Genomic DNA, 55,245 nt, shown 5'->3' with positions numbered 1-55,245 from the left:
CGCTTCAGCCGCGCCTCGCCCTCGCGACGTATTTCGTCATGGGCGGAGCGCTTGGTCATCATCGTCATCCGCGCCGCTTCGACGGTCATCTTCACAGCCTCGACGTCGCCGCGCGCGGCGTCCAGATCGGGCAGGGAGGATTGCGCATTCACCGCCTCGCGCAGCGCCATCCGCGCGCTGCTAGCTTCTTCCTCGTGGCGTGCGACGGCGAGCTGTGCGCTTTCAAGCTTGGAGCTGGCGATGGAACGATCGGCCTCGGCGCGGCTGAGCGCGCGGCCGGCCTCGGCCAGACGGCGATCGGCCTCGCGGCGCGCCTCGCGGGCGCTGGTATCGGCGCGTGTGGCCTCGGCCAGCGCGGCGGTCAGCGCCTCATGAGCGGATTTCGCGCCCGAAGCGCGCGCCTCGGCCTCTTCGAGATCGCGCTTCAATTCCACCAGACGGTTGAGCTGTTGCAGGCGCAGTGCGGCGGCGGTCGGGGCATCCTCGGCGCCGGCGCGATAGCCGTCCCAGCGCCACAGGTCGCCCTCGGTCGACACCAGCCGCTGACCGGGGGCCAGCTGATCCTGCAGCCGCGCGCCCTCGTCATAATCCTCTACCAGACCAATCTGCGAAATCCGGCGGACCAGCACGTCGGGCACGTCGACATGGGCCGAGAGCGGCTCGACCCCGGCGGGCAGGGGTTGCGGCGTGGGATAGTCGGGGAGGGCTTGCCAGCCGGTCGCGTCATCCTCGCCGACTTCCGGCGCGCGCAGGTCATCGGCGAGGGCGGCACCAAGGGCCGCCTCGTAGCCACGATCCACCCGGACGCGGTCGAGAATTTGCTGACCGTTGGAGGCTTCGCGCTCGACCAGACGAGCCAGTGCCGAGACTTCGGCGCGCAAGGCCCCCGCTTCGCCCTCGGCCTCCGAGCGCGCTGCCCGGGCTGCGCTTTCGCGGCCCTGCGCCTCGGCGCGCGCGTCATCGGCAGCGGCCAACGACTCTTCGGCAGCTTCGGCGGCAGCTTGCGCTTGTGTCTGTGCGCCTTCGGCTGCCTCGAATTCCGCATTCGCCTTCGCAAGCGCGGCGGCAGCAGCCTCGGCAGCTTGCTTCGCCTGCGCGGCGGCGGCCTCGGATTTCTCGGCCGTCGCGCGGTTGTCGGTCACCAAACGCTGCGACGACTGGTGGCGGGCCGCGAGCCGCGCGACATCCTCGGTCAGTTCCGACAGTTGCGCCTCGCGCTCCTGCAGAATCTGCGCAGCCTCATGGGCGGCATCGACCGCTGCGGCCAGCTTGTCTTCATGCCCCTCGGAGGCTTTCGCGATCTGCGCCTGCTCCCATTCGAGCCGCCCGATCGTCTCCCCCGCATCGCGATTTAGGCCCGCTTCGCGCTCCATGTCACGCACGAGCTGCTCGATCCGGGCCTTCAGCGTCTCGATCCGCGCAATCGCCTGATCTTCCTGATCCGAGAGCGCGTCGCGCTGTACGGTGAGGCGTTGCAGGATCGCGCCTGCGATGGCTTCTTCCTCGCGCAGCGGCGGCAATGCGTCTTCCTTGCCCTGCCGGGCTTTCGCCGCCTCGCGGGAGGCTCTCTCGGCTTGCGCGGCCCCGGTGACCTTCTCGCGATGCGCCTCTTCGGCGGTCGTGCGGGCCAGATCGGCTTCGCGCCAACGACGATACAGCAGCATCCCCTCGGCGCGGCGCAGCTCTTCGCCGATGGTGCGGTAGCGCGCGGCCTGACGGGCCTGCCGGGCGAGGGTAGCCAGCTGCGAGGCGAGTTGCTCGATCACGTCATCGACGCGCGTCAGATTCTGCTCGGCGCCGTTCAGCTTCAGCTCCGCCTCGTGGCGGCGCTGATAGAGCCCGGAAATCCCGGCCGCTTCCTCGAGGATGCGGCGACGGTTCTTCGGCTTGGCGTTGATCAGCTCGGAAATCTGGCCCTGCCGCACGAGTGCGGGCGAATGCGCTCCGGTCGAGGCGTCCGCGAACAGCATCTGAACGTCTCGGGCCCGCACGTCCTTGGAGTTCACCTTGTAGGCCGAGCCCGCATCGCGGGTGATCCGGCGCACGATCTCCAGCCCGTCGCTGTCGTTGAACCCCGAGGGCGCGAGCCGCTCGGTATTGTCGATCTGCAGCGCGACTTCCGCGAAATTGCGCGCGCCCCGCGACGAGGCCCCCGCGAAGATCACGTCTTCCATCCCGCCGCCGCGCATCGCCGAGGGGCGGTTCTCGCCCATCACCCAGCGCAGCGCTTCCAGGAGGTTCGACTTGCCGCAGCCATTGGGCCCGACGACGCCGGTCAGCCCGTCATGGATCACGAGATCCGTGGGGTCCACGAAGCTCTTGAAACCGTTGAGACGTAGCCGAGAGAAGCGCAATTGCCGAACTTTCCGAATCTGAATGAGTACTGAGAAGTGTCCGTAGAGCAGGCCTGCGAGTCAATGGGAAGACACTTCATCTGGAGATGATGGCGGCATTATCCACAAGATATTGGCGTATTCTCGCCGGTGTTTCGCGCAATTTGCGCTCCGGATTCTCGAAGCCGGGAGGAGCGTGTCTCGCCTGAAGCTCTTGAATAGTCCGTCTTTTCCTTTTGTGCGGGCAGGCTTAGCATCGAAAGCGACCCAAGGAGCCGACCGATGATCCCAGCCCTGTCCCTGATCCTCGCCTGCCAACTCGCCGGCGAGATCCTGTCCCGCGCCTTGCAGCTACCGCTTCCCGGCCCGGTTCTGGGGATGATCTTCCTGCTGATCGTGATGAGCGTCTCGGGCAAGGTGCAGCAGATCGTGCGCCCCACTGCCCAGTTCGTCTTGCAACACCTGTCGCTTCTCTTCGTGCCGGCGGGCGTGGGGATCGTCGCGCATCTCGGCGCGCTGCGCGAGCATGGGCTTGGACTGGCGGTGGCGCTGGTGGTCTCGACCATGCTTGCGATCGTGGTCGGTGCGGCGGTTTTCGTCGCGGTGGCGAAGCTGACACGGAGCGATGTGGATGACTGATCCGTTCAAGCTCTGGTCCTATCTGTCCTCCGAACCGCTCTTGTGGCTGTGGGCGACGCTGATCGCCTATTGGATCGGGGATGCGATCTTCAAAAGCGTGAACCGCAACCCCTTCGCCAATCCGGTGATGATCGCGGTGGTGATCCTCGGCGCGGTGCTCCTGATGACCGGCACGCCCTATCAGCGCTATTTCGACGGGGCGCAATTCGTGCATTTCATGCTGGGCCCGGCGACGGTCTGCCTGGCGGTGCCGCTGCATGCGAACCTGCCCAAGGTGAAGCGCGCCCTGCTGCCGATCGCAGCGGGGCTGGTGGCGGGGTCGGTCACGGCCATCGTCTCGGTTCTGGCGATTGCGAAGGCGATGGGGGCGGGGCCTGAGTTGCTCGCCTCGCTCGCGCCGAAATCGGTGACGGCCCCGGTGGCTATCGGGATTTCGCAAAGCTTGGGCGGGGAGCCGTCGCTGACGGCGGCGTTGGTGATCCTGACCGGGATGATCGGGGCGATCACAGTGACGCCGATGCTCAACCTGCTGGGCTTTCGCGACTGGCGGGCGCGGGGCTTCGCGGTGGGCGTCGCGGCCCACGGGATCGGCACGGCGCGTGCCTTTCAGGTACATGAGACTGCGGGCGCCTTTGCGTCCATCGGCATGGGGCTGAACGCGGTGCTGACCGCCTTCCTCGCGCCGGTGGTGCTGAGTTACTTCGGTTAATCGACTTCCGTCAGTATTGCCTCGGCGGGCGGGCCTTGTAGACCGGGAGCTTCCAGCCGAAGCGCAGCGATCCAGCGCGCAGCGCAAAGGTCACGCCGCCGCAGATCAGCAGCGCCAGCAGCGTATCCGCTCCGAGCGCCGTCGCGACCAGCGCGCTCGCTGCCCCTGCGAAGGCGCAGGACAGGTAAAGCTCGCCCTGTTTGAGGACCAGCGGCACCTCGTTGCAAACCACGTCGCGCATCAGGCCCCCGAAGGTGCCGGTGGCGATGCCCATGATCAGCACGATGACCGGGCCGTGCTCCAGCCGCATCGTGATCGCCACGCCCGCCGGTACCGCCACCGCCAATGCGCAGGCATCCAGCCACAGCAGTGCACGATAGCGGCTTTCCAGAAGATGCGCGGTGAAGAACACGACCACCGCCGCCCCCGCCGCGATAAGCACATAGGTGGGATCGCCGACCCAGAAGACCGGGTCACGGCCGAGAAGCAGGTCGCGCAGGGTGCCGCCGCCGATAGCAGTCAGCGCGGCAACGAAGATGAAGCCCACGAGGTCGAGCTGCTGGCGCGAGGCGACCAGCGCCCCGGTCAGTGCGAAGACCAGCACCGAAGCGTAATCCAGCGCCGCACCCACGGGAAAATCTCCCAGCCATGCGGGTAGGGCGGTCATTTTTGCTTGGCCGGTTTGAAGGGCTCCATCCCGGCGCGGGCCAATTCATCGGCGCGCTCGTTCTCCGGGTGGCCCGCATGGCCCTTGATCCATTCCCAGGTCACGCGATGGCGGCGCTGCGCCTCGTCGAGCCGCTGCCAGAGATCGACGTTCTTCACCGGTTTCTTCGCCGCAGTCTTCCAGCCGTTGCGCTTCCAGCCGTGGATCCAGCCGGTCACGCCGTTCTTCACGTATGCGGAGTCTGTGGTGATCGTGATCGCGGTGTCGCGGGTCAGGGCCTCCAGCGCGTTGATCGCGGCCAGAAGCTCCATCCGGTTATTGGTGGTCTCGGCCTCGCCCCCCTTGAGCTCGCGCTCCTTGACGACCGCTTCGCCGTCCATCGCGCGCATCAAGACGCCCCAGCCGCCGGGGCCGGGATTGCCGCTGCACGCGCCATCCGTCCATGCGTAAAGCTTAGCCATCGAGACCCACATAGCCGTCGAGCTTAGCGATCCGGTCGAGCCAGCGGCGCAGCGCCGGGAAGGGCTCGAGATCATAGCCGCCGCGCGTGTCGGCGGTGTGGGTATAGGCGTAGAGGCAGATATCGGCGAGGCTCATCGCGTCGCCTGCAAGCCAATCCGCCTGCTCCAGCCGCTGCTCCATGATGCCCAAAAGGACGTGGCCGCGCACTTCCAGCGCGTCGAGCGTCTCCTGCGTTCGCTCATGGGCGCGATGCGGATAGCAGAGGATCGCGGCGCGCACGGCGATGACGCCCTCGTGCTGGTTCTGCTCCCAGAACATCCAGGACAGCATCTGCGCCCGGGCGAAACGATCCTCCGGCACGAAGCGCGAGCCTTCGCCGAGATAGGTCAGGATCGCGTTGGATTCGCCCAGCACCCGCCCGTCATCGAGTTGGAGCGTGGGTGCTTTGCCGAAGGGAAGGGCCCCGCTTTCATGAGCCTCGGCCAAAGCGTCGCTGTCATATTCCACATCGACCCGGTCATAGCTCTCGCCCAGCAGCGCCATCAGCAGACGCACCTTGTAGCTGTTGCCCGAGGAGGGCATCGAATAAAGCTTCATCTCGTTACGTCCTTACGATCGCGATCAGGCAGGCGACGACGACTGCCGTCAGGCCGATGCGCAGTTTCAGCCACCAGAGCGGCGTATGACCGAACTTCTGGAACAGCCAGTCGAGCGGCAGCAGGGCGAGGAAGCCGAGAAGCAGTACGAAATTCACCGGCATCCCGAGCGCCACGAAAGCGATGAAGAAGAGGACCGGGGCCACGGCGAGGAAATAGCCGGTCTCCCATTCCGCACGCGCCGCGAAGCCCCAGAGGCTGCCTGCCATGAAGCAGAAGATCATCAGGCCATAGGCGAGCACGGCTACACGCGGATCGGCGACGAAGGCGAATTGCCCGGTCTGCACCACCAGCACGCCCCAAAGGAACGGGATCAGCCCGGCAAGGCCGAGGATCAGCGCGCCGCCGGGGATTTTCGGACCCATACCGCGCATCACGAGGCTTCCCGCAATACGCGCGGCACCTTGAACTCGATGTCCTCGCGGGCGGTTTCGATCTGGTCGACCGTCAGGTCAAAGCGTTGGCGGAAAGCGTCGATCACCTCGTCGATCAGCACTTCCGGTGCTGACGCGCCTGCGGTCACGCCGACCGTCTTCACGCCTTCCAGCGCGCGCCAGTCGATATCCTCGGCGCGTTGCACGAGTTGCGAATAGGCGCAGCCCGAAGCCTTGCCGACCTCGACGAGACGCCGCGAGTTGGACGAGTTCGGCGCGCCGATCACCAGCAGCGCGTCGATCTGATCGGCCATCGCCTTCACCGCCGCCTGACGGTTCGTGGTGGCATAGCAGATGTCTTCCTTGGCGGGGCCGACGATCTTCGGGAAGCGGTCCTGCAGGGCCTCGACGATTGCTGCCGTGTCATCGACCGAAAGCGTGGTCTGGGTGATGAAAGCCAGTTGGTCGGGATCGCGCGGTGTGATCTTGGCCACGTCTTCGACCGTTTCGACCAGTAGCACCTCGCCTTCAGGCAGTTGCCCCATCGTGCCGAGAACTTCCGGGTGGCCGGCATGGCCGATCATGACCATCTGCAGCCCCTCTTTCGAGTGCCGCTCGGCTTCCTTATGGACCTTGCTCACCAGCGGGCAGGTCGCGTCAACATAGATCATCTCGCGCCGCGAAGCCTCGGCGGGCACCGATTTCGGCACGCCGTGGGCCGAGAAGATCACCGGTCGGTCGTCGGGGCATTCGTCGAGCTCTTCGACAAAGACGGCGCCTTGGTCGCGCAGGCTGTCGACGACGTATTTGTTATGCACGATCTCGTGGCGCACATAGACCGGGGCGCCCCATTTCTCGAGGGCCATCTCGACGATCTTGATCGCCCGGTCGACGCCCGCGCAAAAGCCGCGCGGGGCTGCGAGATAGAGTGTCAGGGAGGGTTTCATCGCGCGCTCCTTTGTTCGGGTTCAGACGTAAAGCTCCACCAGCCTCGCGTCCAGAGGCGATCAGCTTGCAAGCCCGATGGCCTGTGCCGTCAGCCATGCCAGCACCGCGTAGCGTCCCGCTTTCGCGAGGAAGACCAGCGGCAGGAACAGCCACATCGACATCCGCAGGATGCCCGCGACGAGGCAGATCAGGTCGCCTCCGGGCGCCCAGCTCAGCAGCAATAGCCCGATCCCCCAGCGCTCGAACCAACGGTGGCCGCGCGCGAGCTGCGTCTCGTTCGCGGGAAACCATTTGCGATCTTTCCAGCGGGTCACGCCGAGACCGATCGCATAAGTGACGAGCGAGCCGATCGTATTGCCCACGGCGGCGACGAGGATCATCAGCCAGATATTCTGGGTGCCGAGGGTCTGCAGCGCCACGAAAACCACTTCTGACTGGAAGGGGATCGGCGTGGCGGCCAGAAGGGCCGAGACGAAGAGGCCGAGCAGGGAGACGTTTTCGAGCATCAGGGCTTTCGTGAAAAGCAGCCGGGAGAACGATCCCGGAAAAGACGAAGGGCGCGCAGGTGATCCGCACGCCCCTTCAATCACGAATTACGGCCCGCGTCAGGCCCCGGATCAGCTCTCGCTGCCGTCTTCGCCTTCGCGCGGCTCGCGCGGCGGGCGCCCGATAACTTCGCGCAGCGCGTCGAGTTCGATGAAATTATCGGCCTGACGACGCAGTTCGTCGGCGATCATCGGCGGCTGCGAGCGGATCGTCGAGACGACCGAGACACGGCAGCCCTGACGCTGAAGGCTTTCGACCAGCGGCCGGAAATCGCCATCGCCAGAGAACAGCACGATATGATCGAGGCGCGGTGCGAGCTCCATCGCGTCGACGGCAAGCTCGATATCCATATTGCCCTTCACCTTTCGGCGGCCCATGGAATCCGTATATTCCTTCGCGGGCTTGGTAACCATCGCGAAGCCGTTGTAATTCAGCCAATCCACCAGCGGACGGATCGGCGAATATTCTTCGCTCTCCAGGAGGGCTGTGTAATAAAACGCGCGCACGAGTTTGCCGCGGCGCTCGAATTCTTGTCTCAACAGCTTGTAATCAATATCAAAGCCAAGCGCCTTGGCGGCCGCATAAAGATTAGATCCGTCTATGAACAGGGCGAGTCGTTCGTCCTTGTAGAACATACAGTCCTCTTGCACAGGTGGGGTGGACCAGATCGCTCATGTGCCGATACGGAAAGGATTAACCGTATCTCAGTCTTGCACAGGCGGGGAGGGCCGACCAGATTTAACTAGGACATATCGCATTTCGCGAGGGAAACGGAATCTGTCTTTATGGACACTAACTATTTGGTCGCTTTAGGGGCGAATTTACCGAGCCAATATGGGTCTCCTCGCGAAACGCTCTGCGCCGCTTTGGAGCGCTTGGAGCAACTGGGTTTTTCCATGGTGGCAATTAGCCGCTTCTGGTCGACGCCCGCCGTTCCCGCTGGGGCCGGTCCCGACTTCGTGAACGCTTGTTGCAAAATGCGATGCAATTTGCAACCTCGCGATGTCCTCGCGCAACTCCATGTCTTGGAAGAAGAATTTGGCCGCGTGCGGGAAGGCCGCTGGAGCGCGCGGGTCATTGATGTTGACCTGATTGCATCAGAGGAGCGGGTTCTGCCGGATCGCGACGCCTTTTTGCGCTGGCAGAATCTTCCGCAGGACGCGCAGCAGCGCGAGGCCCCGAGCGAGCTGATCCTGCCGCATCCGCGCTTGCAGGACAGGGCTTTCGTGCTGATTCCCCTTGCCGAAATCGCGCCGCTCTGGCCCCATCCGGTGACGGGGCAAAGCGTGATGGAGATGCTTGCAGCGCTTCCGGAAGCGGAAAAATCGTCGATTTCTCCGCTATGAGGGGGGCAAAACCCTGCGGGCGGGGTGGATGGGCGCTTGTGTTTCCGCACTGCAAAGCCTAAGTAGGGCCCTCAATCCGAGTTCTTCTGGAGAGATTCATGGCCCGCGTGACGGTTGAAGATTGCGTTGACAAGGTTCCGAACCGCTTCGAGCTGGTAATGCTCGCTTCGCATCGTGCCCGCGAAATCGCTGCTGGCGCTCCCATCACGGTCGAGCGCGACAACGATAAAAACCCCGTCGTCGCTCTGCGCGAAATCGCCGAGGAGACCCAATCAGCCGAGGATCTGCGTGAGCGTCTCATCGAGAGCAACCAGACCCAGATCGAGGTCGACGAGCCCGAAGAGGACTCGATGGCGATGCTCATGGGTGGCGAATCCCCCGATCGTGCCGTCGAGGACGACATGAGCGAAGAGCGCATGTTGCGCGCGCTGATGGACGCGCAAGGGCGCGAGTAATCCACTGATTGGCCGGAACGAGCGCGAATGATCGACGTCGAAGACCTGATCGCGCTCGTCCGCAATTATAATCCCAAGACCGATGCGGATCTGATCCGGAAGGCCTATGCCTACGGTAAGGATATGCATGAAGGGCAGTTCCGGCATTCGGGCGAGCCCTATTTTTCGCATCCCGTCGCGGTGGCGGCGATCCTGACCGAACAGCGTCTGGATGATGCGACCATCGTCACCGCCCTTCTGCACGACACGATCGAAGACACGCGCTCGACCTATGGCGAGGTCGCCGGGATGTTCGGCGAGCAGATCGCCGAGCTGGTCGACGGCGTCACCAAGCTGACCAACCTGCAACTCTCGAACGCGGCCTCGAAGCAGGCGGAAAACTTCCGCAAGCTGTTCATGGCGATGTCGAAAGACCTGCGGGTGATCCTCGTGAAGCTCGCCGACCGCCTGCACAACATGCGCACGATCCGTTCGATGCGGCCGGAAAAGCAGGCTCAGAAAGCGCGCGAGACGATGGAGATCTACGCGCCGCTCGCAGGCCGGATGGGTATGCAGTGGATGCGCGAGGAACTCGAAGACCTCGCCTTCAAGGTACTCAACCCCGAGGCGCGCACCTCGATCATTCGGCGCTTCGTCAGCCTGCAAAAGGAAACCGGCGATGTGATCCCGAAGATCACCGCCGACATCCGCGCGCTGCTCGAAGACGAGGATATCGACGCCGACGTGTTCGGTCGCGCGAAGCGGCCCTATTCGATCTGGCGCAAGATGGAGGAGAAGCAGCTCACCTTCTCGCGCCTGTCGGATATCTACGGCTTCCGCGTTATCACCCGCACCGAGATGGACTGCTACCGGGTCCTCGGGCTGATCCACCACCGCTGGCGTGCGGTGCCGACCCGCTTCAAGGATTATATCAGCCAGCCGAAGACCAACGGCTATCGCTCGATTCACACCACGGTGTCGGGGCGCGACGGCAAGCGCGTCGAGGTGCAGATCCGCACCCGCCAGATGCACGAAGTCGCCGAGGCAGGCGTCGCGGCGCATTGGTCCTATCGCGATGGCGAGCGCGCGCAGAACCCCTTCGCGGTCGATCCGGCGAAATGGTTGGCCTCGCTGAGCGAGCGGTTCTCGGACCCCGATGGCGATGGCGATCACGACGAGTTTCTCGAGAACGTCAAACTCGAGATGTATTCCGATCAGGTCTTCTGCTTCACGCCGAAAGGCGATGTGGTGAAGCTGCCGAAAGGCGCCACTCCGATCGATTTCGCCTATGCGATCCACACGCGTATCGGCAATAGCTGCGTCGGCGCCAAGGTCGACGGCATCCGCGTTCCGCTCTGGACGCGCTTGAAAAACGGCCAGTCGGTCGAGGTGATCACCGCCTCGGGCCAGCGTCCGCAGTTGACCTGGCTCGATATAGTGGCGACCGGGCGCGCCAAGGCGGCGATCCGCAAATCGCTGCGCGAGGAAGATCGCGACCGCTTCATCAAGCTGGGTCAGGAATTGGCACGGGTGGCGTTTGAGCATGTCGGCCGCCGCGTGACCGACAAGGCGCTGCGCACCGCCGGCAAGGCGCTGGGGATCGGCGATCAGGACGAGGTTCTCGCGCGGCTCGGCTCTGCGGAACTTGCGGCCTCGGACGTGTTGGACGCGCTTTACCCGGAACTCGCGCAACGCCGCGAAGGCGCCGAGATCGAGCCGACCCGCGCCGTTCTGGGGCTCGCCGCCGATCAGAGCTTCCGCCGTGCCGATTGCTGCCAGCCGCTCCCGGGAGAGCGGATCGTCGGCATCACCTATCGCGGTAAGGGCGTGGTGATCCACGCCATCGATTGCCCCGCTCTCGAAGAGTTCGAGGATCAGCCCGAACGCTGGGTCGATCTGCATTGGAAAACCGGGCAACACCCGCCTGCCTATACCGCGACGCTCAAGGTCACGATCTCGAACGACGCGGGCGTGCTGGGACATATCTGCACCTTGATCGGCCAGCAGAAGGCAAATATTTCGGACCTCAACTTCGTGGAGCGCAAGCCGGATTTCTATTCGGTGCTCGTAGAGGTCGAACTGTGCGATGCGGAACATATGCATCGCCTGCTTACCGCCCTTGAGGCGGAGAGCGACGTGGCGCAGGTGGAGCGGATCAGGAACCTGTCGCGCAAACCCTGACGCACACGGCGCAGGGGGGAGAAAGGACGGCGGCGTGGTCTTCAGGCGGCGCGAAAAAAGGGGGCTTCTGGCCAACCTGCGCGAGGCGATCTGGCCGCGTTCGGGCTGGTCCCGGGCTTTCCAATACGTCAAGCACCGCGTCAACCGACTGCCCGACCGCCCGCATCGCATCGCCCGCGGCGTCTGGGCCGGGGTCTTGGTCTCGTTCACGCCGCTCTTCGGATTTCACTTCGTCAGCGCGGCGGCCGTGGCCTGGATCATGCGTGGCAATATCCTCGCGGCGATCCTCGCCACCTTCTTCGGCAACCCGGTCACCTTCCCGATCATCGCTGTCTTCTCGACGAAGCTTGGGCACAAGATCCTGGGCGACCGGCTCGATCATGGCGGAGAGCCCGAAAGCCTGCTGCAGACCTTTCAGGCGGCGAGCCACGATCTGCTGCATAACTTCTGGGCGATGTTCACCCCCGAACATGCCGAATGGAGCGGTTTGGAGCGGTTCTTCACCGACGTCTGGCTACCCTACTTGATCGGCGGAATCGTTCCCGGCGTGATCTCAGCGACAATCTGCTACTACGTGTCCTTGCCGATCATCACCGCCTATCAGAACCGGCGGCGTAGTCGGCTCAAGGCGCGGCTCGAGAAGATGCGGGCGAAGATCAAGCGCGAGGAAAGGGCGGCGGCGAAGGCCGAGAAGTCCGAGGATTGAACCGATCCGGCTCGCCGCGTCAGCTTTGCGTGCCGCCTGCGTCCGCCGCGCTCAGCGCGTAGCCGCGCCGTTGCGCCCGGCGGCGAAACCGCTCGGCGGCATGGACCGCTTCGCGCAGGTTGGAGAACCAGCGCAGGCAGGAGGCGCCGGTCTGACCTTGCAGCCCCCATTCGCGCAGCACGGTATATTCCCCGAACAGGTTGTCGGAGACTTCCACGCGATAGAACCGTCGCGATGTCGGCGTGTGTAGAAGGAGATTGAGCATGGCAGTGCCCCTGTATCCCGATTTCGTGAAGTGAATCAGAGCGGAGCGGTTTTGGCCAGCAAAAAGAGGTTAATGCCTTGCTGCCCGCAGCGCGGGCTATGTCCTCAGCTCCAGCGGACTTCGCCCAGGAAGATGTACCCAGCGCCGTATATCGTTTTGATAAGGCGTGGGTTTTTCGGATCTTCGCGAAGCTTCGTACGCAGCCGAGAGATCCGCACATCCATCGCCCGGTCGAAGCTCTCGCCCGCCGCGCCGCCCAAGCTTTCCTGCATCTGCGCGCGGGTGATCAGCCGGTTCGGGCTTTCGAGAAACAGCCGCAGCACCTCCCCCTCGGCATGGGAGAATGAGGTTTCGGCCCCATCTTCCGCGACGAGGAGGTAGCGGTCGAAATGCGCGGTCCAGCCTGCGAAACGGGCGGTTTGCGCCTGCGCGGGACTTTCGCTGCGCCCCTTGCGCAGGCGGGCGCGGATGCGCGCCACGACCTCGGCGGGATCGAAGGGCTTGATGATGTAATCATCCGCACCAAGCTCCAGCCCAGTCACCCGGTCCTGCACCTGCGCGCGGCCCGAGATGATGATGATCGCAGCGCCGGATTCCAGCGCCAGCCGATGCACCAGCGCCAGCCCGTCGCGATCAGGTAGCCCCAGATCGACGAGGCAGACATCCGGCGAAGAGCGCTTCAGCCCAACTTCGAACTCGGTCGCGCGGGCATAGCAGGTCGTGCGAAACCCGGCCTCTTCGAGCGCATCGGAGAGCATCCGGCGAATTTCGGGCTCGTCGTCGAGGATCGCGACAAGGGGGTGGTCGGCACTCATCGAGGCACTCCCGCAAGCAACGCCGCAAGCTGCGCGGCGGTAAAGGGTTTCTGAAGGACCGGGCAGGGGGCCTGCGCGCGCAGCGCATCGCCCGTTGGCAGCGAGGTCATCAGGATCATTGGAACCTGATCGCCGATACTGCGGGCAAGATCCACCCCGCTGCGCGGTCCGGGCAGCTGGATATCCGACAGGACCAGTTCAATGTCGGGCAGGTTCAGAAGCGCCTCGGCCTCGGCGATCGTACCCGCCTCTACGACCGTATGGTCGAGGGCGCGGAGCATGTCTCGGGTGCTGGCGCGGATGTCCTCGTCATCCTCGACCAGCAGAACCATCATAGGGTCGGCTTGCCGGGCGGCGGCTTTCAGCGGTAGCCGCATCGTTACGCGCGCTCCGTCCTCGGTGTTCTCCAGCCGCAGCGTGCCGCCCGCGAGCTTGGTCTGGTCATAGACCATCGACAGGCCGAGCCCGGAGCCCTCCTTGCCCTTCGTCGTGAAGAACGGGTCGAGCGCGTGTTCGAGCGCCTCGTCCGAGAAGCCTCCGCCCTGATCGGTGACGGTGATCTCGACCCAGGTGTCGCGCACTGCGCGGGCCTCGATACTGATCGTGCCGCCCTTCGCCCGCATTGCGTGATTGGCGTTCAGGATCAGGTTCAGAAGGCTGTCCTGCAGCGGCCCGGGATCGAGCAGGATCGGGTCGCTCAGACCGTTATTGGTGAAGTCGAGCGTCACCGGATCGTGCAGCGTCGGCCCCGCCATCGCGGCGAGATCGTCGAAGAGATCGTCCAGCACCACCGCCTGCGGGCGCAGCTCGCGCGGGCCCGAGATCGCGGCGATCCGGTCGAGAAGCGTGCCGCCGCGCCGCGCCGCGCCAAGGGTCGCGCGGATCGCCTCCTGCGCCTCCGCAGGCAGCCCCTCCATCCGTTCGAGCCGCCCCTGCAACCCGAGGATGATCGTCAGCAGATTGGCGAAATCATGCGCCAGCCCCGAGGACAGCTGCGCGGCCAATTCGCGCTTCGCCGTTTGCGCCAGCGCCGCGCGGACCTGCGCTTCGTGCGTGACATCGGTGGAGAGGATATAGATCCCGGTTACCTTGTCCTCGCCCGCGAGATCGGGGGTCAGCGCCACGCGGATGCGGCGGCCCGACGGGTCATGGGTGATCTCGACCACGCTCGCCTCGCCGGCAAGCGCGCGGCGAAAGCAGGGGGTGATCTTGCGATAGGTCTCTGGTCCGAGCGCCTCGCTCGCATGGTGGCCGACCGCATTGGCGAGCGAGCCGGGCATCACAGTTGACAGACGCCGGTTGGAATAGGTGTAGATCAGGTCGCGATCGACCCGCGCGATATGGGCAGGCATCATCTCGGTCACCTGCCGGGTGCGGGCCTCGGTGATGGCCAATTGGCGCGAGGTTTCCTCCAGCGCCATGTTGGTCGCGGCGAGTTCGCGGTTCGCCGCCGCGAGCGCCTCGGCATGGTCGAGGAGCTGACCCGACAACTCTTCGGATCGCGCGCGCAACAGTGCCTCCTGCCGCTTCACCGGCGTGATATCGGTATAGACCGTGACCCAGCCGCCTTCGGGCAGAGGCGCGCCCTCGACCGAGATCGTGCGCCCATTCGCGCGTTGCCGCTCCATGTAATGGGCCTCGAAGGCGCGCGCTGTCTCGACCCGTTCGCGGACGGCGGCCTCGATATCATCCACCTCGCCGTATTCGCCCCGCGTTACGAGGAAGCGAATCGTATCCTCGAAGGTGGTGCCGGGTCGGGTCAGCGCATCGGGTAGGTCGAACATCAGCTGGTATTGCCGGTTCGACACGGCCAGCCGCAGATCGCTGTCGAAGATCGACAGCGCCTGTCCGATGAGGTTCAGCCCCGCCTGTGTCAGCCGCTCGCGGCTTGTTTCGCTCACCTTGCCCCTCCCGCTCCTTGGCTTTTGCTACCACCGGCGGACGGCGCGGCAAAGCGCGTTTCGCTGCGCAGCGAAGTCGTAAGAATTCGTTACAATCACGAAAAGATCACGAAAACTTTGACAGAGACTGTCGAGCCATGCCGAACTGTGCGCGGAGGAGCGCCCAGAGCGGTCGAGGGACGCCGGACATACCGGCGCGAGGGAGGAAAATTTGGCTGACGCAGTCGCGAAGGGGCAGGACTCTGCCCAATCGATTCCTGCGCTTTTGGCGCGGAACGTGGCCCGATACGGTGGCTACCCCGCCTATCGCGAAAAGGAATTCGGGATCTGGCAGAGCTGGAGCTGGGCCGAAGCGGCCGAGGAAATCCGCGCCATGGCGCTGGGTTTCCTGAGCCTCGGCGTGGAGCGGGGCGATCATGTCGCCATCATCGGGCGCAACCGCCCCATGCATTACTGGTCTATGGTCGCGGCGCAGATGTGCGGCGCGATTCCGGTGCCGCTGTATCAGGACGCGGCGGCCGAAGAGATGGCCTATGTGATGGAGCATTGCGGCGCGCGCTTCGTCGTCTGCGGCGATCAGGAGCAGGTCGACAAGATCGTCGAGATCGAGGACCGCATCCATGCGATCACCCATGTCACCTACACCGACAAGCGCGGCATGCGGAAATACGACCACTCGCGGATGAACGCGCTGGAGGACGTGCAGGCCGAAGGCCGCGCGGGCCATTCGCGCTACGAGGCCGAGCTCGACAAGCGCATCGCCGAGCTGACCTATGACAGCACCTGCGTGATGCTCTACACCTCGGGCACGACGGGCAAGCCGAAGGGCGTGGTCCTGTCGAACCGCAACATCATCGAGACCGCGAAGGCGTCCTCGGAATTCGATCACCTGAACCATAATGACGAGGTTCTGGCCTACCTGCCGATGGCATGGGTGGGCGATTTCATCTTCTCGATCGGGCAGGCCTATTGGTCGGGCTTCACCGTGAACTGCCCGGAAAGCCCCGAGACGATGATGATCGACCTGCGTGAGATCGGGCCGACCTATTTCTTCGCGCCGCCGCGGGTCTTCGAGAACCAGCTGACCTCGGTGATGATCCGCATGGAAGATGCGGGCAAGCTGAAGAAGAAGCTGTTCGACCATTACATGAAGGTCGCGCGCGATGTCGGCCCCGACATTCTCGACGGCAAGCCCGTCAGCTTCGGCAAGCGGATGTCCTATGCGCTGGGCAATTTCTTCGTCTATGGCCCGCTGAAGAACACGCTGGGCTTCTCGCGCATCCGCGTGGGCTACACGGCGGGCGAGGCGATCGGGCCGGAGATATTCTCCTTCTACCGCTCGCTCGGGATCAACCTGAAGCAGCTCTACGGCCAGACCGAGGCGTCGGTCTTCATCACCCAGCAGCCCGATGGCGAAGTCCGCGCCGATACGGTGGGCGTGCCGTCGCCGGGCGTCGAGGTGAAGATCGCCGACAATGGCGAGGTTTTCTATCGCAGCCCCGGCACCTTCGTGGAGTATTACAAGAACCCGGAAAGTACGGCCTCGACCAAGGACCCGGAAGGCTGGGTCGCCACCGGCGATGCGGGCTTCTTCGAGGAAGACACCGGCCATCTGCGGATCATCGACCGCGCGAAGGATGTGGGCAAGATGGCCGACGGTCGCCTGTTCGCGCCGAAATATGTCGAGAACAAGCTGAAGTTCTACCCCTCGATCCTCGAGGCGGTGGTGTTCGGCGCAGGGCGCGATCGCTGCACGGCCTTCATCAATATCGACCTCACGGCGGTCGGCAACTGGGCCGAACGCAACAACATCTCCTACGCCTCCTACCAGGAGCTTGCGGGCCACCCGCGCGTCTACGAGATGATCCGCGAACACGTCGAAGAGGTGAATGAAAGCATCGCCGAAGACCCGATGCTCTCGGGCTGTCAGGTCCATCGCTTCCTGATCCTGCACAAGGAACTCGACGCCGATGACGGCGAGATGACCCGGACCCGCAAGGTGCGCCGCAACGTGATCGGCGAGAAATTCGCCGACCTGATCGCGGCGCTCTATGACGGGCGCGACGAGATCTACACCGAAACGGAAGTGACCTACGAGGACGGGCGCAAGGGCTCGATCAAGGCGACGCTGAAGATCGCCGACGCGAAGGTCGTGGCCCCGAAACAGATGGCGGAGGCGGCGGAATGAAAGACATGCAAGACGGATACGTCACCGCCGACGGCCGCCAGATCGGCGGGGTCATCATGGAGATGAAGAACATCACGCTGCGCTTCGGCGGGGTGGTGGCGATCAAGGATATCTCCTTCGACATCCGCGAGGGCGAAATCCGCGCGATCATCGGTCCGAACGGCGCGGGGAAATCCTCGATGCTGAACGTCATCTCGGGCTTCTATATCCCGACCGAGGGCGAGGTGTTCTACAAGGGCGTCAAGCGCGGGCCGATGAAACCCTATCAGGTCGCGCGTCTCGGTATCGCACGCACCTTCCAGAACATCGCGCTGTTCGACGGCATGTCGGTGCTCGACAACATCATGACCGGTCGGCTGACCCATATGAAGAAGGGTCTCGTGGCGCAGGCAGGTTGGTGGTGGACCGGTGCCGCCGCCGAGGAACACGATAACCGCGAGAAGGTCGAGAAGATCATCGACTTCCTCGAGATCCAGAATATCCGGAAAACGCCGGTGGGGCGTCTGCCTTACGGCCTGAAGAAGCGAGTGGAACTGGCGCGCGCGCTTGCCGCGGAGCCGAAGATCCTGCTGCTCGACGAGCCGATGGCCGGGATGAACGTCGAAGAGAAAGAGGACATGAGCCGCTTCATCCTCGACGTGAACGACGAATTCGGCACCACCATCGTCCTGATCGAACACGATATGGGCGTCGTGATGGATCTCTCCGACCGCGTGGTCGTGATGGATTACGGCAAGAAGATCGGTGACGGCTCGCCCGACGAGGTGCGCAACAATCAAGACGTGATCGACGCCTATCTGGGGGTGGCCCATGACTGAGACCATCCGCTTCGCAATTCAGACATCGGAGGCGCGTCATGCCTGATATCGTTCTCTACGCCGCCGAGGTGACGCTGAACGGCCTGATGGCCGGGGTGCTCTACGCGCTCGTGGCTCTGGGCTTCGTGCTGATCTTCAAAGCTTCCGGCATCTTCAACTATGCGCAGGGCGTGCTCGCACTCTTCGCGGCGCTGACGCTGGTCGGCATCCAGAAGGGTCAGGTGCCCTTCGCCCATCTCATCAACGCGATGACGGGCAATCACTACACGAACTTCCCGTGGGAGATTCCGGCGATCGTCGCGATACTGCTTGCGGCGGGCGTGATGGTGATCCTCGCGATCATCATCGAAAAGCTGGTGCTCAAGCATCTGGTCAACCAGGCGCCGATCATCCTCTTCATGGCGACAATCGGGATGGCCTATTTCCTCGAAGGCTTCGGGGACGTGATGTGGGGCTCGGACATCAAGACGCTCGATGTGGGGCTGCCGCAGGGCATCAACGAGACCATCGACACCGTCACTTACAACATGTTCGGCTACGGCTTCTTCATCGACAATCTCGATATCGTCGCGGCCATCGTCGCGGTGCTGCTGGTGGCCGCGCTGACCGTTTTCTCGCAGTACTCCAAGCAGGGCCGGGCGTTGCGTGCCGTGGCAGACGATCACCAGGCCGCGCTTTCGGTCGGGATATCGCTGCGCTTCATCTGGATCCTCGTCTGGTCCATCGCAGGCTTCGTCGCGCTGGTCGCGGGCATCATGTGGGGCTCGAAATCGGGCGTGCAGTTTTCGCTTTCGCTGATTGCGCTCAAGGCGCTGCCGGTGCTGATGCTGGGCGGCTTCACCTCGATCCCCGGCGCCATCGTCGGCGGTCTGATCATCGGTGTGGGCGAGAAACTGTTCGAACTGCTGATCGGGGCGCCCTTCCTTGGCGGCGCGACCGAGAACTGGTTCGCCTATGTCCTCGCGCTCGTCTTCCTCGTGTTCCGGCCGCAGGGTCTGTTCGGCGAGAAGATCATCGAGAGGGTCTGACCGATGATCACGATGCTGTCACGGCAAGGTGAGAAAAATCTTGATCGCGTCGCAGGGGTGCGACAAGCTGCCGCATATCGTGGCGTCAACGGGAGGGGAGCCCAGTGTCGTCGCGCTGATGTGACGATCATTGGGAGGACCGTTACCGATGAAGACCTGCGCAACCGTGTTCACGATTGGCTGGGGAGCTGCGCTCGCGTTCGGATGGATCGCGCTGGCCGCGCCGCCGGAAGAACCGACCACCTTGCAAACACTGAATATCGTGCTGGCCGCCCTGGGGGCGGGTGCCGGGCTCTGGGCCTGGGTGAGGATCCGGCGCGGCGACTGCTGACGGGGGACGACGCGCTCTCCCTGGCGAAAGGGAGAGGCTGATGTTTTACCGCGAAGCAGGTGATTTCAAGACATCCTACCGGGAGGACAGCCAGACCTTCCCGATCAAGTTCGACCGGCTACGCTATTACGCGGTGCTGGTGGTCGCTTTCGGGATCGTGCCGCTGTTCATCAACGACTACTGGGCGAACGCGGTCGCGGTGCCCTTCCTGATCTACGCCATCGCGGCGATCGGGCTGAACATCCTCGTGGGCTATGCCGGGCAGGTCAGCCTTGGCACCGGCGGCTTCATGGCGGTGGGCGCCTATTCCGTCTACAAACTGATGACGGCCTTCCCGGACATCAACATCTTCTTCCACGTGATCATCGCGGGATTCATCACGGCGGCAGTCGGCGTGATCTTCGGCCTGCCGAGCCTACGCATCAAGGGTTTCTACCTCGCGGTGGCGACGCTGGCGGCGCAGTTCTTCCTCGTCTGGCTCTTCAACAAGGTGCCGTGGTTCTACAATTACTCGGCCTCGGGTCAGATCAACGCGCCCGAGCGCACCGTGTTCGGCGTGTTCGTGACTGGCGCGCAGACCTCGGCGATGGCGAAATACATGTTCTGCCTCGTGATGCTGACGCTGGTGGCGCTGGTCGCGCGCAACCTGACGCGTGGCACCGTGGGGCGAAAATGGATGGCGATCCGTGACATGGATATCGCCGCCGAGATCATCGGGGTGAACCCGCTGACGACGAAACTGTCGGCCTTCGCGGTCAGTTCCTTCTTCATCGGCATCGCGGGTGCTCTGTTCTTCGCGGTCTACCTTGGCGCGGCGGAAGTGGGCGAAGCCTTCGGCATCCAGAAGTCCTTCCTGATCCTTTTCATGGTGATCATCGGCGGTCTGGGCTCGATCTTCGGCTCGTTTGCGGGTGCTGCCTTCCTCGTGCTGCTGCCGGTCTTCCTCAAGAACGTGCTCGTCGGCACCTTCGGTTGGCCCACGGATCTCGCCGCGCATATCGAGCTGATGATCGTGGGCGGGCTGATCGTGGCCTTCCTGATCGCGGAACCGCATGGCCTCGCACAGCTCTGGCGCGTCGCGAAAGAGAAACTCCGGCTTTGGCCCTTCCCGCACTGAGGGCCGGGCCGCCCAACACAAAGAACCGGGAAACGCCCGGCGCAAAACTCGAACATTCTGGGAGGAGAACCGAATGAAGAAGACCCTAACCGCATTGGTCGCGGCGGCGATGACGCTGACCACGGCCCCGGCTTTCGCCGAACTGGTGGTGCCGAACCTCAGCTATCGCACCGGGCCCTATGCCGCGAACGGCATCCCCTACGCCGATGGCTTCAACGACTATTTCACCCTGCTCAACGAGCGTGACGGCGGCATTGGCGGTGAGATGGTCAAGACGCCCGAATGCGAAACCGCCTATAACACCGAGAAGGGCGTGGAATGCTATGAGTCCACCAAGGGCGAAGGCGCGCTGGCCTATAACCCGCTCTCGACCGGCATCACCTATCAGCTGATCCCGAAGGTCACCGCTGACGGCATCACGCTCTACACCCCGGGCTACGGCCGCACTTCGGCCGCGAACGGCAAGGTGTTCAAGTGGGTCTTCAACTTCCCGGCCAACTACTGGGATGGCGCCTCGGTTGCGATCAAACACATCATTGACCAGGAAGGTGGCGACATCAAAGGCAAGAAAATCGCGCTGGTCTACCACAACTCTGCCTACGGCAAGGAGCCGATCCGCACGCTCGAAGAGCTGTCCAAGAAGCACGGTTTCGAGCTGTCGACCCTGCCCGTGGACCATCCCGGTCAGGAGCAGAAGTCGCAGTGGCTTCAGATCCGTCGTGACAAGCCCGACTATGTCCTGATGTGGGGCTGGGGCGTCATGAACCAGGTCGCCATCCAGGAAGCCGTCAACATCCGCTTCCCGATGGATCACTTCATCGGCGTCTGGTGGTCGGGTTCGGAGAACGACGTGGCTCCGGCAGGCGACAAGGCCTCGGGCTACAAGGCGCTCTCGTTCCACGGCACCGGCATGGACTACCCGGTCTATGACGACCTGAAGAAATATGTCGTCGATGCCGGCAAGGCCTCGGGTGCGGGCGACGAGGTCGGCACGATGCTCTACTCGCGCGGCATGTACGCGGCGATGATCATTTCGGAAGCGATCCGCAAGGCGCAGGAAATGACCGGCAAGTCGAACGTCAACGCCGCCGAAGTGCGCGACGGTTTCGAGAACCTCGACCTGACCGAAGCCCGTCTGGAAGAGCTCGGCCTGCCGAACTTCGCCCAGCCGATCAAGGCGAGCTGCGAGAACCACGGGGGCCCCGGCTCCGCCAAGGTCTTCCAGTGGGATGCCGCTGCGAAGAAGTGGAACGAAGCCTCCGACTGGATCGAATCCGACAAGGACGTGCTCAACCCGCTGATCGAAGAAGATTCCGCAGCCTTCGCTTCGGAAAACGGCATCACCAACCAGTGTAACTGATCGAAAACGGCCTCCGGCGCGCGCCGCCGGGGGCCACCCCAACGTCCCGGAGAGAACCATGCTCGACGCTTCGAAATCCGACACGACCCTGCTCGAGGTCAACAATATCGAGGTGATCTACAATCACGTCATCCTCGTGCTCAAAGGGGTCAGCCTGAGCGTGCCCAAGGGCGGGATCACCGCGCTTCTTGGCGGCAACGGCGCGGGCAAGACGACGACGCTCAAGGCGATCTCCAACCTGCTCAAATCCGAGCGCGGCGAGGTGACCAAAGGCTCGATCACCTATCGCGGCGAACGGGTGCAGGACGGCTCCCCCGCCGATCTGGTCCGCAAGGGCGTGATCCAGGTGATGGAGGGGCGGCATTGTTTCGAACACCTGACCGTCGAGGAAAACCTGCTGACCGGTGCCTATACCCGCAAGGACGGGCGCGCCGCGATCCAGGACGATCTGGAAATGGTCTACACCTATTTCCCGCGCCTCAAGGAGCGCCGCAAATCGCAGGCGGGCTATACCTCGGGCGGGGAGCAGCAGATGGTCGCGATGGGCCGCGCGCTGATGAGCCGCCCCGAGACGATCCTGCTGGACGAACCTTCGATGGGTCTCGCGCCGCAACTGGTGGAGCAGATCTTCGAGATCGTGAAATCGGTCAACGAGAACGAAGGCGTCACATTCCTTCTGGCCGAGCAGAACACCAACGTCGCGCTCCGCTATGCGCATTACGGCTACATTCTGGAGAGCGGCCGCATCGTGATGGACGGTCCCGCGAAGGAATTGCGCGAGAACCCGGACGTGAAGGAATTCTACCTCGGCATGTCCGACGAAGGCCGCAAGAGCTTCCGCGACGTGCGCAGCTATCGCCGCCGGAAACGCTGGCTGGCGTGACGCTAACCTACTGATTCAATTAAATTGCTGCGCAGCATTTTCGGCGCGGCACAGGGGCGGTCTGTCCGCTGAACTGAAAGGGTCGAGAGATGCGCGAACATTTCGACGAATTGGAAACCCGCAGCGCCGACGCGCGTGAGGCCTCTTTGGCGGAGTGCCTGCCGGCTCTGATCGGCGCGGCGATGACGGCTCCGGGGATCGCGGCGCATCTGCAAGGCGTCGACCCGAGAGCTGTCACATCGCGCGAGGCGCTCGCGAAGCTACCGGTGCTACGCAAGTCCGACCTCGGCTCTGCGCAGAAAGGCGCGCCACCCTTCGGCGGGCTGGTCATGAAACCCGCGCATGCCTTCGCCCATATCTTCCAGTCGCCCGGTCCGATCTACGAGCCCGGCGATGTCAGTTACAATTGGTGGCGGCTGGGGCGCTTCGTCCATGCCGCAGGCGTCGGTCCGGGCGATATAGTGCAGAACTGCTTTGGTTACCACCTCACCCCGGCGGGGATGATGTTCGAAAATGCCGCGCGCACGGTCGGCGCCGCCGTCCTGCCCGCAGGCACCGGCCAGACGGAGCTGCAGGTCCGCGCCGCCGCCGATATCGGCTCGACGGTTTACGCGGGCACGCCCGATTACCTGCGCATCATCCTCGAGAAAGCCGAAGAGATGGGCGAGGCTCTGGAAATCACCAAGGCCACCGTGTCGGGCGGCGCACTCTTCCCGAGCCTGCGCCAGAGCTATGCCGACCGCGGGATCTCCTGCCTGCAATGTTACGCCACCGCCGATCTGGGCAACATCGCCTATGAGAGCGCCGCGATGGAGGGGATGATCGTGGACGAAGGCGTGATCGTCGAGATCGTCCGCCCCGGCACCGGCGATCCGGTGGCCCCCGGCGAGGTCGGCGAGGTCGTCGTGACCACGCTCAATCCCGACTACCCGCTGATCCGCTTTGCCACCGGCGATCTCTCGGCGGTGATGGAGGGGACCAGCCCCTGCGGGCGCACCAACATGCGCATCAAGGGCTGGATGGGCCGCGCCGATCAGACCACCAAGATCAAGGGCATGTTCGTACGCCCCGAACAGGTGGCGAGCTTCGTCTCCGCCCATGCAGAGGTGCAGAAGGCCCGCGTCATCGCCACGCGCGACGGCGAGATGGACGTGATGACCGTGCAGATCGAAACCGAGGCCGACGACCCGACGCGTTTCGACGGCGGCGTGCGCGCGGCGCTCAAGATGAAAGGCGTGATCGAACTGGTGGCGCCGGGGTCGCTTCCGAATGATGGTAAGGTCATCGACGACCAGCGCAGCTACGACTGAGGAACCCAGCCGCGATCTCAGGGGTTTCCTCGCGTAAGAGAGATGGAGGACCCCATGCGTAAACTTCTTCTGACAGGTGCCGCGATCGCGGCGCTAGGCCTTCCCGCCCATGCCGCCGATCTGGCGTTGCTTCTGGGCAATTCCAATTACCAGCGGATCGACGATCTTCGCTCGGGCACCGCGCTGACTGATAGCGAAGCGAAGCTGCAGACGGCAGGTTTCTCGGTGCTGATCGAGGATGACGCCGACGCCGCCGAGATCCGCTCCCGCTTCCGCGATTTCGTGACCCGCGCGCCCGAGGCCGACCGGCTGGTCGTGGCGCTCTCGGGCCGCTTCGCCCATTCCGACGGCGAGACGTGGTATCTGCCGGTCGATGTCCGCGACACCTCGCTGCCCGAAGCGGTGAGCGAGGCGTTGCCGCTGTCCGCCGTGATGACGGTTCTGGCCGCGCACCCGGGCCGCGCGGTGCTGCTGCTTGGCGCGGCGGATGACGCGGGCAACGGCAACGGCCTGACCCAACCCGGGATCGGCACGCTCGACATTCCGCAAGGTGTGACGGTGCTGCGCGGCAGCCCGAAAAACGTCGCGAGCCTGATGTCGGGCAATCTGACCGAGCCTGGCGCCTCGCTGATGCGGTCGGCGCAATCTGCAGACCTGACCGCCAGTGGCTACATGACGCAAGATCTTACCCTGGTCACGGAGCCGACGGGGAAGAAACCCGCCCCGGTGAAGACCCCCGAAGCAGACCCGTCTGCCCCGTATTGGGACATGGCGCGCTCCGAGGATTCGATCACCGCCTATCAGCTCTATCTCGACCGCTACCCGAATGGCGCGAATGCCGCTCAGGCGAAACAGCGCATCCAGCAACTGCGTGACGAACCGCAGCAGAAAGCGAAGGCCGCGGAGGAGGCGCTGAACCTTAGCCGCGACCAGCGCCGCGAGGTGCAGCAGTACCTGACGATCCTGAAATTCGACCCGAAAGGCGTCGACGGCATCTTCGGGCCGGGCTCGCGCGGGGCGATCGCGCGCTGGCAGAAGGCCAACGGCTTCGACGATACGAGCTACCTGACCCGCGCACAGCTCACCGCGCTCACGGCGCAGGGCGAGAAGCGCGCCGCCGAGCTGAAGGCAGAGGCCGAGGCGCGTCAGGCCAAGATCGACCAGCAGGACCGTGCCTATTGGGAGCAGACCGGCAAGGCGGGCGATGAGGCGGGGCTGCGCGCCTATCTTAAAAAATATCCCGACGGTCTGTTCGCGGAACTCGCGCAGGAGCGTCTCGACAAGATCGAAGCGGATCGCCGCTCCGAGGCTCAGGCTGCGGATCGCGCAGACTGGGACGCCGCGCGCAAAGCCGACACCATCGCCAGCTACCGGGATTATCTCGCAAGCCGCTCCGACCCGGCCTTCAAAGCCGAGGCCGAGGCACGCATTGCCGAGCTGCAGCAACAGAATCAGCAAAGCGACGCGATGGATGCGGCCGCCGCGAAAGAGGCCGCCCTCAACCTGCCCGGCGTCGCGAAATCGCTGGTGGAGCAACGCCTTGCCCAGATGGGCCTGAAGCCCGGCAAGGTCGACGGTGTGTTCGACAAGGATACGCGCCGCGCGATTCGCCGCTATCAGACTGCGGGCGGGCTGGAAGCTACAGGCTATCTCGATCAGGCCACCGTGGCGCAGCTTCTGGCCGGGGCGATCGGCGTGCAATAAGCGCCGATCTCTCTCAGCCTCGAAACGCTGAAAAAAGGAAAAGGCCGCGCCGGGAAATCCCTGGCGCGGCCTTTATTCGTTTCGGCTCGGCTGCCTCAGCCCTGGCGGGCTTTGAAGCGCTTCTGCGTCTTGTTGATCACGTAGACGCGGCCTTTGCGGCGCACGACCTGGCAATCGCGATGACGCTGCTTGAGCGAGCGGAGCGAGTTGCGGACCTTCATCGGCCTTCTCCTGTATCGCGGCGCGCGGTGCGCCTTGAAAAACGAATGCCCCGGGCTTGCAAGCCGGGGGCGGTGAATAGATGGTGGGCGGTACTGGGATCGAACCAGTGGCCACTACGATGTCAACGTAGTGCTCTACCGCTGAGCTAACCGCCCACACCCGTTCGACCCCGTTGGTGCCTTTGATTCGCGCTTGCGGCTAGGCCGCGAAGGGAACCGAAAGGCGCGGTGTCGCGTCGGTCTGGGGGTCTATATAAAGAGTCGAAACGGCTTTCAAGAGGCTTTTGGCGCGAAAGCGTTCCGGTGTAGGATATTAAGCGATCATAAGAGGTTTCATGTCCGACATCCCAGCCCTTTTGCCGCCGTTCCGGCTGGATCGCCCCAAGGCGTTGCGGACCGCTGCGGTCTTCGCCTCGCCCCATTCCGGTGCACACTACCCGCATAGCCTGCAGGAACGCGCCGTTCTGGACATGCTGCGCCTGCGGTCTTCCGAAGACGCCTTCGTCGATGAGCTGCTGGCGGATGTGCCGCAATTCGGCGCCCCGCTTCTCTGTGCGCAATATCCGAGGGCCTGGGTCGATCTCAACCGGGCGGAGGACGAACTTGATTCGGCGCTGATCGCCGGGCTGGACAGGGCGCATCCCGGACCGCGCGTCGCGGCTGGTCTCGGGGTGATTCCCCGCGTGGTATCCGGTGCGCGGGCGATCTATCGCGGCAAGATTCCGTTGATCGAGGCCGAGGCGCGGATCAACCATGTCTGGCGGCCCTATCACGCGCAGCTTGAAGCGCTGATGGCCGAGGCGCATGGCGCTTTCGGGCAAGCGATTCTGCTCGACATGCATTCGATGCCCTCCGAGGCGCTGGCCACGACCGGCCCGCGCCGCGCGGAGATCGTGCTCGGCGATCGCTACGGCACCAGCGCCGACCGGGAGATCGTGCGCGAGATCGAACTGATCTTCGAAGGCGAGGGGCTGAACGTCGCGCGCAACAGCCCCTTTGCCGGTGCCTATATCACCCAGCGATACGGGCATCCGCGCGAGGGCTATCACGCGATCCAGATCGAGATCGACCGCGCCCTCTACATGGATCAGCACCGCATCGCGCCGAACGAGAATTTCAATACGTTCGCGGCGCTGATGAGCCGGGCGGCGCGTCAGATTGCTGATCTCGGGGCACATCCGCTGCGCCACGCAGCGGAGTAAGTCACTCCCCGTCCCAGCCGCGCCCGTTGCGGATCGCATCCGCCCCGAATCGCGCCCGGATCGCATCTTTGGCCCGCTCCGCGCTTGCGCGCTTCCCCGCATAAGGGTCGAGCAGGTCGCCTGCCGGATCGCGCCCATCCGCCGCCATGAGGTCCGAGAACCCGATCCCGATCAGTCGGTAGGCCTGCCCCTTCGGCAGCTTGTCGAACAGCGTCTCCCCCGCCCGATAGAGCGTGTCGGCCAGCTGGCTCGGCTCTTCCAGCCGGGTCTGCCGGGTCACCGTCGCGAAATCCGCCTTTTTCAGCTTCAGCGTCACGGTCCGCCCCGCCAGATCGCGCGCCTTCATCCGGGCCGAGACCTTCTCGGCCAGATGCCACAGCTTGCCCATCAGTGCCTCGCGATCGGCGATGTCAGTGTTGAAGGTGGTCTCGTTCGACACGGATTTCATCGGCGAGTCGGGAGAGACCCGGCGGGCATCATGGCCGTTCGCCAGTTCGAACAGGCGCCGCCCAGACGCGCCGAAGCGATCCCCCATCCGCGACAGCCCCGCGCGGCGAATATCGGCAAGCGTGCGGATGCCTGCACGCCCCAGGGCCGAGCGCGTTGCCGCCCCCACGCCCCAGAGGATCGACACCGGCTTGTCGCGGAGGAACTCTTCCGTATCGCCGCGCCCGATCACCGAAAACCCGCGCGGCTTGTCGAGATCCGAGGCGATCTTGGCGAGGAACTTGTTATGCGAAAGACCGACCGAGGCGGTGACCCCGATCTCCGTCTCGATCTCGCGCGCAAGCCGCGCCATCAGGAGGGCAGGGGGCGCATGGTGCAGCCGCTCCGTGCCGCCCAGATCGAGGAACGCCTCGTCGAGCGAGAGCGGCTCGATCAGCGGCGTCAGCTCCACCATTTTCGCCCTGATCTCGCGCGAGACGCTGGCGTAGTGCTCCATCCGCGGCTTGATGATCACCGCATCGGGGCAAAGCTTGCGCGCCTGAAACATCGGCATCGCCGAGCGCACCCCTGAGATTCGCGCGATGTAGCAGCAGGTCGTCACCACCCCGCGCGTGCCGCCGCCCACGATCACCGCTTGCGAAGACAGCTCCGGATTGTCGCGCTTCTCGACCGAAGCATAGAAACTGTCGCAATCGATATGTGCGATGGGCAGGTCGAACAGCTCCGGATGCGCCACGATGCGCGCCTTGCCGCAGGCGGGGCAACGCTTCGGCGCCTCGTCAAAACTCTTCAGGCAATGGCGACAAAGGGCAGGCATGGGCTCTCGATCCGGGGGTGTATCCCTTAGATACTCTCTCTTCGCCTTGGCGGAAATATCCCGGGCTGAATTGGCGCAGCCAAGGGGGCAGCGCCCCTTGATGTTAACGAAAAAGGGGCGGATCGCTCCGCCCCTCTCAATCCGTCTTCAGGTGGCTCTTAGTGCAGCGGCACGCCATCGGCGGGTTTCGTGCCACCCAAGGGGGCCACGTGACCGCCGACGATCAGCCCGTTCGGGCCAGCCGTGACTTCGACCGTCGCGCCGTCCATAACTTCGCCGCCAAGGATCGCCTCGGCCAGCGGATCCTGCAGCGAGCGCTGGATCACCCGCTTCAGGGGGCGCGCGCCATAGACCGGGTCGTAGCCTGCATCGGCGAGCCACTTGTGAGCCGACTCGTCCAGATCCAGCGTGATCTTGCGCTGTGCCAGACGTTTCTCCAGCCGCTTGAGCTGGATTTCCACGATCCCGTCCATGTCCTTGCGGTTCAGGCGATCGAAGATCACCATCTCGTCGAGACGGTTCAGGAATTCGGGGCGGAAATGCGCCCGCACCGCATCCATCACCTGACGCTTGGCCTCGCCTGCATCCGAACCATCCGGCAGCTGGCTGAGCGCTTGCGAGCCGAGGTTCGACGTCAGCACGATCAGCGTCTGCTTGAAGTCGACCGTGCGGCCTTGACCATCGGTCAGCACACCATCGTCGAGCACCTGCAGCAGCACGTTGAACACGTCCGGATGCGCCTTCTCGACCTCGTCGAACAGCACGACCTGATAGGGACGCCGCCGGACCGCCTCGGTCAGAACGCCACCCTCGTCATAGCCGACATACCCGGGCGGGGCACCGATCAGCCGGGCCACGGAGTGCTTCTCCATGAACTCGGACATGTCGATCCGCACCATCGCCTGATCGTCGTCGAACAGGTAGTTGGCGACCGCCTTGGTCAGCTCGGTCTTACCCACACCGGTCGGGCCGAGGAAGAGGAACGAGCCCAGCGGGCGGTTCTCGTCGTTGAGCCCCGCACGTGCACGGCGCACGGCGTTCGACACGGCGGTGATCGCTGCATTCTGACCGACGACGCGCTTGTGTAGCTCGTCTTCCATCTTCAGCAGCTTCTCGCGCTCGCCCTCCAGCATTTTGGAGGTCGGGATGCCGGTCCAGCGTTCGACCACTTCGGCGATCTGCTCGGGGCGCACCGATTCCTCGACCATCAGCTCTTCGCCTTCGGCCTCATCGGCCGCGGCGAGCTGCTTCTCGAGGCTCGGAATGATGCCGTAGCTCAGCTCGCCAGCGCGGGCGAGATTGCCTTCGCGCTTGGCCTGATCCAGTTCGGCCCGGGCCTTGTCGAGTTGCTCCTTGAGGTTGCGGCCCGATTCCAGCTTGTCACGCTCGGCCTGCCACTTGGCAGTCATTTCCGAGGCGCGATCCTGCAGATCCGCCAATTCCTTCTCGAGCTTCTCGAGACGATCCTTCGAAGCGGTATCGTCCTCTTTCTTCAGCGCTTCCGCTTCGATCTGCATCTGCAGGATCTGACGGTCGAGCGCATCGAGCTCCTCGGGCTTGCTGTCCACTTCCATGCGCAGGCGCGAGGCGGCCTCGTCCACGAGGTCGATCGCCTTGTCGGGCAGGAAGCGGTCGGTGATGTAGCGATGCGAGAGTGTCGCAGCCGAGACCAGCGCCGAGTCGGAGATCTTCACCCCGTGGTGGAGTTCGTATTTCTCCTTGATACCGCGCAGGATCGAGATCGTGTCCTCGACCGTCGGCTCTTCCACCATCACGGGCTGGAAGCGCCGAGCCAGTGCCGCGTCCTTCTCGACATATTTGCGATACTCATCAAGCGTCGTGGCGCCCACGCAGTGCAGCTCACCACGGGCCAGCGCCGGCTTGATCAGGTTCGCCGCGTCCATCGCGCCGTCGGATTTCCCGGCACCCACGAGCGTGTGCATCTCGTCGATGAACAGGATGATTTCGCCCGCAGCGGCCTCGATTTCCTTGAGGATCGCTTTCAGACGCTCTTCGAATTCACCGCGGTATTTCGCACCGGCGATCAGCGCGCCCATGTCGAGCGCGAGGAGCCGTTTGTCGCGCAGCGATTCCGGTACGTCACCGTCGATGATGCGCAGCGCGAGGCCTTCCGCGATCGCGGTCTTACCCACGCCGGGTTCACCGATCAGAACCGGGTTGTTCTTGGTCCGGCGGCTGAGCACCTGCATGGTGCGCCGAATCTCGTCATCACGACCGATGATCGGGTCGATCTTGCCTTGCTCGGCAGCCTCGGTCAGATCGCGCGCATATTTCTTGAGCGCCTCATAGCCCTCTTCGGCCGAGGCCGAATCCGCCGTGCGGCCCTTGCGCAGGTCGTTGATCGCGGCGTTGAGCTTCTGCGCCGTCACAGCGCCCGCATCGAGCGCGTCCTTGGCGCGCGTGTTCACCATGGCCAGAGCCATCAGAACACGTTCGACCGGCACGAAGCTGTCGCCCGCTTTCTTGGCGATCTTCTCGGCCTCGTCGAGCACGCGCACGAGGCTTTGCTCGACATAGACCTGCCCGTCGCCGCCCGACACTTTCGGCAGTTTCGACACCGCCAGATCGACGGCCTCGAGCACGCGGGCAGGCTCGCCACCGGCGCGCTTGATCAGATTGGCCGACAGCCCCTGATCGTCATCCATCAATGCCTTCAGAAGATGCTCGGGCACCACACGTTGATGACCCTCGCGCATCGCGATCGTCTGCGCGGCCTGAAGGAAGCCGCGAGACCGCTCCGTGAACTTCTCCATGTTCATCGGCATTCTCCTTTTTTAAAGCCCCCGGGATGTGTCTGGCCCTGTATTAGGCGCCGTCCTGGCCGGGTCTCGCTATGAAAAATGGGATGTGGCATGCGCCGCTTCAAGTCTTTTCGATGGACCATTTCGCCGCAGGAGGAAACCAGACCGCAAGGTTTAGCGTTTACGTGAAGACAAGCATAGAGGACGACCACAGAGGAGGGTCCTTGTCCATGCACCATGGCAACGCCACGCATATCGCGCGCCTGATCTACAATGCCGCGCAACGCCGTTTTGAGGCGATCGTAGAATTCTTCATCCCCGGGGTCGCGCAGCCGCTGCGGGTGCCCGTCAGAATCGAAGCCAGCCAGAACATCCCACATCGACAGCTTACTCGCGCGCTGACCCGAGAAGCGCAGCGCCGTGGTATCGGCGGGCTGTGAACCCGCGAACGGCTTGACGTAGCGGTGATTGATCCGCATCAGGGGGCGATCTTGAAAAGGAGCGCTCTGCGATGACCGACATGACCCTGCCCGCCGACGACCGTCTCATCGTCGCCCTCGACGTGCCGAGCGCCTATGAAGGCCTCGTGCTGGCAAACCAGTTGGGCGACTCGGTGTCCTTCTACAAGATCGGTCTGGGGATGCTCACCGGCGGTGGCCTCGCGCTGGCGAGCGAGCTGAAGCAGGATCAGGGCAAGCGCATCTTCCTCGACATGAAGCTGTTCGATATCGGTGCGACGGTGGAAAACGCGGTGCGCGGTCTGGCGCAGTTCGACCTTGATTTCCTCACCGTGCATGGCGACCCCTATGTGGTTAAGGCCGCGAAGGAAGGCGCCGCGGGCACCGACCTGAAAATCCTCGCCGTGACAATCCTGACCTCGCTCGACCGGGAAGACCTGAACGGCGCGCTCATCAAGGAGGGTGCGATCAGCGATCTCGTCGCCGAACGTGCGGGCCGTGCATTCGACGCGGGTGCCGATGGCGTGATCGCTTCGCCGCAGGAAGCGGCGATGATCCGGGCGCTGCCCGAGGCAACCGGCAAGCTGATCGTGACGCCGGGCGTGCGCCCGACCGGGGCCGACCTCGGCGACCAGAAGCGGATCGCGACCCCGGCAGCCGCCGTGGACGCAGGCGCTGACCATATCGTCGTTGGCCGCCCAATCCACCGCGCGCCCGATCCGCGCGCCGCGGCGGAAGCGATCCTCCAAGAGCTTCGGGGCTGACTGGCGCTTAGGTCACTGGCCATCGCCGCCGGTAGCCGGGCCACTCGTCTTCGAGTTCGGCGCGACTTCGACCTTCGCGGCATTCGGATCTGACATCTGCTGTTCGCTCGGTGGATCGGTGGCGGCCTCATCGCCCCCGTCAACCGGCGTATCCGCAACCAACCAGACCACGACACCCAGCGCCGCGACCAGCGCCACAAGGGTGAGTATCAGGCCGCCGATACTGCTTTGTCGGTTCGAATCCTTGGCCATTTCTGCTCGCCTCTTCGCTTTGGTCCCTCGGTAAAGGAAACGCGAGGCAATGGCCTGCGTTCCTCCTCCTGTCCTCAGATAGGCGGAGCGCGGCGCAAAATGAAACGGCGCCCCGCAGGACGCCGCTTCACTTGCGCGTGATCCAGAAGGGCGGAAATCAGTTCGATCCGCCGCTCTGCGTGGTGGCCTCGGCGGCAGCGCCGCTGGTGTCGGTGCTGCCGCTGTCGCTAGCCGCGGTATCGCCCGCCGCAGCATCGCCCGAGGCGGTCGCGCCCGACGAATCCGCCGGGGCAGCGGAGTCGCTGTTTTCGATCGTGACCGAAGTGGAGCTTGCGTCGCTTTCTGCGGGCGCGGTGGTGGCGCTTTCATCCCCGGGCGCCATCATCAGCCAAAGGACGATACCGAGCGCAACGACGACCGCGCCCAGAACGAAGTAGATGCCGCCCAGACCCGAGCGTTCGTGATTATGCGTGTCAGACATGATGATCTCCTGTCGATTTTCATCTCTCTCTGCGTATTGGCGAGAGAACATCGATAGGCCGCTTCCAGTTCCCGGGGTGCGCGGGAACCCGCCGGGCGGGGTTTCGTCACACGGGGTCAGTTCTCGTTGATATCGTCATGCCAGTGCTTCACCTGACCGCGTCGCACGCCCATCAGCTTGCGCAGCGCGAGCCATGCGATGATCGACAGAATCGCGAAGGTGATCAGCGTGATCGGGACCGAATTTCCGACGATGCCGATCCAGACGAGCGCGCCCGTGACGACGGCCCCGATCGAGAAGCCGAGGAAGATGAAGCCGGGGATGATCATCTCTGCGACGCCCAGCACAAGACCGGCGACGACCCAGACCCACGGGAGTTGCCACAGGTCCATCATGCTTTCCTCAGCAGTTGGAAAGCGTCGGTGAAGGCTTCGAGGGCTGCGGCGGGCAGTATCACGGTCTGCTTGCCTTCGCCCTTGGCCACCTGCGCCAGCGCATCAACCTGTTTCAACGCGACCTGATATTGCGCGGCCTCGAGCCCGTTCTTGGCGATCGCCTGCGCAACCACCTCGGTCGCATAAGCTTCGGCATCCGCCGAGATGCGGCGGGCTTCGGCCTCTTTCTGCGCCTGGAACAGTTGCGCTTCGGCGGCGAGCTCGACCGCGCGCTTCTTGCCCTCGGCCTCGGTCACCTGCGCCCGACGCGCGCGTTCGGCGTTGAGCTGCTGCAGCATCGCGGCGCGGGTCGCCTCGTCCAGATTGACGTCGAGAATCTCGGCACGGGTCACCTCGATCCCCCAATCGTCGACCATCACGGCAACCTGCTCGCGGACCTTCTCGATCAGACGGGCACGGTTCGATTGCACTTCGTCGAGTTCGATCACCCCGATCTCGGAGCGCACGATCCCCGCCACCGTCGTCGCGATGGCCGCATCGACATCGCGGATACGATAGACGGTCTTCTCCGGCTCGGTAATTCGGTAGAAGACCGAGGTCTCGACCTTTACCAGCACGTTGTCGGCGGTGATCGCATCCTGCATCGCATTGGGCAGCTGGCGCTCGAGGATCGAGATCTTGTGCGGCACGCGGTCGAGGAAGGGCACGATGAAGTTGATGCCGGGGCCGAGCACCGCGCGCAGCCGGCCGAATCTCTCCACGACATGTTTTTCGGATTGCGGCACGATCCGGACGCCGAGGAAGACGGACAGGATCAGCAGCATCGCGATGGCGATCATCACGATATCGCTGCCGCTCAGGGAATTAACGAATAACATCTGGGCCTCGACCTTCTGAACTCAAACTTGGTGACCGGGAAACACGCGCAAGGCGAGCAGTGTCAGCACCACGAGCACGGCCCAGCCTCCCGGGCGCGCGAGCAGCCAGATGGCGAGTGCGAAGCCAATCCCGACGATGCGGCTGCCTGCCGTCGCGAGAAAGCCGAACAGAACGCCCATCAGGCGAACTCACTCATGCGGGGGGTCATCGACTGCTCCTTGTGGTTTTCCCGCAAGTCTGCCGCAAGTTGTGCGTTTTGGGAAGGTAGTTGCGCTCAGCTGAGGCGAGCGGGCAGGCGCAGGCCGCGCAAGACGTCGTCGCCCGACATCGGACGCTTGCCGGGGCGCTGCGCCTCGAGAATTTCCAGCGCGCCAGTGCCGCAGGCAATCGTAAACCCGTCGAGGATTTCGCCCGGCGCGCCACTGCCCTCTGCCGGGGCGGCGCGCAGCAGCTTGATCCGCTCACCCGCGATCTCGGTCCAGGCGCCAGGGAAGGGCGAGAGGCCGTTGATATGACGGATCACCTCGTCGGCCGGGCGCGTCCAATCGACCTGCGCTTCGGCCTTGTCGATCTTCGCGGCATAGGTGACGCCATCCTCCGGCTGAGGCTGAAGGATCAGCGAGTCGATCTCGGACAGCGCATCGAGGATCAGCCGGGCGCCCATCGCGCTCAGCCGGTCATGCAACTCGCCGGTGGTCTCGGTCGCGCCGATCTCGGTCGCTTCGCGCAGCAGAACCGGCCCGGTATCGAGTCCGGCTTCCATCTGCATGATGCAGATGCCGGTCTGGCTGTCGCCTGCCATGATCGCCCGGTGGATCGGCGCGGCCCCGCGCCAGCGCGGGAGCAGCGAGGCGTGGATATTCAGGCAGCCCTTCGCGGGCGCATCCAGAATGGCCTGCGGCAGGATCAGCCCGTAGGCCACGACGACCGCGATATCGGCATTCAGCGCGGCGAAGGCTTCACGATCCTCGGGTGCTTTGAAATTCCGCGGGGTGCGCACCTCGATCCCCAGTTCCTCGGCCTTGGCATGGACCGGTGAGGGGCGCTCTTTCTTGCCGCGACCGGCGGGGCGGGGCGGCTGGCTGTAGACGGCGACAACCTCATGCGCGCCGGCCAGCGCCTCCAGAACGGGGACGGAGAATTCCGGCGTTCCCATGAAGATGACGCGCATCGCTTAGCCTTTCGCGAGTTTCTTCGACTTCTGCACCAGCATCTTGCGGCGCAGAGGCGAGAGATGATCGACATACATCTTGCCGTTGAGATGGTCGATCTGGTGCTGGACGCTCGTCGCCCAGAGGCCCACAAAATCGCGGTCCTCCATCTCGCCGTCTTCATTGAGGAAGCGCACCGTCACAGCGCGGGGCCGCTCGATCGGGGCGAAAACGCCGGGCAGGTTGGGCGAGGCCTCCTCGTGCTTGCGCATCTGCACCGACGCATGCAGCACTTCGGGGTTCGCCATCCGCACGGCCTGACCGCGCTTGTCCGACGCATCGACGACCGCAAGCCGCATCATGATGCCGATCTGCGGCGCGGCGAGGCCGACGCCGGGCATCGCGTCCATCGTCTCGACCATGTCGTCCCAGATCATCCGGACGGTTTCGGTGATCGTCTCGACCGGCTCGGCCGGGCGATGCAGGCGGCGGTCGTCATAGGGGATGAACGCGCGCGCAGCCATCAGAGGATCGGATCCTTGGCCGCGCCCGCACGGGCGCGCTCGCGCTTGAGCTTCTCCATCTTGCGGGTGATCATCTTGCGCTTCATCGGACCGAGATAGTCGATGAACAGCTTGCCGTTGAGATGGTCGAACTCGTGCTGAGCGCAGGTCGCCCAAAGCGCGTCGAACTGTTCCTCATGGCTTTGCCCGTCGAGGCCGAGCCACTTCATCCGCACCTCGGAGGGGCGCGTCACCTCGGCATATTGATCCGGGATCGAGAGGCAGCCTTCCTCGTAGACATTGGTCTCTTCCGAAGTCCAGCTGATCTCGGGATTGATCAGGACCATCGGCTCGGGGGCCGCTTCCTTGTCCTTCACGCAATCCATCACGAAGATCCGCTTCATCACGCCGACCTGCGGCCCGGCCAGGCCGATGCCGGGCGCGTCATACATGGTCGCGAGCATGTCATCGGCGAGCTTGCGGATCTCGTCGTTAACTTCGGGCACCGGCTCGCAGACCTTTTTCAGGCGCGGATCGGGATGGATCAGGATCGGTCGTAGCGTCATGGGCAGGGATTTAGGCGAAGCAATGCCTCTGTGCAATGGCGGCGGTGATTGTGCCAGTGACAAAACGCCGTTTGTAACCCGGCTTCGCTTTTGCTCAGATGCGCCCAATCCGACCAGAGAGAGGCGCAAATGAGCAAACCCGACTTCGACGAAATCATCGACCGCGTAGGCACCCATTCGCAGAAATGGGACGCGATGGAAAAGGTTTACGGCGTGTCGCCCGAAGATGGGATCGCGATGTGGGTCGCGGATATGGATTTCCGCCCGCCCGTTTGCGTTCAGCGTGCGCTCGAGGAGATGGTCGGGCAGGGCATCTATGGCTATTGGGGCGGCGAGGACGAGTACCGTGCCGCGATCCAGTGGTGGATGCGCGAACGGCACGGCTTGGAGATCGAACCGGACTGGATCTTCACGACCCATGGGCTGGTCAACGGCACGGCGCTCTGCGTCGACGCCTATACCGATCCGGGCGATGCGGTCGTTCTGATGACGCCGGTCTACCACGCCTTCGCGCGGGTCATCCGTGCGGCCGGGCGCGAGGTGCGCGAGTGCCCGCTGAAGCTGGTCGATGGTCGCTACGAGATGGATTTCGACGCCTGGGACGGGCTTATGACCGGCTCCGAGAAGATGCTCGTCCTCTGCTCGCCGCACAACCCCGGCGGCCGCGTCTGGACCCGCGCGGAACTGGAAGCCACGGCCGAGTTCGCGAAGCGCCACGGGCTGGTGCTGGTCTCGGACGAGATTCACCATGACATCGTGATGCCGGGCGAAACGCATATCCCGATGGCGAACGCCGCGCCCGATCTGCCGCTGGTGATGATGACGGCCACTACGAAGACCTTCAATATCGCGGGCACCCACACCGGAAACGTGATCATTGCGGATCCGGACCTGCGCGCCCGATTCGCAAAGCGGATGGCTGCCTTGGGGATTTCGCCCAACAGTTTCGGCATTGCTATGGCGACGGCAGCCTACAGCCCCGAGGGCGCCGCGTGGGTCGATGCGCTGAACGCCTATCTCGACGAGAACCGGCGCATCTTCGATCAGGGGATCGCAGAGATTCCAGGACTGCATTCGATGCCGCTCGAGGCGACCTATCTTGCTTGGGTCGACTTCTCCGGCACCGGAATGGAGCCCGAGGAATACCAGTCGCGCGTTCTGAAAGAAGCGAAGATCGCGGTGAATCTCGGCGCGACCTTCGGAGCCGGGGGCGAAAGGTTCCTGCGCTTCAACCTCGCCACGCCGCGGGCGCGGGTGCGCGAGGCGGTCGACCGACTGCAGGCGGCCTTCGCTGATCTGCAATGAAAAAGGGCCGGTTTTCCGGCCCTTTCCTTTGAAATCTCTAGCTCGCTCAGAGCTTCGTCAGGTAGCCCGAGAGCGTCGGCGCTTCCTGCACGAAGTCCAGCGCTGCGCGATCGCTGACCGCGGTTTCCCGCTTCACGGTGCAGATCAACTCATGGCCCTGAATCTCCGACGCCACGATCAGGCAGGTCGCGACATGGGTCTCGCCGTCGTAAAGATCGACATGACCGCGCAGATGCGTGACCTCGTCCGCGTCCAGCGCGAATCCGCCTGGAACCCGGCGCAGCACCGGCCAGATCTGGCCGCCCGCGAGAACCCGCAGGCGCGCCTTTTTCGCCGCATCGCGCTTCTGCGCGGCGCGCAGTCCTTCAAGGACCTCCTTGGGCAGGAATTCCATGACATCCTCCAACAGCTTCCCCATGCTCCATGCTGATCACACCAATGTAAAAAGCAAGTTAACCATTTAGATGATCCGATGCTGCGTCTGCGAAGAGTGCTGAAATTGCAACGGCTTGCACGGCTGGCACATCGGGTTGTCGCTCTGGGTCGCCCAAGATAGCGTTGAGGGTAACCGCGCAATCCGGAGGCCCCCATGCGTAAGGCTTTGCTCATTCTGACCCTCGCTTTCTCGCCCATGCTCACCCCCGGCTTGGCCCATGCGCAGTGCGGCGGGAGCTGGTCCGGTTTCCTGTCCGGAATTCGCAGCGATCTGCAGGCGGCTGGACTGAACGCGCGACAGGTTGATGCGTTCCTCGCCGGTGCGCGGCAGAGCCCGGCCGTGCTGCGGGCGGACCGGGCGCAAGGGGTGTTTCGCAAGACATTCCTCGAATTTGCGAGCGCGGTGATCAGCAAGAACCGGATGGTTAACGGGGCAAAGAACGCCAAGCGCTATGCGAAGACCTTCGACCGGATGGAGCAGACCTATGGCGTCTCGCGCGGGGTGCTGCTGGCGTTCTGGGCTCTCGAGACGGATTACGGCGCGGTGCAGGGCGATTTCAACACCCGCGACGCGCTTCTGACGCTGGCCCATGATTGCCGTCGGCCCGCGCTGTTCCGCCCGCAGGTGATCGCTGCGGGCAAGCTTTTCCGGCGCGGCGATTTCGATCCCCAGCGAACCACCGGTGCCTGGGCGGGAGAAATCGGGCAGGTGCAGATGCTGCCGGACGACATCCTCCGCAACGGTGTCGACGGCGATGGCGATGGGCATGTGCGTCTGAAGACGTCCGCCCCCGATGCGCTGATGTCGGGAGCGAATATGCTGCGCGATATGGGTTGGCGGCCGAACGAGCCGTGGATGCAAGAGGTCACGGTGCCTGACGATCTCGATTGGTCCAAGACCGGGCTGACGACTGAATTGCCGGTCTCCGATTGGAAGGCACGCGGGGTGCGTGCGCGGCAAGGGCAGCTTGCCAGCAGCCTGCGCGGATCGATCCTTTTGCCGATGGGGCGCAAGGGGCCCGCCTTTATCGTCTATCCGAATTTCCGCGTGCTGTTCGAGTGGAACAAGAGCTTCGTCTACGTCACCAGCGCGGCCTATTTTGCCACACGCCTCGAAGGAGCGCCGCGCCTCGATCCCGGCGCGCCGGAACCGGGACTGAGCGTGGCGCAGATGAAGCGGCTGCAGCAAAAGCTCGTTGAGAAGGGCTATGACGTGGGTGCGGTGGACGGCATCCTTGGCGCGAACACTCGTAACGCAGTCCAGACGGCGCAGGAGAAGCTCGGACTGCCTGCGGACGGTTGGCCGACGCGCGCCTTGCTCGATCGGTTGTGACCGTGTCGGGCCGAACCTTCATCCTGCCGCTCCCCCAAGTGCGAAGAAATCGAGGAAGGGGCTGAGCAGGTAGCGGATTGGCGAGACCGGCTCGGTTTGCAGGAAGACCTCTGTGGGCATCCCGGGAACCAAGAGGGAGCTTTCCTCCGTGTCGAGCTGCCCAATGTCGAAGGTGACCTGCACTTGGTAATAGCTCTCCCCCGTCACCGGGTCGGTCAGCGTATCGGGGGAAATCCGGGTGAGCTTTCCGATCAAATCGCTGGATATTCGCCGCGACAAACCGGGGAAGCGCAGGATCGCGCTCTGGCCCGCTGCGACGCCATCGACGTTGATCGGATCGATCCTGGCATTGATAACAAGCGGCCGTCCGGTTTCGACGATCGCCATCGCCATTTCCGCCGGGCGCAGCACCGCGTGCGCGCCGCGCAGACGTACGTCGTGCACCGTGCCGTTGACCGGGGCGCGCAGGGTGCGCCGCGCCAGTTCGCGGCGCAGATGGGTCGCGCGCGCCGAGAGTTCGATGGCACGGGCGTTGCGGGACTCGAGTTGCGATTCGATTTCCTCCCGGCGTTGCGACTGCAGCCGCGACGCGGTGAGTACCACGCCGCCGCTTTGCACCGTAAGTTGCGTTTTCTGGGCGCGCAGCGCGCCGAGTTGTCGCTCCAGCGAAACCTGCTCGCGGGTGAGTGCGAGGATTTGCGCCGAGGTCGCAAGTCCACGATCCTTCAGCCGTTCGCGGAGGGACAGTTCCTTTTCGATCAATCGCTCCTCGCGTTCCAAGGCCGAGACCTGAGTGTCGATTCCGTCGCGCTCGGCGCTGATTTGCTGGATCTGCCGCGCCATATCCGCGCGTTGCTGGGCGAAAGATTGTTTGCGGGCCTCGAAAATAGCCTTCTGCCCCTCGACCAGCTTCGCGACATCTTCGCGGTGCTTGGCCGCCTCCCACAGGCGTGCCGGATAAGCGATCCTTTCGGTCCCGTCTCGTTCGGCCTGCAGACGCGCCCGCTGGGCCTGAACCGCGAACTCCGAGGCTTCCACGATAGCCAGCTCGGTGCGGATATCATCCGCATCGAGCCGTATAAGCACTTGGCCGCGGGTGACGTGATCGCCGCTTTTGACGTAGACTTTATCGATGATCCCACCCGTCGGATGCTCGATCACGTGTCGGGAACTATCGACTTCGATGCGGCCCGAGGCTTGGATCAGTCCGGCGAGCCGCGTGAAGGTCAGCCATATGGCGCATCCGATGAACAAGGCGACGATCGCCGCGAGACCGCAGCCGATCGGAACGCGATGGAGCGAAGAGGCCTGGCGACGGCTCTCCTGTCCTGAACGGACGTCCGCGTCACTCACGCCGCACTGTCCGCGGCGGGCACAACACGGGATTTGGTGGCCGAGGCGATCATGCGCTTGAGAACGTCGTCGCGCGCGCCGAGCGCGCGCTGCGCACCTCGATCGAGCACAAGGATACGGTCGCATTCAGCGAGTGCCCCGGGGCTGTTGGTCATCACGATCGCCGCGCCGCCATGCGCTTTCAGATCGCTCAGCATCGCATGAAGGCCCGGCCCGGCATCACCGTTCAGCAACAGGTTGGGCTCGTCGAGAACGAGGAGTATCGGATCGTGATAGAGCGCGCGCGAAAGCGCGACGAGCTGGCGCTGACGATCGGAAAGCGATGCTCCCTCGAACTCGATCGGCGTGTCATATCCGGCGGGCAGTTTGAGAATCATCTGGTGCGCGCCAGCACGTTTTGCGGCGGCGATGACCCGGTCCTTGTCCGGCGCTGGATCGAGCCGGGCGATATTCTCGGCTACCGTGCCGGGGAAAAAGGAGATCGATTGCGGCAGATAACCGATCAGCCGCCCGAGGTTGTCGCGGTCGTATTGGTCGAGCGGCACATCGTCGAGGCGGATCGTGCCGGCGCTGGGGCGGTGGAAGTTGCACAGGCTGCGCGCGAGAACTGATTTGCCCGCACCGAGCGGACCGATCACCCCGAGCGCTTCGCCGGGTTCGAGTGAGAAGCTGATCATGTCGAGCGTCGCGCGGTCGGACGTCGCAGGGCGAATGGTGAGGCCTTCCACGGTGAGCTGGGGCTTCGGCGTGATCCATTCGGAGCCCTTTCGCTCCGGCGGGTGGGCGCCGAGAAGGGCAGCCAGCCGGTCGCGAGCAAGGCTGGCGCCCTGCCATTGCGTCCAGCCGCCCACGGCGAGTTCGACCGGCGCGAGCGCACGGCCCATCAGGATCGAGGCTGCGACCATCGCCCCGGCGCTCACCTCACCCTGCAGTACCAGGTAGGCGCCGAGGGCGAGCATCGAGGTTTGCAGGAGCAGCCGCAGGGCGCGCATCACGGCGTGGAAGCTGCCGCTGACATCCGTGGTGTGAATTGCGTTGTTCATGGATTCGTGCCGCGCCGCCTGCCAGCGCTTGAAACCGCTTTCACGCATGCCAAGCGAAACGATGGTTTCGATCTGTCGAAGAAAGTCGTTTCCCAGGTAGCGGGCCTTGTTCTCCAGCTGCGCCGTCTCATCCAGCCGCGCGCGCGTGACGAATTGCGTCGCGAATGAAAGCAGGATCAGTGCGGCGCCCCCGGCAAAAGCCAATGCGCCGAGCCAGGGATGGAAGACGAACAGCACCCCGAGATAGAGCGGCGTCCAAGGCAGATCGAACACCGCTGCCGCGACTGGGGAGGCATAGTAACGCTGTAGAATTTCCAGATCGCGCAGGGCGTTGTTGGACGACCGCTCCTGCGTGTTGACCGTCGCGTCGACGATGGCGGCGTCGAACACGCGCCTTTCGAGGCCGCGCTGATGATCCGCGCCGATCCGGGCGAGCAGGCGGCCCCGTGCCCAATCGAGCACGCCCATCATCATGAACAGAAAGGCCACCAGCAGGAACAGGTTGATCAGCGTCGGCAGCGACCGTGCGGGCAGCACGCGGTCGTAGACCTGCAACATGAACAGGGGCCCGGCGAGGACGAGTACATTGATGAAGGCGGCGAATATCGCGACCAGTGCAAATTGCCCACGCACCCCGCGCAGCAGGCGGGCCATTTCGCGTCGGCCCTTGATGATGTTGCGTTTGATGACCGCTTCTTCGGTGTTGGAATATGGCATCGTGCCCTCCCCGAGATGGGGGCGCTGCTTGGAGCGCCGCGCATGTCGAGAGTGGCGCACGCGCGCTGAACAGGGTGTTAATTCCCGCGATCTTTTTCGTTCAATTCTATCGAACGGGTCCGGAACTCCGGAGTTCTGCGTCTCTCGCGTTGCGACAAGGCCGGATGCGCTCTATCTATTTCAGGACTGAAGCCGCAACGAAGGGGGAGCGACTTTGGCGCAGTGGATTGAACAAAGAGCTTCGGCGCGTCCGCGCGCGCTGCGGCCTGCGGTGGCTTTGATTGCGGCGCTCGCGCTGGGGATGGCCGCCTGCGCGCCTGCACCGCCCGCAACGGGTATTCACGACCCCTACGAGGCCACCAATCGCAAGACCCACGCGTTCAACAAGCAGCTTGATTCGGCGTTCTTCCGGGGCGATCCGGCCGATACGAGCCCGCCCGGTCCGCTCACGAAGACGCTTTATAACGTCGGCAGCAATCTCAGCCTTCCGGGCAAAGTGCTCAACTCGCTCCTGCAAGGGCGCCCCGAGCCGGCCGTGAAGAATACTTTCCGCTTCTTCATCAACTCGACGATCGGGCTGGGCGGCATCTTCGACCCGGCGGGGACTGATTTTTCGCTGCCCGAGACGGATACCGATTTCGGCGAGACGCTGCATGTCTGGGGCGTGGGCGAAGGAAATTACCAGGAATTGCCGATCTTCGGCCCGTCCACGACGCGCGATACGGTCGGGATGGTGGTCGATTTCGTGATCGATCCGCTGAACGCACTGCCCGACAAGGAGCGGATCGCCGCGGGCGCGCTGCGCTTCGGCGGCAAGATCGCGAAGCGCGACATGTATGGCACGACTGTCGATTCGATCCTGTACGATAGTGCCGACAGCTATGCCCAGAGTCGGCTTCTGTATCTGCAGAACCGGCGCTACGAACTCAACGGCGAGGAGGCCAGCGATGCGAATGCCTACGATCCCTACGAAGACTTACTGCCGCAGTAGGCGACATGTTCTGGGCCTCGGCGCGGCGGGTGTCGCGGCGGCGCTGTTGCCGGGGTCGGCTTTCGCGCTGACGGATGCACAGGCGCGGTCGCTGATCCAGAAAGCGGTGAACGATGTAAATGCGGCCATCGCTTCTGGTCGCACCGGTTCCGCCCTCTACGCGATGTTCGAGCGGATTTTCGCGAGATATGCCGATGTGAACGTCATCGCGCGCTCGGCGCTGGGTGTCGCGGCGCGGCAGGCGAGCCCGGCGCAGCTTTCGGCCTTCACCAAGGCGTTCCAGGGCTATCTCTCGCGCAAATACGGCAAGCGCTTCCGAGAGTTTCAGGGGGCGAAGTTCCAGATACAGGGCGCGCGTCCGGTCAAGACCTTCTACGAGGTCAAGACACTCGCGAGCTTGCCGGGGCAGGCGCCGTTCGAGGTTCTGTGGCAGGTCTCCGATCGCTCGGGCAGCGACAAGTTCTTCAACCTGATCGTCGAAGGAGTAAACATGCTTGCCTCCGAGCGTGCGGAGATCGGTGCGATGCTCGACCGGCGCCGCGGCAATATCGACGCGATGATCGAGGACTTGAAGCGGGCCGGGTAAGCGGTTCGGGTTTCGGCCCGGGTGAGCGCCTGTCGAGAAGAAGAACGCCCGGGCCAGCGGTCCGGGCGTTCTTCTTTTTCGGGTCTACTCGCTCAATTGCTGCCGAAGATGTTGAGCAGCTCGTTCAGAATCGACTGAGACGGGTCGCGGCGTCGCCGTTGCGGCTGTCGCTGGGCAGGGGCCTGGCCCGCACTCTGGTTTTGGCCCTGATATTGCTGATCCGGCACCTGCCAGTCGCCCGGATGGGCCATCGGCAGCGGCTTGGGATCTTCGCCGTCGAGCACGCGCTTCATCGTCTCGTGGAAGATCTCGGCGGGCAGGCCGCCTCCGGTGGTGCCTTTCAGCGGCGAGTTGTCGTCATTGCCCATCCAGACGCCGACCACGTAGTCGGAGGTGAACCCGATGAACCAGGCATCGCGGGCGCTCTGCGTGGTGCCGGTCTTGCCCGCGATCTCGTAGCCGTCGATATTGGCGCGGCGGCCGGTGCCGTGCAGCACGACCTGGCGCATCATGTAGGTCAGCTCCTGTGCGGCTTTTTGCGAGATTACCCGCTCACCGATCCCGCCGGGTTTGCCGAAGAGCGGTTGATCGTCGCCCTTCAGTGTCAGCGAGGTCAGGCCATAGGGTTGCACCGAGGAGCCGCCATTGAGGATTCCTGCATAGGCCCCCGTCATGTCGAGCAAGTCCGATTCCCCGACGCCGAGCGCCACCGAGGGCAGGTTCGGCAGGTCCTGCGCGAAGCCGAAGCCTTCCGCGACCTTGATGACGTTCTCACGGCCAACGGCCTCGGAGACGCGCACGGTCGCGACGTTCACCGAATGCTCCAGTGCGGTCGTCAGCGTGATCGGCCCCATGTAGCTGCGCTCGTAGTTGCGCGGGCTCCAATCGGGCGAGCCGGGCATCTTCACCGTGACCGGCGCGTCATCGACCATCGAATCCGGCGTGTAGCCCAGATCTAGCGCGGTCGCGTAGACGAAGGGCTTGAATGTCGAGCCGGTCTGGCGTTGCGCCATCGTGGCGTGGTTGAACGCTCCCGAGACCTTCGTGGCCCGACCGCCAACCATGCCCCGCACGGCGCCATCCGCGCTCATCACGACGATCGCGGACTCGGCTTTTGACCCCTTCGAGACCTTGTTCTCGTAGACCGATTTCATCGCGTCTTCGGCGGCGGACTGGATGCGCTGATCGAGCGTGGTGTTGATGACCACGTCCTCGGTCGTGTCGCGCGACAGGAAGTCGGGGATGGTGTCCATCACCCAATCTGCGAAATAGCCGCCTGCGCGTTTCTGCGCCGCTTGGCTCAGCGTCGCGGGGTTGTTCTTCGCGTCCAGATATTGACGATCCGTCAGGTAGCCCTGCTCATGCATCAGGCTGAGCACGGTCGCGGCCCGCTCTTGCGAGCGCTTCAGGCTGGAGGTCGGGGCGTAGTAGCTCGGCGCTTTCAGAAGGCCCGCCAACATTGCAGCCTGCTGCGGATCGACATTCGCTGCCGAGATGCCGAAATAGCGCTCGGACGCGGCCTCGAAGCCACGCGCGCCGGCCCCGAGATAGGCGCGGTTGAGATAGATCGAGAGGATTTCGTCCTTGGAGTATTTCAGCTCCAGCGCGAAGGCGTAAGGGACTTCCTTGATCTTGCGGCGCAGACCGCCCGACCGGCAGTCGTTTTCGTAGGCGGCTTCGTTCTTCCACTTCTTCGGGTCGAACTTCACGCCGAGGCAGAGAAGCTTGGCGGTCTGCTGCGTGATGGTCGAGCCACCGTTGCCGTCAAACGGGCCGCGCCCTTCGCGCATGTTGATGGCCATCGCCGAGGCGATGCCGCGCGGCGAGATGCCGAAATGATGGTAGAAGCGGCGGTCCTCGGTCGCGACCACGGCGTCGCGCAGATAGGGGGAGACGTTCTTCGCGTCGATCTGCCCGCCGAAGGTTTCGCCGCGCCAGGCGAAGACCTTGCCCTGATCGTCGAGCATAGTGACCGAGCCGCGCGTGCGGCCGTCGAGCAGCTTCGTGTAGTCTGGCAGGGTCGAGTAGAAATACAGGGTCGCCGCGCCCACCACGAGCGCGACGATCATCGCGAGTCGCCAGCCGATTCCCCAGATCACGCGCCAGATCAGCCGCGCGAGGCCGATGATCAGGCCGGTGACCGGTCCCTGCCGCCGGGGAGGCTTGCCACCGCCGCCGCCGCCGCGGCGCGCAGTCTTGCGCGGCTTGGCGGGTTTCGATGCCTTGGGTTTCTGCTTCGAAGAGGAATAGCGTTTGTCGGCCACGAGGCGCCCGCGCCCTCCGCCTTTCTGAGTCATCTGCCTGTTCCGCTGCCTGCGTTTTAATTTCGCGCAATCTACACGGGCCGACCCGAGATGTGGACCCGCGAAAAATCACGTTTCAGATTTGCAATGTGACTAAAAATTAGGCAACGCGCACAAATTGTGCAAATTAGGGCCTGATTCCGCTGAATCTGCCAGTCGGACGGAACCTCGTTTCCTTGTGCGAAAGGGGCGCAGAGGGCCTCTTATCACCGTGCGATGTCGCCAAGCGGGCATCGAAAGGGCTGAACAAGGAAGGGATGTCAGGTGAAACTCATCATTGCAGCAATCAAGCCGTTCAAGCTGGAGGAGGTGCGCGAGGCGCTCACCACCATCGGCGTACGCGGAATGATGGTGACCGAGATCAAAGGCTTCGGTGCCCAGTCGGGTCACACGGAAATCTATCGTGGCGCCGAATACGCCGTGAACTTCGTGCCGAAGGTCAAACTGGAGATCGTGGTCGCTGACGGCCTCGCCGACGAGGTGGTCGACACGATCATGAAAGCCGCGAAGACCGACAAGATCGGCGACGGCAAGATCTTCGTTCTCGATGTCGGGCAGGCGGTTCGCGTGCGCACCGGCGAAACCAATGACGACGCGCTTTAAGACGCGACAGGGGAAAGTAGGAAAATGAACAAGCTTTCGAAAATCACCGGCCTTGCGGTCGCACTGACCGCGGTGGCTCTGCCGGCACTGGCCCAGGATGCCGCCGCGCCTGCGGCGATGGATCCGCCGGCCAACGAGATCGGCTTCATCCTGAACACCTTCATGTTCCTCGTCACCGGTTTCCTGGTGATGTGGATGGGCGCGGGCTTCTCGATGCTCGAGGCTGGCCTCGTACGCTCGAAGAACGTGACCATGCAGTCGCTCAAGAACATCGCGCTCTTCGCGATCGCGGCGATCATGTACTATCTGATCGGCTACAACCTGATGTATCCGGGCGACGGCTGGTCGATCAACGGCGTGCTCGGCGCTTTCTCGACGACTTCGCTCGAGCCTGTCGGCGTCGGCGCGGATTCGGTCGACCTGACCTACGCTTCGGTCGGTTCGGACTTCTTCTTCCAGCTGATGTTCTGCGCCACCACGGCGTCGATCGTTTCGGGTACCCTGGCCGAGCGCATCAAGCTGTGGCCGTTCCTGATCTTCACCGTGATCCTCACGGGCTTCATCTACCCGATCCAGGCTTCGTGGAAATGGGGCGGTGGCTTCCTTGACACCGATTTCGGCTTCCTCGACTTCGCCGGCTCGACCGTCGTGCACTCGGTCGGTGGCTGGGCAGCTCTCGCCGGTGCTCTGATCCTCGGCCCGCGCATCGGCAAGTACAAGGACGGCAAGGTCCAGGCGATGCCCGGTTCGAACCTGACGCTCGCCACGCTCGGTACCTTCATTCTGTGGCTCGGCTGGTTCGGCTTCAACGGCGGTTCGCAGCTCTACATGAACACCGTGGGCAACGTCGCCGATATCTCGCGCATCTTCGCCAATACCAACACCGCAGCAGCCGGTGGCGCGATCGCTGCGCTGATCCTGACCCAGATCCTCTACAAGAAGCCGGATCTGACCATGGTTCTCAACGGCGCTCTGGCTGGCCTCGTGTCGATCACGGCCGAGCCGCTGACCCCGAGCCTCGGTGCAGCGACCATCATCGGCGCGATCGGCGGTATCATCGTGGTCCTGCTGGTTCCGATGCTCGACAAGCTGAAGATCGACGACGTCGTGGGCGCCATCCCGGTCCACCTCGGCGCGGGTATCTGGGGCACGCTGGCGGTTCCGATCACCAACCCCGACGGCACCTTCTACGGCCAGATCGTTTCGATCATCATCGTCGGCATCTTCGTCTTCGTGGTCTCGGCAATCATCTGGTTCATCCTCAAAGCCGTCATGGGCATCCGCGCCCCCGCCGAGGACGAGATGATGGGTCTCGACAAGGCGGAACTCGGCATGGAAGCCTATCCGGAGTTCGTCAACTAAGACGCCGCATCCAAGACAAAGCGAAAGGCCCGGGAGCGATCCCGGGCCTTTTTCCATTGCGTCTGATGTCGGTTTACTCGGTGACCGGAGCGCCTTGTTGCTTCTGCTGTCCGCCTCTGTTCTGGTAATCCGGCTTGCGTAGGAAGAAGACCAGCGGGATGGCCGCGAGTGTGACCCACATCATGAACTTGAAATCGTCCACGTAAGAGATCATCGCCGCCTGTTGCGTCGCGAGGTTGTTGAGCACCTCCAGCGCGGCCTCTCTCGAGATGCTGCCTGCACCGTTCATCACGCCCGAAAGGTTCTGCGGATTGATCGCAGAGACGATCTCGGCATGGTTCACCGCGATGTTGTGCGTCAGCAGCGCGGTCACGATCGAAATCCCGATGGACGAGCCGATATTGCGCAGCAGCGAGAACAGTGCCGTGCCGTCGCCGCGGTACTTGGGGTCGAGCGTGGCAAAGGCCAGCGTCGAGATCGGCACGAAGACCGAGCCCAGCCCGAAGCCCTGGATCACGCCTGAGACGATGATCCATTTCGGACCCATCTGCGGCGAGAAGGTCGACATCATGTGCAGCGAGTAGGCAGTGAAGGACAGCCCGACGACCACGAGGATGCGGAGGTCGATGACCTTCACCAGCCGCCCAATCAGCAGCATCATAACCATCGCCCCGACCCCGCGCGGGGACATCACCAAGCCCGTCGTCAGCGTCGGATAGCCGAAGATATTCGACAGCATCGGCGGCAGCAGCGCCAGCGAGGCGAGCAGGATGATCCCGATCACGAAGATGAACAGCAGCCCCATCGAGAGGTTGCGGTCGAGGAACATCTTCGGTTCGAGGAAGGGCTTTTTCGCGCTGAGAATCCAGACGATGAAGACCCAGAACCCGCTGATCGCGAGCGCGGCCTCGATCCAGATTTCGCGCGAGGCGAACCAGTCGAGATCGGACCCACGGTCGAGCATCATCTGCAGCGACCCGATCGCCACCGCCAGCGCCGCGAAGCCGAAGAAGTCGAAGCCGATCTTCTTCTTGGGTGTTTCGGGCAGGAAGAAGAGCGACCCCGCGATGGCGATCATGCCGAGCGGCACGTTGATGTAGAACACCCAGCGCCAGTTGATCACCTCGGTCAGATAGCCGCCCAGCGTCGGGCCGATGATCGGGCCGAGCATGATGCCCGCACCGAACATCGCCATCGCCTGCCCGTGCTTCTCGCGCGGGTTGATGTCGAGCATGAAGTTCTGGGCAAGCGGCACGATGGCCGCACCGAACACGCCCTGCATGAGGCGGAAGATCACCATCACGTCGAGCGACCACGCGATCCCGCAGAGCATCGAGAAGACCACGAAGCCGATCACCGCGACCATGAAGATCTCGCGCCGCCCGAAGCGATTGGCGAGCCAGCCCGACAGCGGCGTCACGATGGCCGCGGCCACGATATAGGAGGTCAGCACCCAGTTGATCGTGTCGCGCGACGCGCCGAGATCGGCGCGCATGTCGGGCAGGGCCACGTTCGCGATGGTGGTATCGAGCACCTGCATGATCACCGCCAGCATCAGCGACGCCATGATCAGCGCGCGATGCGGGACGTTATGCGGGTCGATTCCCTTGGGTTCCTTTTCGGCGGCGTCAGCCATGGCTTACTGCCCCTGTTCGGTCGTGCCCGCCACGGCGGCCGAGCTGTTGGCCTTGTCGAGGATACGCTTGTAGCGCGGCTGCGAGGCGGTATCGACGGTGACGCTGGCCGAGAGACCCGCGCGCAGGCCATCGAGGTTTGCGCCATCGTCGAGCCGCAGGCGCACCGGCACGCGTTGCGTCACTTTCACCCAGTTGCCGGTCGCGTTCTGCGCCGGAAGGATCGAGAACTCCGCCCCGGTGCCTGCGCCGACGGCCTCGACCGTCGCGTGATATTCGCGATCGGGGAAAGCGTCGAATTCGACGGTGGCCGACTGGCCTTCTTGCATGTGGGTCAGCGCGGTTTCCTTGAAGTTCGCGATCACCCAGACATCGCTGGTGTCGACCAGCGTGAAGAGGCTTGTCCCCGCGCCGACCATCTCGCCCGCCTTGAAGGAGGCTGCCTGATAGATGATGCCGTCGGTGGGCGCATCGACCTCGGTCTGCGAGAGATTGTATTTGGCATCGTTCACCGCCACGATCGCCGATTTCACCGAGGGGTGTTCGTCGACCGGGATCTCGGGATTGCCGTCGAGGGCGACCTTGGCTGAGGCCACCTTCTGCTTGGCGGCGGCCAGCGTGTTCTGCGCGGCTTGCGTGGCCGTGCGCTGCTGGTCGAGCGCCTGCTGCGTGGTGGTGCCGGATTTGATCAGCTTCTCCTGACGGGCGAGCTGTTTCTCCTGATAGGCGGCGTTGTCGGCAGCCTGTTTCTCGTCGGCGAGCGCGGCCTTGTAGGAGGCGCGCAGCTGCTCGACCTGCAGGCGGGCTTGCGAGAGCGCGGCCTGCGCCTTGGCCAGTGCCAGCTCGTAGGGTTTCTTGTCGATCTGGAACAGCGGCGCGCCTTTCTCGACGTGCTCGTTGTCATGCACGAACACCTCGGTCACGCGGCCCGAAATCTGCGAGGCTACCGGGATTCGCGCCATCTGATAATTGGCGTTGGCGGTGCTTTGCGAGCCACCGGCGCTGAGCCAGTACCACGCGCCACCCAGTACGATCAGGGCGGGCACGAGAATGAGGAGCCAGAATTTCGGCCCCTTCTTCTGTTTCTGTTTCGATTGGGTTTCCGCGCTCTCGGCGGTCGGGTTCTGGTCACTCATGATGTGTCTCTGACGTGGAGGAGGTGTCTTCGGAGAGGTTACGGATGATCTGGCGCAGGGTGTTCAATGCGGTCGCGATTTCGTCATCGCTCAACCCGGCCAGCGCCTGTTCATAGATGTCGTCCGCGATCGAGCGCGCATCCTCAAAGGCGTTGCGCGCCTTGACCGAAGGGTGCACGAGCTTGACGCGGCGATCATTCGGATCAGCTTTGCGGCAGACCCAGTCGGCTTCTTCCATGCGGTCGACGAGGCGCGAGACCGAAATCGGTTCGATCTCGAGCAGCTCGGCCAGCCGGGCCTGCGCCAGCGCGCCTTCCTTCTTGAGGTAGACGAGCAGCCGCCACTGCGCAGTGGTCAGGCCGAATTCGTTGGCGCGTGCCTCGAAGCGACGGCGGATCAACCGCGTCGCGTCGTGCAGGAGAAAACCTAGGCTCTGATCGGGCATCCGGAGCTCCGTTGAAATTAAAGTAAGCCTCTATATTATGAGCCTGCTTATTATTTCAAGGGCGCAAGGCGGAAAATTCCGCTACGAAAAACGGCGACCCGAAGGGGCCGCCGTTTTGAATTTCTATTCTGTGGTAGGTGCTTAGACGCCTGCGTCGATCAGTGCGCGGGCCAGCAGCGGCACGCTGTTCTTGTTCAGGCCCGCGATGTTGATCCGCGAGTCGCCGACCATGTAGATCGCGTTGCCTTCCTTCATCGCGGCGACCTGCTCGGGCGTGGCGCCAAGGCGCGAGAACATGCCGCGATGCTCTGCCACGAAGTCGAAGCGGTCCGAGTTCGACAGCTTGCGCAACTCGTCCGCGAGTTGCTGGCGCAGTTCCAGCATGCCGGTGCGGACATCTTCCAGCTCGGCTTCCCAATCGGCGCGCAGTTCGGGATCGGTGAGCACGCGGGTGACGAGCGCCTGCCCGTGATAGGGCGGAAAGGAGTAGGTCTGACGGTTGAGATAGGCTAGGTTGCCCTGCACGGTCTTCTTGGTCTCTTCCGAGCCCAGAACCATCAGGCAGCCGGTGCGCTCGCGATAGATGCCGAAGTTCTTCGAGCACGACGCCGCAATCAGCACTTCCGGCAGACGCTCGGCGATCAGGCGGGTGCCTGCCGCATCCGCTTCCAGACCGTCCCCGAAGCCCTGATAGGCGAGGTCAATCATCGGCACGGCGCCGGTTTCCTGAAGCAGATCGGCGACCTTGCCCCATTGCTCGAGCGTCAGGTTCGCGCCGGTCGGGTTGTGGCAGCAGCCGTGCAGCAGCACGATGTCGCCTTCCTTGGCGCCCTTCAGGTCTTCAATCATCGCGTCGAAATCGACCGAGCGCGTCTCGGAATCGAAGTAGCGATAGGTGGTGAAGTCCTGATCCATGAATTTCAGGATCGAGAGGTGGTTCGGCCAGGTTGGATCGGAGACCCAGATTTTTGTGCCGGGGTTCGCCATCCGCGCAAGCTCGAAGCCCATCCGGCAGGCGCCAGTGCCGCCCACGGTCGACAGGCAGGCCAGACTGTCGGCCGGATAGCCCTTGCCCAGAACCATCTCGGCCATCGCCGCGTGGAATTCCGGCTGGCCGGCGAGGCCCGCGTATTTCTTGGTGGTCTCGTTTTCCCAGACCTGCTTTTCCGCCTTGTGGACGGCGCGCATGATCGGGGTTTCACCTTCGGCGTTCTTGTAGACGCCGACGCCGAGATCGACCTTCTGGTCGCGCTCATCGGCGCGGTATTCTTCCATCAGCGCGAGGATCTTGTCCGGCGCCTGCGGCTTGAGATTGTTCAGCATCATGCTTCTCCCGTTGCGACCTTGAGGTCGTTGTACATGCCCCATTCCGACCAGGACCCGTCATAGAGCGACCAGTCCGACTTGCCGATGATCTCCAGCGCGAGCGCGAGAATCGCGGCGCTTACGCCGGAGCCGCAGGTCGTGATCGCGGGCTTCGACAGGTCGACACCGGCGGCCTCGAACAGGGCCTTGATCTCGTCGGGGGATTTGAAGGTGCCCTCGGGGGTCAGCAGTTCGCCGAAGGGCAGGTTGCGCGAGCCGGGGATGTGACCCGAACGCAGTCCCGGGCGCGGCTCGGTGCCGTTGCCGAGGAAGCGATCGTTCGGGCGCGCGTCGATGATCTCGTGATCGCCAAGCTTGCTGGCATGGGCGACCTGCGTGACGTCCTTCACCAGACCGGACTGGCGCTGCACCGTCATGTGACGGTCGCGGACCATCGGCGGCATGTCTTCGAGCGGGCGGCCTTCGGCCTCCCATTTCGGGAGCCCGCCATCAAGCACGGCCACATCCGTCTTGCCCATCAGGCGGAAGGTCCACCAGACGCGCGGCGCGGAGAAGACGGAGTGCTGGTCGTAGATCACGACCTGATGGCCGTCGCCCACGCCCATCGCGCGCATCCGCGAGATGAATTTCTCGGGCGGCGGCGCCATATGCGGCAGGTCCGAGCGGTTGTCGGAGATTTCGTCGATGTCGAAGAAACGCGCGCCGGGGATATGCTTGGCCTCGTAGGTCGCCTTTGCATCTCGCTCCATCTGCGGCAGGAACCACGACGCGTCCAGAATGCGCAGGTCGGGATCCTTCAGATGGGCTGCGAGCCAATCCGTCGATACGAGCGTTTTCGGGTCATCCATCGTCATGCGCCTCTTTTGCCGGTCGGGATTGCTTAGACTCAGCGGTGCGCAAGACGCAAGGGCAGGGCGGGCAAATCCGCCCTGTGTCCCTAGTAATTCTGCTTGAGAAGGCGTTGTTTCTGGCGGTTCCAGTCGCGTTTCGCCTCTGTTTCGCGCTTATCGGCCTGTTTCTTGCCCTTCGCGATACCGATCAGGATCTTCGCGATGCCCTTCTCGTTGAAGTACATCTTCAGCGGCACGATGGTCATCCCCTCGCGCTGGGTCGCATTCCAAAGACGTGAAAGTTCGCGCTTCGACACGAGCAGTTTGCGCTTGCGGCGCTCCTCGTGGCCGAAATGCGAGGCCTGGTTCAGGCTCGCGATATAGGAGTTGATCAGCCACAATTCGCCATCCTCGACGGAGGCATAGCTTTCCGCGATGTTCGTCTGCCCGACGCGCATCGATTTCACCTCTGAGCCTTGCAGCACGATGCCCGCCTCCAGCGTATCCTGGACGGCGTAGTGGTAACGGGCCTGCCGGTTCTCGGCGATCAGCTTGGAATTGGGGTCTGAATGCTTTGCCATGGTCGCATCGAGATAGGGCAGGCAAGCGGCTGTGTCCAGTGCGGCACCGCTGCGCTTGACGTGGGTGCGGCGGCGCGAAATAGCTAGGGCAGGAGGAGACGCCCATGACCATTCAGATCGCGATCGGTTCGGTGATGATGCTTCTGACCGTATGCATCGCCGCGCTCAGCGCCTGGGCGATCGAGGCGACATTCGCGCGGCTGCACTGGTGGATGCTGCGCGAGCCGCACCGTCCGAAATTGATGCTGATGGTTGTCGTCGCCGCGCTCTGGGCCTTGGCGATGGTCACTGCCGGCGTCTGGCTCTGGGCTTTCTGCTTCCGCCTCCTCGGCGTGTTCCACACGATGGAGCAGTCGGTCTATTTCTCGCTCGTGAGTTTTACAACGCTGGGCTATGGCGACATTCTGCTGACCCATCAATGGCGCATCCTCGGCGGGATGGCCGCGGCGAACGGGCTGCTGAACGTGGGGCTTCTGACCGCGCTGCTGGTCGAGGTGATCCGCCATGTCCGCAAGAGCCAGCTGGAGGCGCGGGCCGAGCGAGGCGCGAGTTGAGCGGAGCGCTCGCGCGCGCGAGTGCGCACGCGAGCTATATATCAGTCAGTCGAGATATCGGTCAGTCGAGCATCAGCGCATCTTTGACG

Annotated in this window: 58 protein-coding genes and 1 tRNA gene (2 of these 59 only partly in view); 25 read left to right on the top strand and 34 right to left on the bottom strand. The window is 63.8% G+C overall.

What is annotated here, in order from left to right:
* Positions 1-2,354: the 5' portion of a chromosome segregation protein SMC gene (smc, locus tag BMG03_RS00495; protein WP_075775396.1), read on the bottom strand. 1,105 nt of this gene lie to the left of the window's left edge; only the first 2,354 of its 3,459 coding nucleotides appear in the window; its start codon is at positions 2,352-2,354; its stop codon lies off the left edge, out of view.
* A gap of 261 nt (positions 2,355-2,615) precedes the next feature.
* Here smc and BMG03_RS00490 point away from each other — a divergent pair, with 261 nt between their 5' ends.
* Complete coding sequence (locus tag BMG03_RS00490; protein ID WP_075775397.1) at positions 2,616-2,972, top strand: CidA/LrgA family protein; 357 nt, start codon at positions 2,616-2,618, stop codon at positions 2,970-2,972.
* Entirely contained in the window at positions 2,965-3,681 is a 717-nt protein-coding gene (locus BMG03_RS00485) for an LrgB family protein (RefSeq protein ID WP_075775398.1), read from the top strand. The genes BMG03_RS00490 and BMG03_RS00485 overlap by 8 nt, the downstream gene beginning before the upstream one ends.
* A gap of 10 nt (positions 3,682-3,691) precedes the next feature.
* Here the strand turns inward: BMG03_RS00485 and BMG03_RS00480 are convergent, their stop codons facing one another.
* The 7 genes from BMG03_RS00480 to BMG03_RS00450 all read right to left on the bottom strand — a co-directional run bounded on the left by BMG03_RS00480 (position 3,692) and on the right by BMG03_RS00450 (position 7,969).
* Positions 3,692-4,348, bottom strand: a complete 657-nt coding sequence (locus BMG03_RS00480; protein ID WP_075775399.1) for a trimeric intracellular cation channel family protein — start codon at positions 4,346-4,348, stop codon at positions 3,692-3,694.
* Positions 4,345-4,809: a ribonuclease HI gene (gene rnhA, locus BMG03_RS00475; RefSeq protein ID WP_075775464.1), complete on the bottom strand. Its 465-nt coding sequence runs from the start codon at positions 4,807-4,809 to the stop codon at positions 4,345-4,347. The genes BMG03_RS00480 and rnhA overlap by 4 nt, the downstream gene beginning before the upstream one ends.
* Positions 4,802-5,407: a glutathione S-transferase family protein gene (locus tag BMG03_RS00470; RefSeq protein WP_075775400.1), complete on the bottom strand. Its 606-nt coding sequence runs from the start codon at positions 5,405-5,407 to the stop codon at positions 4,802-4,804. The genes rnhA and BMG03_RS00470 overlap by 8 nt, the downstream gene beginning before the upstream one ends.
* A 4-nt stretch (positions 5,408-5,411) precedes the next feature.
* Positions 5,412-5,840, bottom strand: coding sequence for a DUF3429 domain-containing protein (locus BMG03_RS00465; RefSeq protein WP_077701026.1), 429 nt, complete (start codon positions 5,838-5,840; stop codon positions 5,412-5,414).
* Complete coding sequence (gene ispH, locus BMG03_RS00460) at positions 5,840-6,787, bottom strand: 4-hydroxy-3-methylbut-2-enyl diphosphate reductase (protein ID WP_075775401.1); 948 nt, start codon at positions 6,785-6,787, stop codon at positions 5,840-5,842. The genes BMG03_RS00465 and ispH overlap by 1 nt, the downstream gene beginning before the upstream one ends.
* 60 nt (positions 6,788-6,847) lie before the next feature.
* On the bottom strand, positions 6,848-7,294 hold the full coding sequence (locus tag BMG03_RS00455) for a YqaA family protein (protein ID WP_075775402.1): 447 nt from the start codon (positions 7,292-7,294) through the stop codon (positions 6,848-6,850).
* Between the two features lie 111 nt (positions 7,295-7,405).
* Positions 7,406-7,969: a LabA-like NYN domain-containing protein gene (locus tag BMG03_RS00450; RefSeq protein WP_075775403.1), complete on the bottom strand. Its 564-nt coding sequence runs from the start codon at positions 7,967-7,969 to the stop codon at positions 7,406-7,408.
* Positions 7,970-8,119: 150 nt separating this feature from the next.
* Between BMG03_RS00450 and folK the strand changes: the two genes are divergently transcribed.
* The 4 genes from folK (at position 8,120) to BMG03_RS00430 (ending at position 12,001) form a co-directional block, all read left to right on the top strand.
* Positions 8,120-8,680, top strand: a complete 561-nt coding sequence (gene folK / locus BMG03_RS00445; RefSeq protein ID WP_075775404.1) for a 2-amino-4-hydroxy-6-hydroxymethyldihydropteridine diphosphokinase — start codon at positions 8,120-8,122, stop codon at positions 8,678-8,680.
* 98 nt (positions 8,681-8,778) lie between these two features.
* Positions 8,779-9,135: a DNA-directed RNA polymerase subunit omega gene (rpoZ, locus tag BMG03_RS00440; RefSeq protein WP_075775405.1), complete on the top strand. Its 357-nt coding sequence runs from the start codon at positions 8,779-8,781 to the stop codon at positions 9,133-9,135.
* 27 nt (positions 9,136-9,162) lie between these two features.
* Positions 9,163-11,295 (top strand): RelA/SpoT family protein, encoded by a 2,133-nt coding sequence (locus BMG03_RS00435; RefSeq protein WP_075775406.1) that lies wholly within the window; start codon positions 9,163-9,165, stop codon positions 11,293-11,295.
* Between the two features lie 34 nt (positions 11,296-11,329).
* Positions 11,330-12,001, top strand: coding sequence for a DUF2062 domain-containing protein (locus BMG03_RS00430; protein ID WP_075775407.1), 672 nt, complete (start codon positions 11,330-11,332; stop codon positions 11,999-12,001).
* 19 nt (positions 12,002-12,020) lie between these two features.
* Here BMG03_RS00430 and BMG03_RS00425 read toward each other — a convergent pair whose 3' ends face one another.
* From BMG03_RS00425 to BMG03_RS00415, 3 genes are all read right to left on the bottom strand, one after another.
* Entirely contained in the window at positions 12,021-12,266 is a 246-nt protein-coding gene (locus tag BMG03_RS00425) for a WGR domain-containing protein (RefSeq protein ID WP_075775408.1), read from the bottom strand.
* A gap of 104 nt (positions 12,267-12,370) precedes the next feature.
* Positions 12,371-13,081: a response regulator transcription factor gene (locus tag BMG03_RS00420; protein WP_075775409.1), complete on the bottom strand. Its 711-nt coding sequence runs from the start codon at positions 13,079-13,081 to the stop codon at positions 12,371-12,373.
* A complete protein-coding gene (locus tag BMG03_RS00415; RefSeq protein ID WP_075775410.1) occupies positions 13,078-14,982 on the bottom strand; it encodes a hybrid sensor histidine kinase/response regulator in 1,905 nt (634 codons plus the stop codon). Before BMG03_RS00415 ends, BMG03_RS00420 begins: the two co-directional genes overlap by 4 nt.
* 211 nt (positions 14,983-15,193) lie before the next feature.
* Between BMG03_RS00415 and BMG03_RS00410 the strand changes: the two genes are divergently transcribed.
* The 9 genes from BMG03_RS00410 to BMG03_RS00370 all read left to right on the top strand — a co-directional run bounded on the left by BMG03_RS00410 (position 15,194) and on the right by BMG03_RS00370 (position 25,721).
* Positions 15,194-17,170, top strand: a complete 1,977-nt coding sequence (locus BMG03_RS00410; RefSeq protein ID WP_075775411.1) for a long-chain fatty acid--CoA ligase — start codon at positions 15,194-15,196, stop codon at positions 17,168-17,170.
* Positions 17,167-17,988, top strand: a complete 822-nt coding sequence (locus tag BMG03_RS00405; RefSeq protein ID WP_075775412.1) for an ABC transporter ATP-binding protein — start codon at positions 17,167-17,169, stop codon at positions 17,986-17,988. Before BMG03_RS00410 ends, BMG03_RS00405 begins: the two co-directional genes overlap by 4 nt.
* A 38-nt stretch (positions 17,989-18,026) precedes the next feature.
* Positions 18,027-19,016, top strand: coding sequence for a branched-chain amino acid ABC transporter permease (locus tag BMG03_RS00400; protein WP_075775413.1), 990 nt, complete (start codon positions 18,027-18,029; stop codon positions 19,014-19,016).
* A gap of 148 nt (positions 19,017-19,164) precedes the next feature.
* Positions 19,165-19,347 carry a hypothetical protein gene (locus BMG03_RS00395; RefSeq protein ID WP_075775414.1) on the top strand — a complete coding sequence of 61 codons (183 nt, stop codon included), beginning with the start codon at positions 19,165-19,167 and terminating at the stop codon, positions 19,345-19,347.
* 40 nt (positions 19,348-19,387) lie between these two features.
* The gene (locus BMG03_RS00390; protein WP_075775415.1) at positions 19,388-20,464 is read left to right on the top strand and encodes a branched-chain amino acid ABC transporter permease; all 1,077 of its coding nucleotides are present in this window, start codon (positions 19,388-19,390) and stop codon (positions 20,462-20,464) included.
* 73 nt (positions 20,465-20,537) lie between these two features.
* Positions 20,538-21,824, top strand: a complete 1,287-nt coding sequence (locus tag BMG03_RS00385) for an ABC transporter substrate-binding protein (RefSeq protein WP_075775416.1) — start codon at positions 20,538-20,540, stop codon at positions 21,822-21,824.
* A 58-nt stretch (positions 21,825-21,882) separates the two neighbouring features.
* Positions 21,883-22,707 (top strand): ABC transporter ATP-binding protein, encoded by an 825-nt coding sequence (locus BMG03_RS00380; protein WP_075775417.1) that lies wholly within the window; start codon positions 21,883-21,885, stop codon positions 22,705-22,707.
* 89 nt (positions 22,708-22,796) lie between these two features.
* Entirely contained in the window at positions 22,797-24,017 is a 1,221-nt protein-coding gene (locus tag BMG03_RS00375) for a phenylacetate--CoA ligase family protein (RefSeq protein ID WP_075775418.1), read from the top strand.
* A 54-nt stretch (positions 24,018-24,071) separates the two neighbouring features.
* A complete protein-coding gene (locus BMG03_RS00370) occupies positions 24,072-25,721 on the top strand; it encodes a peptidoglycan-binding protein (RefSeq protein WP_075775419.1) in 1,650 nt (549 codons plus the stop codon).
* A gap of 95 nt (positions 25,722-25,816) precedes the next feature.
* On the opposite strand, the gene ykgO is transcribed toward BMG03_RS00370, so the two are convergent.
* Positions 25,817-25,942 (bottom strand): type B 50S ribosomal protein L36, encoded by a 126-nt coding sequence (gene ykgO, locus BMG03_RS00365; protein ID WP_038074920.1) that lies wholly within the window; start codon positions 25,940-25,942, stop codon positions 25,817-25,819.
* An 81-nt stretch (positions 25,943-26,023) separates the two neighbouring features.
* Positions 26,024-26,098 (bottom strand) — tRNA-Val (locus BMG03_RS00360).
* Between the two features lie 179 nt (positions 26,099-26,277).
* Here BMG03_RS00360 and BMG03_RS00355 point away from each other — a divergent pair.
* Positions 26,278-27,144, top strand: a complete 867-nt coding sequence (locus tag BMG03_RS00355; protein WP_075775420.1) for an N-formylglutamate amidohydrolase — start codon at positions 26,278-26,280, stop codon at positions 27,142-27,144.
* 1 nt (position 27,145) lies between these two features.
* Here BMG03_RS00355 and BMG03_RS00350 read toward each other — a convergent pair whose 3' ends face one another.
* Positions 27,146-28,408 carry a DNA polymerase IV gene (locus BMG03_RS00350; RefSeq protein ID WP_075775421.1) on the bottom strand — a complete coding sequence of 421 codons (1,263 nt, stop codon included), beginning with the start codon at positions 28,406-28,408 and terminating at the stop codon, positions 27,146-27,148.
* A 158-nt stretch (positions 28,409-28,566) separates the two neighbouring features.
* Positions 28,567-31,188 (bottom strand): ATP-dependent chaperone ClpB, encoded by a 2,622-nt coding sequence (gene clpB / locus BMG03_RS00345; RefSeq protein ID WP_075775422.1) that lies wholly within the window; start codon positions 31,186-31,188, stop codon positions 28,567-28,569.
* A 206-nt stretch (positions 31,189-31,394) separates the two neighbouring features.
* Here clpB and BMG03_RS00340 point away from each other — a divergent pair, with 206 nt between their 5' ends.
* Positions 31,395-31,610: a hypothetical protein gene (locus tag BMG03_RS00340; protein ID WP_157771526.1), complete on the top strand. Its 216-nt coding sequence runs from the start codon at positions 31,395-31,397 to the stop codon at positions 31,608-31,610.
* Between the two features lie 80 nt (positions 31,611-31,690).
* Positions 31,691-32,392: an orotidine-5'-phosphate decarboxylase gene (gene pyrF / locus BMG03_RS00335; protein ID WP_075775466.1), complete on the top strand. Its 702-nt coding sequence runs from the start codon at positions 31,691-31,693 to the stop codon at positions 32,390-32,392.
* A gap of 12 nt (positions 32,393-32,404) precedes the next feature.
* On the opposite strand, the gene BMG03_RS00330 is transcribed toward pyrF, so the two are convergent.
* The 8 genes from BMG03_RS00330 to def (BMG03_RS00300) form a co-directional block, all read right to left on the bottom strand.
* On the bottom strand, positions 32,405-32,644 hold the full coding sequence (locus tag BMG03_RS00330) for a hypothetical protein (RefSeq protein WP_075775424.1): 240 nt from the start codon (positions 32,642-32,644) through the stop codon (positions 32,405-32,407).
* Between the two features lie 157 nt (positions 32,645-32,801).
* Positions 32,802-33,125, bottom strand: coding sequence for a hypothetical protein (locus tag BMG03_RS00325; protein ID WP_075775425.1), 324 nt, complete (start codon positions 33,123-33,125; stop codon positions 32,802-32,804).
* A gap of 116 nt (positions 33,126-33,241) precedes the next feature.
* Positions 33,242-33,520, bottom strand: a complete 279-nt coding sequence (locus BMG03_RS00320) for an NfeD family protein (RefSeq protein WP_077701024.1) — start codon at positions 33,518-33,520, stop codon at positions 33,242-33,244.
* On the bottom strand, positions 33,517-34,359 hold the full coding sequence (locus tag BMG03_RS00315) for an SPFH domain-containing protein (RefSeq protein ID WP_369907771.1): 843 nt from the start codon (positions 34,357-34,359) through the stop codon (positions 33,517-33,519). Before BMG03_RS00315 ends, BMG03_RS00320 begins: the two co-directional genes overlap by 4 nt.
* A 60-nt stretch (positions 34,360-34,419) precedes the next feature.
* A complete protein-coding gene (locus BMG03_RS20585; RefSeq protein ID WP_157771525.1) occupies positions 34,420-34,578 on the bottom strand; it encodes a hypothetical protein in 159 nt (52 codons plus the stop codon).
* A gap of 95 nt (positions 34,579-34,673) precedes the next feature.
* On the bottom strand, positions 34,674-35,570 hold the full coding sequence (gene fmt / locus BMG03_RS00310) for a methionyl-tRNA formyltransferase (RefSeq protein ID WP_075775428.1): 897 nt from the start codon (positions 35,568-35,570) through the stop codon (positions 34,674-34,676).
* 3 nt (positions 35,571-35,573) lie between these two features.
* Positions 35,574-36,074, bottom strand: coding sequence for a peptide deformylase (gene def, locus BMG03_RS00305; protein WP_075775429.1), 501 nt, complete (start codon positions 36,072-36,074; stop codon positions 35,574-35,576).
* Complete coding sequence (gene def, locus BMG03_RS00300; RefSeq protein WP_075775430.1) at positions 36,074-36,619, bottom strand: peptide deformylase; 546 nt, start codon at positions 36,617-36,619, stop codon at positions 36,074-36,076. The genes def (BMG03_RS00305) and def (BMG03_RS00300) overlap by 1 nt, the downstream gene beginning before the upstream one ends.
* 129 nt (positions 36,620-36,748) lie before the next feature.
* Between def (BMG03_RS00300) and BMG03_RS00295 the strand changes: the two genes are divergently transcribed.
* Positions 36,749-37,924: a MalY/PatB family protein gene (locus BMG03_RS00295; protein WP_075775431.1), complete on the top strand. Its 1,176-nt coding sequence runs from the start codon at positions 36,749-36,751 to the stop codon at positions 37,922-37,924.
* Between the two features lie 46 nt (positions 37,925-37,970).
* Here BMG03_RS00295 and BMG03_RS00290 read toward each other — a convergent pair whose 3' ends face one another.
* Positions 37,971-38,342, bottom strand: a complete 372-nt coding sequence (locus tag BMG03_RS00290) for a hypothetical protein (protein ID WP_075775432.1) — start codon at positions 38,340-38,342, stop codon at positions 37,971-37,973.
* A 171-nt stretch (positions 38,343-38,513) separates the two neighbouring features.
* Between BMG03_RS00290 and BMG03_RS00285 the strand changes: the two genes are divergently transcribed.
* Positions 38,514-39,692 (top strand): lytic murein transglycosylase, encoded by a 1,179-nt coding sequence (locus BMG03_RS00285; RefSeq protein WP_075775433.1) that lies wholly within the window; start codon positions 38,514-38,516, stop codon positions 39,690-39,692.
* A gap of 18 nt (positions 39,693-39,710) precedes the next feature.
* Here the strand turns inward: BMG03_RS00285 and BMG03_RS00280 are convergent, their stop codons facing one another.
* Entirely contained in the window at positions 39,711-41,045 is a 1,335-nt protein-coding gene (locus BMG03_RS00280) for an HlyD family type I secretion periplasmic adaptor subunit (protein WP_075775434.1), read from the bottom strand.
* Positions 41,042-42,805: a type I secretion system permease/ATPase gene (locus BMG03_RS00275; protein WP_075775435.1), complete on the bottom strand. Its 1,764-nt coding sequence runs from the start codon at positions 42,803-42,805 to the stop codon at positions 41,042-41,044. Before BMG03_RS00275 ends, BMG03_RS00280 begins: the two co-directional genes overlap by 4 nt.
* Positions 42,806-43,076: 271 nt before the next feature.
* Between BMG03_RS00275 and BMG03_RS00270 the strand changes: the two genes are divergently transcribed.
* Positions 43,077-43,796 (top strand): MlaA family lipoprotein, encoded by a 720-nt coding sequence (locus BMG03_RS00270; RefSeq protein ID WP_244270976.1) that lies wholly within the window; start codon positions 43,077-43,079, stop codon positions 43,794-43,796.
* Positions 43,759-44,382 (top strand): MlaC/ttg2D family ABC transporter substrate-binding protein, encoded by a 624-nt coding sequence (locus BMG03_RS00265; protein ID WP_075775436.1) that lies wholly within the window; start codon positions 43,759-43,761, stop codon positions 44,380-44,382. The genes BMG03_RS00270 and BMG03_RS00265 overlap by 38 nt, the downstream gene beginning before the upstream one ends.
* A 92-nt stretch (positions 44,383-44,474) precedes the next feature.
* On the opposite strand, the gene BMG03_RS00260 is transcribed toward BMG03_RS00265, so the two are convergent.
* Entirely contained in the window at positions 44,475-46,679 is a 2,205-nt protein-coding gene (locus tag BMG03_RS00260; protein WP_075775437.1) for a transglycosylase domain-containing protein, read from the bottom strand.
* 270 nt (positions 46,680-46,949) lie between these two features.
* On the opposite strand from BMG03_RS00260, the gene BMG03_RS00255 reads away from it, so the two are divergent.
* Positions 46,950-47,288 (top strand): P-II family nitrogen regulator, encoded by a 339-nt coding sequence (locus BMG03_RS00255; RefSeq protein ID WP_075775438.1) that lies wholly within the window; start codon positions 46,950-46,952, stop codon positions 47,286-47,288.
* 24 nt (positions 47,289-47,312) lie between these two features.
* Positions 47,313-48,650, top strand: a complete 1,338-nt coding sequence (locus BMG03_RS00250; protein ID WP_075775439.1) for an ammonium transporter — start codon at positions 47,313-47,315, stop codon at positions 48,648-48,650.
* A gap of 73 nt (positions 48,651-48,723) precedes the next feature.
* Here BMG03_RS00250 and BMG03_RS00245 read toward each other — a convergent pair whose 3' ends face one another.
* From BMG03_RS00245 to smpB, 6 genes are all read right to left on the bottom strand, one after another.
* Positions 48,724-50,286, bottom strand: coding sequence for a DHA2 family efflux MFS transporter permease subunit (locus BMG03_RS00245; RefSeq protein ID WP_075775440.1), 1,563 nt, complete (start codon positions 50,284-50,286; stop codon positions 48,724-48,726).
* Between the two features lie 3 nt (positions 50,287-50,289).
* Complete coding sequence (locus BMG03_RS00240; protein ID WP_075775441.1) at positions 50,290-51,420, bottom strand: HlyD family secretion protein; 1,131 nt, start codon at positions 51,418-51,420, stop codon at positions 50,290-50,292.
* Entirely contained in the window at positions 51,413-51,865 is a 453-nt protein-coding gene (locus tag BMG03_RS00235; protein ID WP_075775442.1) for a MarR family winged helix-turn-helix transcriptional regulator, read from the bottom strand. Before BMG03_RS00235 ends, BMG03_RS00240 begins: the two co-directional genes overlap by 8 nt.
* Before the next feature lie 141 nt (positions 51,866-52,006).
* The gene (locus BMG03_RS00230; RefSeq protein WP_075775443.1) at positions 52,007-53,188 is read right to left on the bottom strand and encodes an amino acid aminotransferase; all 1,182 of its coding nucleotides are present in this window, start codon (positions 53,186-53,188) and stop codon (positions 52,007-52,009) included.
* Positions 53,188-54,039: a 3-mercaptopyruvate sulfurtransferase gene (sseA, locus tag BMG03_RS00225; RefSeq protein ID WP_075775468.1), complete on the bottom strand. Its 852-nt coding sequence runs from the start codon at positions 54,037-54,039 to the stop codon at positions 53,188-53,190. Before sseA ends, BMG03_RS00230 begins: the two co-directional genes overlap by 1 nt.
* Before the next feature lie 89 nt (positions 54,040-54,128).
* The gene (gene smpB, locus BMG03_RS00220; RefSeq protein ID WP_075775444.1) at positions 54,129-54,602 is read right to left on the bottom strand and encodes an SsrA-binding protein SmpB; all 474 of its coding nucleotides are present in this window, start codon (positions 54,600-54,602) and stop codon (positions 54,129-54,131) included.
* Between the two features lie 104 nt (positions 54,603-54,706).
* On the opposite strand from smpB, the gene BMG03_RS00215 reads away from it, so the two are divergent.
* A complete protein-coding gene (locus BMG03_RS00215) occupies positions 54,707-55,156 on the top strand; it encodes an ion channel (protein WP_075775445.1) in 450 nt (149 codons plus the stop codon).
* Between the two features lie 61 nt (positions 55,157-55,217).
* On the opposite strand, the gene BMG03_RS00210 is transcribed toward BMG03_RS00215, so the two are convergent.
* Positions 55,218-55,245, bottom strand: the final stretch of a protein-coding gene (locus tag BMG03_RS00210; RefSeq protein WP_075775446.1) for a DUF302 domain-containing protein. It continues 425 nt past the right edge of the window; the window shows 28 of its 453 coding nt (coding positions 426-453); its start codon lies off the right edge, out of view; it ends in the stop codon at positions 55,218-55,220.

The organism is Thioclava nitratireducens (genome assembly GCF_001940525.2).
GTDB lineage: Bacteria > Pseudomonadota > Alphaproteobacteria > Rhodobacterales > Rhodobacteraceae > Thioclava > Thioclava nitratireducens.
The sequence above is the reverse complement of the archived record's forward strand: the minus strand, read 5'-3'. Positions and strand labels throughout refer to the sequence as shown.

What these genes read in the sequence shown, in the direction of transcription:
- BMG03_RS00490 (WP_075775397.1), top strand. Translation starts at nt 2,616, where the DNA reads ATGATCCCAGCCCTGTCCCTGATCCTCGCCTGCCAACTCGCCGGCGAG.
- BMG03_RS00485 (WP_075775398.1), top strand. Translation starts at nt 2,965, where the DNA reads ATGACTGATCCGTTCAAGCTCTGGTCCTATCTGTCCTCCGAACCGCTC.
- BMG03_RS00480 (WP_075775399.1), bottom strand. Translation starts at nt 4,348, where the DNA reads ATGACCGCCCTACCCGCATGGCTGGGAGATTTTCCCGTGGGTGCGGCG.
- rnhA (WP_075775464.1), bottom strand. Translation starts at nt 4,809, where the DNA reads ATGGCTAAGCTTTACGCATGGACGGATGGCGCGTGCAGCGGCAATCCC.
- BMG03_RS00470 (WP_075775400.1), bottom strand. Translation starts at nt 5,407, where the DNA reads ATGAAGCTTTATTCGATGCCCTCCTCGGGCAACAGCTACAAGGTGCGT.
- BMG03_RS00465 (WP_077701026.1), bottom strand. Translation starts at nt 5,840, where the DNA reads ATGCGCGGTATGGGTCCGAAAATCCCCGGCGGCGCGCTGATCCTCGGC.
- ispH (WP_075775401.1), bottom strand. Translation starts at nt 6,787, where the DNA reads ATGAAACCCTCCCTGACACTCTATCTCGCAGCCCCGCGCGGCTTTTGC.
- BMG03_RS00455 (WP_075775402.1), bottom strand. Translation starts at nt 7,294, where the DNA reads ATGCTCGAAAACGTCTCCCTGCTCGGCCTCTTCGTCTCGGCCCTTCTG.
- BMG03_RS00450 (WP_075775403.1), bottom strand. Translation starts at nt 7,969, where the DNA reads ATGTTCTACAAGGACGAACGACTCGCCCTGTTCATAGACGGATCTAAT.
- folK (WP_075775404.1), top strand. Translation starts at nt 8,120, where the DNA reads ATGGACACTAACTATTTGGTCGCTTTAGGGGCGAATTTACCGAGCCAA.
- rpoZ (WP_075775405.1), top strand. Translation starts at nt 8,779, where the DNA reads ATGGCCCGCGTGACGGTTGAAGATTGCGTTGACAAGGTTCCGAACCGC.
- BMG03_RS00435 (WP_075775406.1), top strand. Translation starts at nt 9,163, where the DNA reads ATGATCGACGTCGAAGACCTGATCGCGCTCGTCCGCAATTATAATCCC.
- BMG03_RS00425 (WP_075775408.1), bottom strand. Translation starts at nt 12,266, where the DNA reads ATGCTCAATCTCCTTCTACACACGCCGACATCGCGACGGTTCTATCGC.
- BMG03_RS00420 (WP_075775409.1), bottom strand. Translation starts at nt 13,081, where the DNA reads ATGAGTGCCGACCACCCCCTTGTCGCGATCCTCGACGACGAGCCCGAA.
- BMG03_RS00405 (WP_075775412.1), top strand. Translation starts at nt 17,167, where the DNA reads ATGAAAGACATGCAAGACGGATACGTCACCGCCGACGGCCGCCAGATC.
- BMG03_RS00400 (WP_075775413.1), top strand. Translation starts at nt 18,027, where the DNA reads ATGCCTGATATCGTTCTCTACGCCGCCGAGGTGACGCTGAACGGCCTG.
- BMG03_RS00395 (WP_075775414.1), top strand. Translation starts at nt 19,165, where the DNA reads ATGAAGACCTGCGCAACCGTGTTCACGATTGGCTGGGGAGCTGCGCTC.
- BMG03_RS00390 (WP_075775415.1), top strand. Translation starts at nt 19,388, where the DNA reads ATGTTTTACCGCGAAGCAGGTGATTTCAAGACATCCTACCGGGAGGAC.
- BMG03_RS00385 (WP_075775416.1), top strand. Translation starts at nt 20,538, where the DNA reads ATGAAGAAGACCCTAACCGCATTGGTCGCGGCGGCGATGACGCTGACC.
- BMG03_RS00380 (WP_075775417.1), top strand. Translation starts at nt 21,883, where the DNA reads ATGCTCGACGCTTCGAAATCCGACACGACCCTGCTCGAGGTCAACAAT.
- BMG03_RS00375 (WP_075775418.1), top strand. Translation starts at nt 22,797, where the DNA reads ATGCGCGAACATTTCGACGAATTGGAAACCCGCAGCGCCGACGCGCGT.
- BMG03_RS00370 (WP_075775419.1), top strand. Translation starts at nt 24,072, where the DNA reads ATGCGTAAACTTCTTCTGACAGGTGCCGCGATCGCGGCGCTAGGCCTT.
- ykgO (WP_038074920.1), bottom strand. Translation starts at nt 25,942, where the DNA reads ATGAAGGTCCGCAACTCGCTCCGCTCGCTCAAGCAGCGTCATCGCGAT.
- BMG03_RS00355 (WP_075775420.1), top strand. Translation starts at nt 26,278, where the DNA reads ATGTCCGACATCCCAGCCCTTTTGCCGCCGTTCCGGCTGGATCGCCCC.
- BMG03_RS00350 (WP_075775421.1), bottom strand. Translation starts at nt 28,408, where the DNA reads ATGCCTGCCCTTTGTCGCCATTGCCTGAAGAGTTTTGACGAGGCGCCG.
- clpB (WP_075775422.1), bottom strand. Translation starts at nt 31,188, where the DNA reads ATGAACATGGAGAAGTTCACGGAGCGGTCTCGCGGCTTCCTTCAGGCC.
- pyrF (WP_075775466.1), top strand. Translation starts at nt 31,691, where the DNA reads ATGACCCTGCCCGCCGACGACCGTCTCATCGTCGCCCTCGACGTGCCG.
- BMG03_RS00330 (WP_075775424.1), bottom strand. Translation starts at nt 32,644, where the DNA reads ATGGCCAAGGATTCGAACCGACAAAGCAGTATCGGCGGCCTGATACTC.
- BMG03_RS00325 (WP_075775425.1), bottom strand. Translation starts at nt 33,125, where the DNA reads ATGTCTGACACGCATAATCACGAACGCTCGGGTCTGGGCGGCATCTAC.
- BMG03_RS00320 (WP_077701024.1), bottom strand. Translation starts at nt 33,520, where the DNA reads ATGATGGACCTGTGGCAACTCCCGTGGGTCTGGGTCGTCGCCGGTCTT.
- BMG03_RS00315 (WP_369907771.1), bottom strand. Translation starts at nt 34,359, where the DNA reads ATGATCGCCATCGCGATGCTGCTGATCCTGTCCGTCTTCCTCGGCGTC.
- BMG03_RS20585 (WP_157771525.1), bottom strand. Translation starts at nt 34,578, where the DNA reads ATGGGCGTTCTGTTCGGCTTTCTCGCGACGGCAGGCAGCCGCATCGTC.
- fmt (WP_075775428.1), bottom strand. Translation starts at nt 35,570, where the DNA reads ATGCGCGTCATCTTCATGGGAACGCCGGAATTCTCCGTCCCCGTTCTG.
- def (WP_075775429.1), bottom strand. Translation starts at nt 36,074, where the DNA reads ATGGCTGCGCGCGCGTTCATCCCCTATGACGACCGCCGCCTGCATCGC.
- def (WP_075775430.1), bottom strand. Translation starts at nt 36,619, where the DNA reads ATGACGCTACGACCGATCCTGATCCATCCCGATCCGCGCCTGAAAAAG.
- BMG03_RS00295 (WP_075775431.1), top strand. Translation starts at nt 36,749, where the DNA reads ATGAGCAAACCCGACTTCGACGAAATCATCGACCGCGTAGGCACCCAT.
- BMG03_RS00290 (WP_075775432.1), bottom strand. Translation starts at nt 38,342, where the DNA reads ATGGGGAAGCTGTTGGAGGATGTCATGGAATTCCTGCCCAAGGAGGTC.
- BMG03_RS00285 (WP_075775433.1), top strand. Translation starts at nt 38,514, where the DNA reads ATGCGTAAGGCTTTGCTCATTCTGACCCTCGCTTTCTCGCCCATGCTC.
- BMG03_RS00275 (WP_075775435.1), bottom strand. Translation starts at nt 42,805, where the DNA reads ATGCCATATTCCAACACCGAAGAAGCGGTCATCAAACGCAACATCATC.
- BMG03_RS00265 (WP_075775436.1), top strand. Translation starts at nt 43,759, where the DNA reads ATGCCTACGATCCCTACGAAGACTTACTGCCGCAGTAGGCGACATGTT.
- BMG03_RS00260 (WP_075775437.1), bottom strand. Translation starts at nt 46,679, where the DNA reads ATGACTCAGAAAGGCGGAGGGCGCGGGCGCCTCGTGGCCGACAAACGC.
- BMG03_RS00250 (WP_075775439.1), top strand. Translation starts at nt 47,313, where the DNA reads ATGAACAAGCTTTCGAAAATCACCGGCCTTGCGGTCGCACTGACCGCG.
- BMG03_RS00245 (WP_075775440.1), bottom strand. Translation starts at nt 50,286, where the DNA reads ATGGCTGACGCCGCCGAAAAGGAACCCAAGGGAATCGACCCGCATAAC.
- BMG03_RS00240 (WP_075775441.1), bottom strand. Translation starts at nt 51,420, where the DNA reads ATGAGTGACCAGAACCCGACCGCCGAGAGCGCGGAAACCCAATCGAAA.
- BMG03_RS00235 (WP_075775442.1), bottom strand. Translation starts at nt 51,865, where the DNA reads ATGCCCGATCAGAGCCTAGGTTTTCTCCTGCACGACGCGACGCGGTTG.
- BMG03_RS00230 (WP_075775443.1), bottom strand. Translation starts at nt 53,188, where the DNA reads ATGCTGAACAATCTCAAGCCGCAGGCGCCGGACAAGATCCTCGCGCTG.
- sseA (WP_075775468.1), bottom strand. Translation starts at nt 54,039, where the DNA reads ATGGATGACCCGAAAACGCTCGTATCGACGGATTGGCTCGCAGCCCAT.
- smpB (WP_075775444.1), bottom strand. Translation starts at nt 54,602, where the DNA reads ATGGCAAAGCATTCAGACCCCAATTCCAAGCTGATCGCCGAGAACCGG.
- BMG03_RS00215 (WP_075775445.1), top strand. Translation starts at nt 54,707, where the DNA reads ATGACCATTCAGATCGCGATCGGTTCGGTGATGATGCTTCTGACCGTA.